This is a genomic window from Pantoea vagans (assembly GCF_001506165.1).
GTDB classification, from domain to species: Bacteria; Pseudomonadota; Gammaproteobacteria; order Enterobacterales; family Enterobacteriaceae; genus Pantoea; species Pantoea vagans_C.
On record NZ_CP011427.1, the window covers coordinates 57,672 to 115,342 of the forward strand.

50 protein-coding genes (2 of these 50 cut by a window edge) are annotated in these 57,671 nt (G+C 54.6%); 25 read left to right on the plus strand and 25 right to left on the minus strand.

Features of this window, described 5'->3' with window-relative positions; translation table 11 throughout:
• Both LK04_RS00265 and LK04_RS00270 read left to right on the plus strand, forming a co-directional pair.
• Positions 1–678 carry the 3' portion of an SDR family oxidoreductase gene (locus LK04_RS00265; protein WP_039328372.1) on the plus strand. The gene continues 150 nt to the left of window position 1, outside the view, so the window shows 678 of its 828 coding nt (coding positions 151–828); its start codon lies off the left edge, out of view; its stop codon occupies positions 676–678.
• Between the two features lie 199 nt (positions 679–877).
• Positions 878–1,894 carry a zinc-dependent alcohol dehydrogenase family protein gene (locus LK04_RS00270; protein ID WP_039328375.1) on the plus strand — a complete coding sequence of 339 codons (1,017 nt, stop codon included), beginning with the start codon at positions 878–880 and terminating at the stop codon, positions 1,892–1,894.
• Between the two features lie 44 nt (positions 1,895–1,938).
• On the opposite strand, the gene LK04_RS00275 is transcribed toward LK04_RS00270, so the two are convergent.
• The 4 genes from LK04_RS00275 to LK04_RS00290 all read right to left on the minus strand — a co-directional run bounded on the left by LK04_RS00275 (position 1,939) and on the right by LK04_RS00290 (position 6,509).
• A complete protein-coding gene (locus LK04_RS00275) occupies positions 1,939–2,718 on the minus strand; it encodes an L-threonylcarbamoyladenylate synthase (protein WP_039328376.1) in 780 nt (259 codons plus the stop codon).
• Between the two features lie 259 nt (positions 2,719–2,977).
• Positions 2,978–3,910 (minus strand): nucleoside recognition family protein, encoded by a 933-nt coding sequence (locus LK04_RS00280; protein WP_039328377.1) that lies wholly within the window; start codon positions 3,908–3,910, stop codon positions 2,978–2,980.
• A gap of 216 nt (positions 3,911–4,126) precedes the next feature.
• Positions 4,127–5,740: an FGGY-family carbohydrate kinase gene (locus tag LK04_RS00285; RefSeq protein WP_039328378.1), complete on the minus strand. Its 1,614-nt coding sequence runs from the start codon at positions 5,738–5,740 to the stop codon at positions 4,127–4,129.
• Between the two features lie 19 nt (positions 5,741–5,759).
• Positions 5,760–6,509 (minus strand): SDR family oxidoreductase, encoded by a 750-nt coding sequence (locus LK04_RS00290; protein WP_039328379.1) that lies wholly within the window; start codon positions 6,507–6,509, stop codon positions 5,760–5,762.
• Positions 6,510–6,617: 108 nt separating this feature from the next.
• Between LK04_RS00290 and LK04_RS00295 the strand changes: the two genes are divergently transcribed.
• Positions 6,618–7,613, plus strand: coding sequence for a substrate-binding domain-containing protein (locus LK04_RS00295; RefSeq protein WP_039328441.1), 996 nt, complete (start codon positions 6,618–6,620; stop codon positions 7,611–7,613).
• A gap of 144 nt (positions 7,614–7,757) precedes the next feature.
• Here LK04_RS00295 and gorA read toward each other — a convergent pair whose 3' ends face one another.
• Positions 7,758–9,110 (minus strand): glutathione-disulfide reductase, encoded by a 1,353-nt coding sequence (gene gorA / locus LK04_RS00300; protein ID WP_039328380.1) that lies wholly within the window; start codon positions 9,108–9,110, stop codon positions 7,758–7,760.
• A 126-nt stretch (positions 9,111–9,236) separates the two neighbouring features.
• Between gorA and rnz the strand changes: the two genes are divergently transcribed.
• Complete coding sequence (gene rnz, locus LK04_RS00305) at positions 9,237–10,148, plus strand: ribonuclease Z (protein ID WP_039328381.1); 912 nt, start codon at positions 9,237–9,239, stop codon at positions 10,146–10,148.
• Here the strand turns inward: rnz and LK04_RS00310 are convergent.
• Together LK04_RS00310 and LK04_RS00315 are read right to left on the minus strand one after the other, a co-directional pair.
• Positions 10,145–10,960, minus strand: coding sequence for a CPBP family intramembrane glutamic endopeptidase (locus tag LK04_RS00310; protein ID WP_039328382.1), 816 nt, complete (start codon positions 10,958–10,960; stop codon positions 10,145–10,147). The genes rnz and LK04_RS00310 overlap by 4 nt on opposite strands.
• 104 nt (positions 10,961–11,064) lie before the next feature.
• Positions 11,065–11,907 carry a 23S rRNA (adenine(2030)-N(6))-methyltransferase RlmJ gene (locus tag LK04_RS00315; RefSeq protein WP_039328383.1) on the minus strand — a complete coding sequence of 281 codons (843 nt, stop codon included), beginning with the start codon at positions 11,905–11,907 and terminating at the stop codon, positions 11,065–11,067.
• Between the two features lie 222 nt (positions 11,908–12,129).
• Here LK04_RS00315 and prlC point away from each other — a divergent pair, with 222 nt between their 5' ends.
• Complete coding sequence (gene prlC / locus LK04_RS00320; protein ID WP_039328384.1) at positions 12,130–14,172, plus strand: oligopeptidase A; 2,043 nt, start codon at positions 12,130–12,132, stop codon at positions 14,170–14,172.
• Between the two features lie 8 nt (positions 14,173–14,180).
• Positions 14,181–14,930 (plus strand): 16S rRNA (guanine(1516)-N(2))-methyltransferase RsmJ, encoded by a 750-nt coding sequence (gene rsmJ / locus LK04_RS00325; RefSeq protein WP_039328385.1) that lies wholly within the window; start codon positions 14,181–14,183, stop codon positions 14,928–14,930.
• 53 nt (positions 14,931–14,983) lie between these two features.
• Here rsmJ and uspA read toward each other — a convergent pair whose 3' ends face one another.
• Entirely contained in the window at positions 14,984–15,421 is a 438-nt protein-coding gene (gene uspA / locus LK04_RS00330) for a universal stress protein UspA (RefSeq protein ID WP_039328387.1), read from the minus strand.
• A 421-nt stretch (positions 15,422–15,842) separates the two neighbouring features.
• Between uspA and uspB the strand changes: the two genes are divergently transcribed.
• Positions 15,843–16,178, plus strand: coding sequence for a universal stress protein UspB (uspB, locus tag LK04_RS00335; protein ID WP_039328388.1), 336 nt, complete (start codon positions 15,843–15,845; stop codon positions 16,176–16,178).
• A gap of 44 nt (positions 16,179–16,222) precedes the next feature.
• Here uspB and pitA read toward each other — a convergent pair whose 3' ends face one another.
• Entirely contained in the window at positions 16,223–17,722 is a 1,500-nt protein-coding gene (gene pitA, locus LK04_RS00340; RefSeq protein ID WP_039328389.1) for an inorganic phosphate transporter PitA, read from the minus strand.
• 241 nt (positions 17,723–17,963) lie between these two features.
• On the opposite strand from pitA, the gene LK04_RS00345 reads away from it, so the two are divergent.
• Entirely contained in the window at positions 17,964–19,148 is a 1,185-nt protein-coding gene (locus LK04_RS00345; protein ID WP_071885710.1) for an NAD(P)/FAD-dependent oxidoreductase, read from the plus strand.
• 169 nt (positions 19,149–19,317) lie between these two features.
• On the opposite strand, the gene LK04_RS00350 is transcribed toward LK04_RS00345, so the two are convergent.
• Positions 19,318–20,310 carry a glycosyltransferase family 32 protein gene (locus tag LK04_RS00350; RefSeq protein WP_039328391.1) on the minus strand — a complete coding sequence of 331 codons (993 nt, stop codon included), beginning with the start codon at positions 20,308–20,310 and terminating at the stop codon, positions 19,318–19,320.
• A gap of 284 nt (positions 20,311–20,594) precedes the next feature.
• On the opposite strand from LK04_RS00350, the gene LK04_RS00355 reads away from it, so the two are divergent.
• Positions 20,595–20,942 (plus strand): hypothetical protein, encoded by a 348-nt coding sequence (locus LK04_RS00355; protein ID WP_039328392.1) that lies wholly within the window; start codon positions 20,595–20,597, stop codon positions 20,940–20,942.
• On the opposite strand, the gene LK04_RS00360 is transcribed toward LK04_RS00355, so the two are convergent.
• Positions 20,943–21,638, minus strand: a complete 696-nt coding sequence (locus tag LK04_RS00360) for a cysteine hydrolase family protein (RefSeq protein WP_039328393.1) — start codon at positions 21,636–21,638, stop codon at positions 20,943–20,945. It abuts the gene before it with no gap.
• 89 nt (positions 21,639–21,727) lie between these two features.
• On the opposite strand from LK04_RS00360, the gene LK04_RS00365 reads away from it, so the two are divergent.
• The gene (locus LK04_RS00365) at positions 21,728–22,729 is read left to right on the plus strand and encodes a GlxA family transcriptional regulator (RefSeq protein ID WP_039328394.1); all 1,002 of its coding nucleotides are present in this window, start codon (positions 21,728–21,730) and stop codon (positions 22,727–22,729) included.
• Positions 22,730–22,939: 210 nt separating this feature from the next.
• Here the strand turns inward: LK04_RS00365 and LK04_RS00370 are convergent, their stop codons facing one another.
• On the minus strand, positions 22,940–23,431 hold the full coding sequence (locus LK04_RS00370; RefSeq protein ID WP_039328395.1) for a helix-turn-helix domain-containing protein: 492 nt from the start codon (positions 23,429–23,431) through the stop codon (positions 22,940–22,942).
• Positions 23,432–23,751: 320 nt separating this feature from the next.
• Here LK04_RS00370 and LK04_RS00375 point away from each other — a divergent pair, with 320 nt between their 5' ends.
• Positions 23,752–24,771 carry an alpha/beta fold hydrolase gene (locus LK04_RS00375; protein ID WP_039328396.1) on the plus strand — a complete coding sequence of 340 codons (1,020 nt, stop codon included), beginning with the start codon at positions 23,752–23,754 and terminating at the stop codon, positions 24,769–24,771.
• Positions 24,772–24,859: 88 nt separating this feature from the next.
• Here LK04_RS00375 and LK04_RS00380 read toward each other — a convergent pair whose 3' ends face one another.
• The 3 genes from LK04_RS00380 to proP all read right to left on the minus strand — a co-directional run bounded on the left by LK04_RS00380 (position 24,860) and on the right by proP (position 28,581).
• Positions 24,860–25,834, minus strand: a complete 975-nt coding sequence (locus LK04_RS00380) for a sensor domain-containing diguanylate cyclase (protein ID WP_039328398.1) — start codon at positions 25,832–25,834, stop codon at positions 24,860–24,862.
• A 114-nt stretch (positions 25,835–25,948) separates the two neighbouring features.
• Positions 25,949–26,926 (minus strand): porphobilinogen synthase, encoded by a 978-nt coding sequence (gene hemB / locus LK04_RS00385; RefSeq protein WP_039328399.1) that lies wholly within the window; start codon positions 26,924–26,926, stop codon positions 25,949–25,951.
• A gap of 149 nt (positions 26,927–27,075) precedes the next feature.
• Positions 27,076–28,581: a glycine betaine/L-proline transporter ProP gene (gene proP / locus LK04_RS00390; protein ID WP_039328400.1), complete on the minus strand. Its 1,506-nt coding sequence runs from the start codon at positions 28,579–28,581 to the stop codon at positions 27,076–27,078.
• Positions 28,582–29,155: 574 nt separating this feature from the next.
• On the opposite strand from proP, the gene LK04_RS00395 reads away from it, so the two are divergent.
• Positions 29,156–29,623 carry a hypothetical protein gene (locus LK04_RS00395; protein WP_039328401.1) on the plus strand — a complete coding sequence of 156 codons (468 nt, stop codon included), beginning with the start codon at positions 29,156–29,158 and terminating at the stop codon, positions 29,621–29,623.
• On the opposite strand, the gene LK04_RS00400 is transcribed toward LK04_RS00395, so the two are convergent.
• Both LK04_RS00400 and LK04_RS00405 read right to left on the minus strand, forming a co-directional pair.
• Positions 29,615–30,574 (minus strand): D-2-hydroxyacid dehydrogenase family protein, encoded by a 960-nt coding sequence (locus tag LK04_RS00400; protein WP_039328402.1) that lies wholly within the window; start codon positions 30,572–30,574, stop codon positions 29,615–29,617. The two genes, LK04_RS00395 and LK04_RS00400, sit on opposite strands and share 9 nt — an antisense overlap.
• Entirely contained in the window at positions 30,549–32,153 is a 1,605-nt protein-coding gene (locus tag LK04_RS00405; RefSeq protein WP_039328403.1) for an EAL domain-containing protein, read from the minus strand. The genes LK04_RS00400 and LK04_RS00405 overlap by 26 nt, the downstream gene beginning before the upstream one ends.
• A gap of 239 nt (positions 32,154–32,392) precedes the next feature.
• Here LK04_RS00405 and LK04_RS00410 point away from each other — a divergent pair, with 239 nt between their 5' ends.
• The gene (locus tag LK04_RS00410; RefSeq protein WP_039328405.1) at positions 32,393–33,157 is read left to right on the plus strand and encodes a class II aldolase/adducin family protein; all 765 of its coding nucleotides are present in this window, start codon (positions 32,393–32,395) and stop codon (positions 33,155–33,157) included.
• Between the two features lie 10 nt (positions 33,158–33,167).
• Entirely contained in the window at positions 33,168–34,121 is a 954-nt protein-coding gene (locus tag LK04_RS00415; protein WP_039328406.1) for an ABC transporter substrate-binding protein, read from the plus strand.
• Positions 34,122–34,295: 174 nt separating this feature from the next.
• Here LK04_RS00415 and LK04_RS00420 read toward each other — a convergent pair whose 3' ends face one another.
• From LK04_RS00420 to LK04_RS00435, 4 genes are all read right to left on the minus strand, one after another.
• The gene (locus LK04_RS00420; protein ID WP_039328407.1) at positions 34,296–35,342 is read right to left on the minus strand and encodes an AI-2E family transporter; all 1,047 of its coding nucleotides are present in this window, start codon (positions 35,340–35,342) and stop codon (positions 34,296–34,298) included.
• A 259-nt stretch (positions 35,343–35,601) separates the two neighbouring features.
• The gene (locus tag LK04_RS00425; RefSeq protein ID WP_039328408.1) at positions 35,602–37,251 is read right to left on the minus strand and encodes an ABC transporter permease; all 1,650 of its coding nucleotides are present in this window, start codon (positions 37,249–37,251) and stop codon (positions 35,602–35,604) included.
• A 3-nt stretch (positions 37,252–37,254) separates the two neighbouring features.
• Positions 37,255–38,241, minus strand: coding sequence for an ABC transporter substrate-binding protein (locus tag LK04_RS00430; protein ID WP_197063303.1), 987 nt, complete (start codon positions 38,239–38,241; stop codon positions 37,255–37,257).
• Positions 38,219–38,929, minus strand: coding sequence for an ABC transporter ATP-binding protein (locus tag LK04_RS00435; RefSeq protein ID WP_039328410.1), 711 nt, complete (start codon positions 38,927–38,929; stop codon positions 38,219–38,221). The genes LK04_RS00430 and LK04_RS00435 overlap by 23 nt, the downstream gene beginning before the upstream one ends.
• A 356-nt stretch (positions 38,930–39,285) precedes the next feature.
• Between LK04_RS00435 and LK04_RS00440 the strand changes: the two genes are divergently transcribed.
• Complete coding sequence (locus LK04_RS00440) at positions 39,286–40,509, plus strand: MFS transporter (RefSeq protein ID WP_039328412.1); 1,224 nt, start codon at positions 39,286–39,288, stop codon at positions 40,507–40,509.
• Positions 40,510–40,725: 216 nt separating this feature from the next.
• Here the strand turns inward: LK04_RS00440 and LK04_RS00445 are convergent, their stop codons facing one another.
• Entirely contained in the window at positions 40,726–41,541 is an 816-nt protein-coding gene (locus tag LK04_RS00445) for a TIM barrel protein (protein WP_039328414.1), read from the minus strand.
• 413 nt (positions 41,542–41,954) lie between these two features.
• Here LK04_RS00445 and LK04_RS00450 point away from each other — a divergent pair, with 413 nt between their 5' ends.
• Positions 41,955–43,460, plus strand: a complete 1,506-nt coding sequence (locus tag LK04_RS00450) for a CoA-acylating methylmalonate-semialdehyde dehydrogenase (RefSeq protein ID WP_039328415.1) — start codon at positions 41,955–41,957, stop codon at positions 43,458–43,460.
• Positions 43,461–43,484: 24 nt separating this feature from the next.
• Entirely contained in the window at positions 43,485–44,303 is an 819-nt protein-coding gene (gene iolB / locus LK04_RS00455; protein WP_039328417.1) for a 5-deoxy-glucuronate isomerase, read from the plus strand.
• Positions 44,304–44,424: 121 nt separating this feature from the next.
• Here the strand turns inward: iolB and LK04_RS00460 are convergent, their stop codons facing one another.
• Together LK04_RS00460 and LK04_RS00465 are read right to left on the minus strand one after the other, a co-directional pair.
• Complete coding sequence (locus LK04_RS00460; protein ID WP_039328419.1) at positions 44,425–45,270, minus strand: MurR/RpiR family transcriptional regulator; 846 nt, start codon at positions 45,268–45,270, stop codon at positions 44,425–44,427.
• Positions 45,271–45,500: 230 nt separating this feature from the next.
• Positions 45,501–47,414 carry a bifunctional 5-dehydro-2-deoxygluconokinase/5-dehydro-2-deoxyphosphogluconate aldolase gene (locus LK04_RS00465; protein WP_039328422.1) on the minus strand — a complete coding sequence of 638 codons (1,914 nt, stop codon included), beginning with the start codon at positions 47,412–47,414 and terminating at the stop codon, positions 45,501–45,503.
• Between the two features lie 549 nt (positions 47,415–47,963).
• Here LK04_RS00465 and iolD point away from each other — a divergent pair.
• The 3 genes from iolD to iolE all read left to right on the plus strand — a co-directional run bounded on the left by iolD (position 47,964) and on the right by iolE (position 51,912).
• A complete protein-coding gene (iolD, locus tag LK04_RS00475; protein WP_039328425.1) occupies positions 47,964–49,898 on the plus strand; it encodes a 3D-(3,5/4)-trihydroxycyclohexane-1,2-dione acylhydrolase (decyclizing) in 1,935 nt (644 codons plus the stop codon).
• A 65-nt stretch (positions 49,899–49,963) separates the two neighbouring features.
• The gene (locus LK04_RS00480; protein ID WP_039328427.1) at positions 49,964–50,977 is read left to right on the plus strand and encodes a Gfo/Idh/MocA family protein; all 1,014 of its coding nucleotides are present in this window, start codon (positions 49,964–49,966) and stop codon (positions 50,975–50,977) included.
• 38 nt (positions 50,978–51,015) lie between these two features.
• On the plus strand, positions 51,016–51,912 hold the full coding sequence (gene iolE / locus LK04_RS00485; protein WP_039328429.1) for a myo-inosose-2 dehydratase: 897 nt from the start codon (positions 51,016–51,018) through the stop codon (positions 51,910–51,912).
• Positions 51,913–52,003: 91 nt separating this feature from the next.
• Here iolE and glpD read toward each other — a convergent pair whose 3' ends face one another.
• The gene (gene glpD / locus LK04_RS00490; protein WP_039328431.1) at positions 52,004–53,512 is read right to left on the minus strand and encodes a glycerol-3-phosphate dehydrogenase; all 1,509 of its coding nucleotides are present in this window, start codon (positions 53,510–53,512) and stop codon (positions 52,004–52,006) included.
• Positions 53,513–53,740: 228 nt separating this feature from the next.
• Between glpD and glpE the strand changes: the two genes are divergently transcribed.
• The 5 genes from glpE to malP all read left to right on the plus strand — a co-directional run.
• Positions 53,741–54,067 carry a thiosulfate sulfurtransferase GlpE gene (glpE, locus tag LK04_RS00495; protein WP_039328433.1) on the plus strand — a complete coding sequence of 109 codons (327 nt, stop codon included), beginning with the start codon at positions 53,741–53,743 and terminating at the stop codon, positions 54,065–54,067.
• 32 nt (positions 54,068–54,099) lie between these two features.
• Positions 54,100–54,924 carry a rhomboid family intramembrane serine protease GlpG gene (gene glpG / locus LK04_RS00500; RefSeq protein ID WP_039328435.1) on the plus strand — a complete coding sequence of 275 codons (825 nt, stop codon included), beginning with the start codon at positions 54,100–54,102 and terminating at the stop codon, positions 54,922–54,924.
• A 40-nt stretch (positions 54,925–54,964) separates the two neighbouring features.
• Entirely contained in the window at positions 54,965–55,723 is a 759-nt protein-coding gene (locus LK04_RS00505; protein ID WP_039328437.1) for a DeoR/GlpR family transcriptional regulator, read from the plus strand.
• A 105-nt stretch (positions 55,724–55,828) separates the two neighbouring features.
• On the plus strand, positions 55,829–56,980 hold the full coding sequence (locus tag LK04_RS00510; RefSeq protein ID WP_059109757.1) for a DDE-type integrase/transposase/recombinase: 1,152 nt from the start codon (positions 55,829–55,831) through the stop codon (positions 56,978–56,980).
• 290 nt (positions 56,981–57,270) lie between these two features.
• Positions 57,271–57,671: the start of a maltodextrin phosphorylase gene (malP, locus tag LK04_RS00515; protein ID WP_039332653.1), read on the plus strand. It continues 2,005 nt past the right edge of the window; the window shows 401 of its 2,406 coding nt (coding positions 1–401); it begins with the start codon at positions 57,271–57,273; its stop codon lies off the right edge, out of view.

Consider the following 57,671-nt stretch of genomic DNA (forward strand, 5'->3'; position numbering starts at 1 on the left):
GTCATCTCGCTGGACCTGGCTAACACCGCCAGCATCGCGCCGGCGGTTGCTCAAGCCTTTGCACAAGTGGAGCGCGTTGACGTGGTGGTGAGTAATGCCGCCTACGGTTTGTTTGGCGCGGCGGAAGAGCTGAGTGATGCGCAGATTGATCGCCAGATCGCCACCAATCTCACCGGCTCCATTCAGTTGATTCGCGCGGTAATTCCGCTGCTGCGCCAGCAGGGCGGAGGACGCATCGCGCAGGTTTCTTCTGAAGGTGGGCAGGTGGCTTATCCTAACTTCAGTTTGTATCACGCCAGCAAATGGGGCATCGAAGGCTTTGTTGAGGCGGTGCGTCAGGAGGTGGCCAGTTTTGGCATCGATTTCCTGCTGGTTGAGCCGGGTCCAACGGCGACTAACTTTGGCGCAGGGCTGGATATTGCGGATGCGCTGGAGGCTTATCACGACTCGGCGTCTGGTCAGTTGCGCCGTGCGATCTTGTCGGGCGATTTCGCTATCAAAGGGGATGCTGCAAAATCGGTGACCGCGATGATCGCCACGCTGGATCAAGCAGACATGCCACTGCGTTTAGCCCTTGGCAGCACGGCTTACGACAACATCGAAGCGGCGCTGGAGCGTCGGTTGGCGGAGCTGCGCGCGCAAAAAGCGATCGCCTATGGCGCGGATGTTTCGAGTTAACACGCCGAGGCGCAAACCGCACATTGTAGCAGGCAAGGAGCGGGCATCACTGCCACACTAAGCACACAGTTTAAAGGCCTGCACGAAAAGTAGCGGCGCAATTTATTGCGCGTTTTTTTAAACCCAGCGCGATAAATCGCGCCGCTACAACAACGGTGCGAAGTCAGTTATGCGTGCTTCAATAAGGAGAACAGCAACCATGCAAGCGATGATCCTCAAACAACCTGGCGGCTTAGATCAGCTGAAACTCACCGATCTGCCCGATCCCGGCAGACCGGGTGCTGGCGAGATCCGTGTAGCGATCCACGCGACCTCACTCAATTTCCACGATCTGCTGGTGGCTAACGGATCGATCCCTACTGCGCAAGATCGCATCATGATGGCGGACGGTGCGGGCGTGGTGGAAGAAGTCGGCGCAGGCGTCACCGAATTTAAGCCTGGCGACCACGTGGTTTCCTGCTTCTTTCCGCAGTGGCAAGACGGTTTGCCTTTCGCACAGGTTGGCAATTTTGCCCAGACGCCGGGCGATGGCGCTGAGGGCTTTGCGGCGGAAGTGGTGGTGCGTTCGGCTCAGCACTTCACCCTGGCACCCCGTGGCTGGCGGCATGCGGAAGCGGCAACCATCACCACCTCCGGCCTGACGGCATGGCGCGCGCTGGTGGGTGATGCACAGATCAAAGCAGGGGACACCATCGTGACGCTGGGCACTGGCGGTGTGTCGATTACCGCACTGCAAATCGCGAAGGCGATGGGCGCACGCGTAATCGTCACCTCCTCTTCAGATGAGAAGCTGGCGAGGGCGCAAGAGTTGGGTGCTGATGCAGGTATCAACTATCGCAGCACACCGGAGTGGGGCAAAGCCGTGCAACAACTCACTGACGGCAGAGGGGCGGATGCGGTGATTGAGCTCGGCGGACCGGGCACCATGGCGCAGTCGATTGAGGCAGTGCGCGTGGGTGGCCATATTGCTTTGATTGGGGTGTTAACCGGATTCGAAGGTTCCGTGCCGACCGCACAACTGATGGCGAAACAGGCGCGTATCCAGGGGTTGATTGTCGGACATCGCCGCCAGCAGCAGGACTTTGTGCGGGCTCTGGAACAAACCGGTATTCGCCCGGTGATCAGCGACAGCTACGGTGCGTTGGGTGAATTGCCTGCGGCCTTCCAGCATCAGCAAGCTGCGGGTCACTTCGGCAAAATTACCGTCGAGTGGTAACCCGTGTCGCCTGTTTCCTCTTGGAGGAAACAGGCTTCAACACATCAGTAGTAATCACCGTGGCGGTAATCCCATGATGGGAAGATATCTGACAGCAGCGCCATGATTTTATCGACATCCAGACCTTTGCGGATCAGAACCGGGCACGGCGTGATTTTGCGTTCACCGTTTTGTTGCGGGATCAGGCGGCCTTCGCTATCCACCATCGACACCATCACGCCTTGTTCGTAGCGCACTTTATTGGCGTCGTTAGGCTGAATCGATTTCACGTAATCATTGGCTTCGATAATTAAATCAGCACGCGATGCAATACGCTCACCAATCCCCTCAACTAAACCACGGTTACCCTGACCCGATGGATTGGCTGAACTGGCGAAAGAGAATTTCCCGTGATCTTCCCACAGCGCTTTCGCAATATTTTCACCGGGACGACCAAATTTAATCACGAAGCAGCTGGTCTGGCGTCCGTCCATCATCAGCTCTTTTGAGCCATCATCCGGAATACGCGAAAGCGCATCTTCGCGCCACGGTAAAATACAGCCCAGTAAAATATCTTGATCCCAATGTTGCTGATAAAGCTGATCAATTTCTGGCGTTAATTGCGCCAGTGAACGCAGTTGTTCCAGTGAGCCGCACAGCACCACGCCAGGCTTGTTGCGCTTGCGCTGCTTGGCTTCAAACTTGCGCTCCAGCCCGGCTTTATCGGAGGTCATAATGATGTAACCCACCTTGGTTGGGCTCACAATCATGCCACCGTCCTGTGACAAAATCTCGATGGCTTCAGGCTGTAACCCGCCATTCCAGGTTATTTGTTTACCGCTCATGGATCTACCCTATCTGCGTATCAATAGTGAATATGCAGGACGATTACCTGCAATGAAATTAAGGTATTAATTAACCCTTTAATGGATCTGGATTAATTATTTTTGGAAAGCCATGCTGGGGATAATAGTACGATAATTAAAAGTTTTGCAACTGATGAAAATAACGATGGAATGTATAGGGTTAATTTTAAATAACGCCTGAAAACTGTAGTGTTATTTAAAATTTGGCGCTGAAAAGCCTTTTCAGCGCCAGGGATAATTAAAACAGCATGGCGTGCGCCACACCGCGCAGTGCGATACCGAGGATGATACCCGGCACCGCGAAGCGGAACAGGCGAGGGAAACGGCTCGATAGCCCAAGGAAGATGCCAATGCCGGGCAGGTCAAAAGTCTGAATCAGCAAACCGGCCGACGCATTGATGTTGTGGGCGCTGTACAGACCTTTCTCCACCAATCCCGCTACCACGCCGTAGTAGGCGGTACCCCCTGCCAGACATTTGGTCAGCGCGGGCAATATGTAGACTTCGGAGATGTTGAGTTTATCCAGCAGCGGTGAGACCAGACGCGTGAGCATTTCAATGCCGCCGGATTCTTTCAAAATGCCCACCACGGACAGCGAGAGAATCAACATCGGCAGCGAGCCCAGCGCCAGACGGATGGCATCGGCGCCTGAGCTGTTGATAATCGCAATCAGCCCCATTTTGCTTTCGTTGTTGGCGACCGCTTCGTCTTCATTCAACAGTGCGGCATCGGAGAGCTTGCGACCAAAGCAGTGATAGGTCGCCGCTGCTGCCAGCACACCGCCACAGATGGAGATCAGCAGTGCCGCGCTCCAGTTCAGTCCTGCGGGTATCAACGGATAAAAGGCGTTGGCCTGACCCATGGCGAACAGCATGGCTAGCGTCGCCGCCATATGACGATCCGAGGTGCCGCGTTTTTCCATAATCGCTAATGCCGCCAGCGGTGCCGCGAAGCTGACGAAATTAAGCTGAATTAAGGCAAATAATGCCAGCCCGGTAATACCTAACGGTTTTAATAACGGCGTGGAATGACGTACGACAAAATCCAGTACGCCTTTCACTTCCAGATATTTCATGATGAATAACATCACCACCATGATCGGAATAAGCGTATACAGTGCAACATCCACGGAAGCTTTGCCCGCGGACATAATAATAGTGATGATATTCATGCCGGTTCCCGACGCCAAATCCACTGCTCACCCTGCGTCAACATTGTGCTCACGCTCCCCTTTCTGCCATCAAAAAACGCCAGCGCGAAGGGCGCCAGCAAAGGCTGAAATATTAGCCCGGCAGACTACGCTTGAGTAGTGAAGAAAATGGATTTTATCTTGCGGGAAATGGGAGGAATAGGTCATTGAGCGCCGGACAATTTCCGGCGCGCAATATTAGTCTTCCTGCTGGCGAATATTACGCGCCGTGCTTTGCAGTAATTTAAATGCGTCATATCGGTGATGATGCAGTGCCGAAACTAATGGTTCGGGATGCCAGCTATTTTCCTGGGTGGTCATGCTTTGCATCGCTGAGGTAACGTCGCTATACAGTCCGCTGGCGGTGGCGGCCAGAATCGCTGAGCCCAGTAATACCGGTTCCGGGCACAGGGTCGATTGCACCGGAAGTTGGCAGCTGTCGGCTAACAGTTGGCGCACCAGCGGATGCTGCCCGGCACCGCCGCTGATCACGATTGAGCGGGTGACAATGCCTTTGCTGGTTTGGGCTTCAATGATCTGCCGCAGGCCATAGCCAAGGCTGCACAAGCCTGCGATATACAGCGAGATGAGACTCGCGACATCATTATCCATGCCTAAACCGCAAATCACCGCGCGGGCATAAGGATCGCCAAAGGGGGCACGATTGCCGGCGAACTCCGGCACGATATGCAGGCCTTCCACCAGCCGCACGGTTTCTGAGTCGCTGGGGGCGTTTTGCCGGGCCTGCTCCGCGAGATACACCGGCAGTGAGAGGCCCGCTGCATCAGCGGCCTGCTGCGCGATGACCGCAGCAGGATGCATTTCCAGCAGGCGATCGATGGCCGCGCCCGCCGCGCTTTGTCCTCCTTCGCTTAACCACAAGCCGGGCACCATCGCTGAGTAGTAAGGCCCCCACACGCCGGGCACAAAAGCTGCTTCGTGGGTCGGCGTCATGGTGCAGGATGAGGTGCCAAACACGTAAGCGAGTTTCTCTTCCGGTCGGCCATCCGCGCCCAGCGTTCCCACGCCGCCTGCATGGGCATCAATTAAGCCTGCGGCAATCGGTGTACCCACGGGTAAACCAAAATCGGCGGCGGCTTGCGTGGTCAAGCCATTACCGCAAGGCGTACCCGGTTCAACGATGCGCTGCCCAATACGGGCAAAGTTTTCCTGCGCGAATTCCGGCAGCCCGATGACATTGAAGTAGTCCGCATCCCAACGCTGCTCATGCGCCAGATAGTTCCATTTACAGGTCACCGTGCAGGAGGAGCGCGCCGTATCGCCGGTGGCGCGCCAACTGAGGTAGTCGGTGAGGTCAAAGAAGTGGGCCGCCTGCTGGAATGTCTGCGGATTGTGGGTCTTCAGCCACAGCAGTTTTGGCATCTCCATTTCCGGCGAGATGCGGCCACCAACGTAGTCGAGTACCGGGTGTGCAGTGGCATTGATGGCGTCGGCCTGCTGTGTAGCGCGATGGTCCATCCACACGATGATATTGCGTTCGGCATCGCCCTGCGGGCTGACGGGCAGCGGATGGCCATTGTCATCGATCGCCACCAGCGAACAGGTGGCGTCAAAACCGATACCGGCTACAGTTGCGGGATCAATGGCGGCTGTTGCGATGGCCTCACGGATGCAGTGGCTCACCGCCTGCCAAATCTCATTGGCGGATTGCTCCACCACATTACCGTGCGCCCGGAAGGTGGTGATGCGCTGTTTTGCATGTCCCAACAGATTGCCCGCCCGATCAAACACCCCGGCACGGGCACTGGCAGAACCGACATCCACACCAATCAGATATTTTTCGTTGCTCATGCTGCTTCACCTCGAACGGTTACAGGTCAACACTGTTAGGGAGAATAACGATATCGCGCACGGTCACGCCAGGCGATCGCGTCACCATAAACAGCACCGATTCCGCGACTTCAATGGGCTGCATCAGGCTGCCATTGGCTAGTGCGTCATCCAGCTTCTCTTGCGGCCAGTCATCGAGCAGGGCAGTGACCACCGGGCCGGGCAACACCGCGCCGACTCGCACGCCATACTGCGCTACCTGACGACGCGTGGAATGCACAAAGGCCTGCACCGCGAACTTCGATGCGGTATAGATGGGTTCCCAGACCACCGGCACCACGCCCGCAATGGAACTGGTGAAAATGATGTCACCCGATTTCTGGGCGATAAGATGCGGCAGCACCGAACGCACACAACGGAAGGCGGCGCTGGTGTTGAGTTTCAGTACACGATCCCAGATATCGGGATCGCCTTCCGCCACCGGCCCGCCGATATAGGCCCCTGCGTTGGCGTGGAAAATATCCAGACGACCCGCCAGCTTGAGAATGTCATTGAGAATGCCGTCAACCTGTTTGCCGTCCATCAGGTCAATCTGCAGCGCGAGTGCCTGAGGGCCCAGCTCCGCCACCAGCTGCTGCAACTTGTCGCCGTCGCGATCGATGAGAACGACTTTCGCACCGGCCTGTAGCAATACCTTACTGCATTCAAGGCCGATTCCGGAGGCAGCGCCAGTAATGGCGGCGACTTTTCCGTTGAGAGGGTTATGCATGGAGAAGAGGTTCGAGTTCATCTTATAATCCTTTATCAATGGCGTTTTAGGTGGTGCTCAATCGATGAAGCACAACTATCACCCCCACTTCTAACCAGCAACAAAATGCGCAATAAAGGGATGGGTTCTGTGACGGGGATCGGCAAAAACAAGAAAACCACCATTTATGACCTGGCGGAACTCACAGGGGTTTCGGCAAGCGCGGTAAGCGCGATTTTGAGTGGTAACTGGAAGAAGCGGCGCATCAGTGCCAGTACTGCCGAGAAAGTGAGCCGGATTGCGCAAGAGCAGGGCTATGCGCTGAATCGGCAGGCCAGCATGCTGCGCACGACGCGCTCGAAAACCATCGGTATGATCGTGCCGAAATACGACAACCGTTATTTTGGCTCGATTGTGGAAAAGTTTGAGCAGATGGCGCGCGATCGCGGCCTGTTCCCGGTGATTACCTGTACGCAGCGCGATCCCGATTTAGAGCTGGAAGCCGTGCAAACCATGCTGTCCTGGCAAGTGGATTATATGGTGGTAACTGGCGCAACTGACCCGGATCGCATCACTGTACTGTGTCAGAACGCTTCCGTGCCTTCGCTCAATCTGGACCTACCCGGTTCGCTGGCTCCTTCCATTATTTCAGATAACTTCAATGGCGCACTGAGTCTGACGCGCACTTTGCTGGAGAAATGCCCGCAGGCGCTGATTTTTATCGGCGGACGCGCCAGTGACCACAACAGTAAAGAGCGTCTGCGCGGCTTTTTGGCGGCGCATCAGGAACGCCAAATTGCGGTGCCGGAAGAGAATGTGCTGCTGTGCGGTTATGAGCCAGAAAAAGCGCAAACCGCGTTGAAAAGTTACTTTCAGCAGCATCCTGTCCGGCAGTTCGGTCTGTTTGTAAACTCCACGATTTCGCTGGAAGGGGTGGTGCAGTTTCTGCGCGCGGAGAATCTGTTAACGGATGATAAGCATCCCGTCATCGGCTGCTTCGATTGGGACCCGTTTGTAGCGCTGCTGTGCAAAGACATCACCATGGTGAAACAGGATGTGGCAAGCATGATGGACAGGGTGTTTAGTCTGATTGAGAGCGGTGAGCAAGCGATTCAGGTGGTGGAAGTGCCGGTGCTGCAGATATAAAAAAGGCGGATTTCATTCCGCCTTATCTCTGGTCGCCATAAATGGCGCACTGCTCGTCAGTTTAGCGCTTTCGGTTGCCATAAGTGGCAACCCTAGGGCTATCGTGCGAGGTTTTTGTAGGGTGCAACTTGATGCGCACCCGGATTATCGCATGGTAACGAACTCTTCCGCCGCCGTCGGGTGAATCGCCACGGTGTTGTCGAAGTCCTTCTTGGTGGCACCCATTTTCAGCGCCACGGCGAAGCCTTGCAGCATCTCATCCATACCGTTGCCGATACCGTGGATACCGACAATCTTCTCTTCCGGTCCAACGCACACCAGCTTCATACGACATGGCTGGCGATGCTGCGTGACGGCGGTGTACATGGCGGTGAAGGAGGATTTATACACTTTTACCTCATCGTCGCCATACTGCTCGCGCGCCTGAGGCTCGGTCAGGCCAACAGTACCAATCGGCGGATGAGTAAACACCACGGTCGGCACGTTGCTGTAGTCCAGATGCTCGTCCGGCTTATTGTTGAACAGACGTTCAGAGAGACGACGGCCAGCAGCCACCGCCACCGGTGTCAGCTCGACGGCACCGGTGTTGTCGCCCACTGCATAGATGCCTTTCACGTTGGTATTCTGGAACTTATCCACGTTGATATAGCCTTTCTCGTTCAGCGCAACGCCGGTCACGGAGAGGTTAAGGTTATCGGTGGCCGGTTCGCGACCAATCGCCCACACCAGGCAATCAACGGTTTGCTCATGGCCGTTTTCCAGTTGCAGCGTCAGGCTGCCGTCAGCATTTTTGATCACCGCTTTTGGAATCGATTCGGTGTGCAGCGTCGGGCCTTCGGCTTGCATCACTTCCACCAGCGTATCGACGATCAGCGGATCGAAGCTGCGCAGCGGCGCATGCTTGCGCACAAACAGGTGGGTTTCAGCCCCCAGTGCGTTGACCACGCCCGCCAGTTCCACCGCGATATAGCCAGCACCGACCACTGCAACGCGTTTTGGCAGCGCATCCAGCTCAAAGAAGCCGTCGGAATCGATACCGTATTCTGCGCCAGGTACTTGCGGGTGGCTCGGACGGCCGCCCGTGGCAATCAGGATATGGTCGGCGGTGAGGGTTTCACCGTTCACTTCCACGGTGTTGGCATCAACAAAGCGCGCGAAGCCTTTGATCACTTCAACGTTATTTTTACCCAGCACGTTATCGTATGAGGTGTGAATACGATCGATATAGGCGCTGCGGTTCTTCACCAGCGTAGACCAGTCAAAACGGTTTACGGTGGTGTCGAAACCGTAATCCGGGCCATACAAGTGGATGGCTTCAGCAATCTGTGCCGCATGCCACATCACCTTTTTCGGGACGCAGCCCACGTTGACACAGGTACCGCCCAATTCTTTCGCTTCGATCAAGGCGCACTTCTGGCCATGCATCGCCGCACGGTTAATGGAGGCGATACCGCCGCTGCCGCCGCCAATCGCGAGGTAATCAAAATGTCGGGTCATCCGGAATGTCCATCTGTTGGAAGAAAATTGGCATAGAGTGTAACGCTGCTTGCGCAAGCGGCGCAAAGGTTCAGCCTATGATTATGATAGGGTGTTATTCAGGTTTCGCTCACAGGGAAGAAAACTATGCATCTCACTTTTCTTGGCACCGGCGCGGGTGCGCCGAGCCTGCAACGCAACGTCACCGCCATTGCGCTGACGCTGTCGAAACGCGGTGACACCTGGCTGTTCGACTGCGGTGAGGCGACACAGCATCAGTTTATGCGCTCCGCGCTTAAGCCCAGCAAGCTGGCAAAAATCTTCATTACCCACCTGCACGGTGACCACATTTTCGGTCTGCCGGGTTTGCTCACCAGCCGCTCAATGGCGGGATTGCTGGAGCCGATGACCATTTATGGTCCGCAAGGTATCAAACAGTTTATCGAGACGGCGCTCAGCCTGAGCGGCTCTTACACCAGCTTTCCGCTGGAGATAATCGAAATCGAAGCCGGTGAGGTATTGGATGACGGTGAATTCCGCGTCACCGCCTATCCGATGAATCATGTGGTGGAGTGTTATGGCTACCGCATCGAACAGCATGACAAGCCGGGTTTTCTGGATGCACCAAGGTTAAAAGCCGAGGGTGTGCCGCGTGGGCCGTGGTATCAGGATTTAAAACAGGGCAAACGTATTCAACTGGATGATGGACGTGAAATCGACGGTGCGGCGTATCTTGGGCCCGCCACCAAAGGCAAAGTGGTGGCGATTTTTGGTGATACCGGCCCTACCGATGTGGCACTGCAGTTGGCCGCCAACGCGGATGTGATGGTGCATGAAACCACGCTGGAAGCGGCATTGGCCGAGAAAGCCAATGGTCGCGGCCACTCCACCACGGTCCAGGCGGCCGAAGTGGCCAGGCTGGCGGGGGTGAAGCGCATGATCGCCACGCATTTCAGTTCGCGCTATGTGTCGAGTGATCGGGAGAGATTGCTGGCGGAGTGCCAGTCGGTGTTTATGGCTACCGAGCTGGCACGTGATTTCGCAGTATTCGAGATTTAATGCTGTAACGCGGGGTAGGTGAAGAACAGCAGATGCGTCAGGTTCAGCAGAAAATGCACGCCGGTGGCGACCCACACGCGTCCGCTCCAGTGCCACGCCAGGCCATATATCAGGCCAGCCAGCGTGGCGAAAATCACCAGCAACATGCCGCCGGGGAAGTGTGCCAGGCCAAACAGCAGTGAGGCGATTAATAGTGCTGCCACGCCACCGATTTTCTGCCGCAGACGCTGTTGCAGATAGCCACGGAAGAAGGCTTCCTCCGCCAGCGAGACAAAAAACAGGTTCGCCAGCATAAAGCTGCCGAGCCATTCAGGCCAGTGCGGCTCAATCGCCAGTCCACCCAACATCACGGCGACATACAGCAGTAGCGGGATTGCCGCTAACAGCAGCAGCCAGAGGATCTTGTGCGCTGGGGGGAACTTTTGTGTGCGGAACAGCGTCGGCAACGCCGCCAGCAGTACAAACGGAATCAGCGCTTTATCGAAGTTGTAGTAGAAGCTGAACGGCGCGCTGTTGGGGCCAACCTGTAGCTCTTCGATCTGGCGCGGGTTGTTGAAGCCGGGCAGCAGGTGCAGGAGCAGGCTGCCGGCGATTAGCACCAGTAAAGCTTCACAGATGACCAACACCACGCGGTTAGTCGGGTTCTCTACCCGAATCCACGCCAGCAACGCAATAGCACCCAATATGGCAATAGCTGGCCAGTTGAGCACATCCTGAAACAGGCCCATCAACGTCGCCAGCAACAGCAACAGCACGGCGAGACGTTTGGCAGGCGACAGCACCGTAAGCGCACCAGCCAGAATGATCCACATAACAAGGGTCCTTTGAAAGAGAGGCGGCTTGGGCGACCCAAGGGAGCCCCCTACAAATCATCTGTAGGGGCGAGCCTTGGCGCGCCCGTTGGCAAGGGATGTGTTTACTCGGGTACGATCTGCGTCACGCTGTAATGGCCCGTTCCTGCTGGCACCAGCTTCTGATGCAGCCAAGGCAACAGCTCTTCCATCTGTGCTTTCAGCTTCCATGGCGGGTTAATCACAATCATGCCCGAGGCGGTCATGCCGCGCTGATCGCTATCTGGGCGCACCGCAAGTTCAATCTGCAGAATGTTGCGGATGTTGCTGGCTTCCAGGTCTTTGATCATGTGTTTGATCTGCTGGCGCAGCACCACCGGATACCACAGCGCATACACCCCGGTGGCAAAACGCTTGTAGCCTTCCTGAATCCCTTTCACCACATCCTGATAATCACTTTTCAGCTCATACGGGGGGTCAATCAGAATCAAACCACGACGGCTCAGCGGCGGGAGTTTGGCCTTCAACTGTTGATAGCCGTCACCACGTGCCACCCGCGCACGGCTGTCTTTGCTGAATTCGTTGCGCAGCAGCGGGTAATCGCTGGAGTGCAGTTCGGTCAGTTCCAGCTTGTCATCTTCACGCAGCAGATGGCGTGCGATCAGCGGTGAGCCGGGATAGTAACGCAAGTTGCCATGCGGGTTGAGGTTGCGCACCGCCGACAGATAGGGCTTCAACAGCTCTGGCGTGTCCGGCTGCTGCCAGATGCGCGCAATGCCTTCCAGATATTCACCGGTACGCTCGGCGTGCTCTCCGCTCAACTGGTAACGGCCGGCACCGGCATGCGTATCCAGATACAGGAACGGTTTTTCCTTCTCCATCAACGCGGTGAGGATCAGGCTTTCAACGGTATGTTTGAGCACGTCGGCGTGGTTGCCGGCATGAAAACTGTGGCGATAACTGAGCATAAAAAAGAGAGGTCCGCGGTTGGATCAAAAGGAGTAAAAAACATCGTGTGTGGCGCGATTATAGCCGTGCTGCGTAAAAATTGCTGACGTTTTGGCGCTCGCGCTTTTTTCTTCGTCGGTCCATCCTTAGTGGCATTGATTTTCAGGCTCTCTGACCGCATGTTAGAAAGATTGCGTCGCGCGAATCTCGCGCCCGAACACTACGATGAAAGGACTGCGCTTATGACCAATCCGTTACTCACCCCTTTTTCGCTTCCGCCGTTTTCTGCCATCAAACCTGAGCACGTGGTTCCCGCTGTCACTGAAGCGCTGAACAACTGCCGTGCCGAAGTGGAACGCGTGGTGGCGCAGGGTGCACCTTACACTTGGGATAATTTAGTGCAGCCACTGGCTGAAGTGGATGACCGCCTGGGCCGTATTTTCTCCCCGGTCAGTCACCTGAATTCGGTTAAAAACAGCCCGGAACTGCGTGAAGCCTACGAGCAGACGCTGCCGCTGCTGTCAGAATACAGCACCTGGGTAGGCCAGCATGAAGGCCTGTATCAGGCTTACCGTGATTTAAAACAGGGCGACAGCTATGCCGCACTGGATATCGCACAGAAGAAAGCCGTCGATAACGCGCTGCGTGATTTTGAGCTGTCTGGTATCGGCCTCGATAAAGAGAAGCAGAAGCGCTATGGCGAAATCGCGGCGCGTCTGTCTGAACTGGGTTCGACCTACAGCAACAACGTGCTCGACGCTACCATGGGCTGGAACAAGCTGATCACCGATGAAGCGGATCTGGCGGGGATGCCAGAGAGCGCGCTGGCGGCGGCAAAAGCGCAGGCCGAAGCTAAAGAGCAAGAAGGCTGGCTGCTGACGCTGGATATCCCGAGCTATCTGCCGGTAATGACCTACTGTGATAACGCTGCCCTGCGCGAAGAGATGTACCGTGCGTACTCGACGCGTGCGTCTGAGCAGGGGCCAAATGCCGGTAAGTGGGATAACGGCCCGGTGATGGCGGAAGAGTTGGCACTGCGTCACGAACTGGCACAACTGCTGGGCTTCGACTCCTTCGCGGATAAATCCCTTGCCACCAAAATGGCGGAAAACCCGGCACAGGTCATCGACTTCCTGACCGATCTCGCCAAGCGTGCGCGTCCTCAGGGCGAGAAAGAGTTAGCACAGCTGCGTGCCTTCGCCAAAAAAGAGTTTGGCGTTGATGAGATGAACCCGTGGGATCTCACCTACTACGGCGAGAAGCAGAAGCAGCATCTGTACACCATCAGCGATGAGCAGCTGCGCCCGTATTTCCCAGAAGAGCGTGCGGTCAGCGGCTTGTTCGAAGTGGTAAAACGCATTTATGGCATTACGGCGAAAGAGCGCAAAGACGTCGATGTTTACCATCCGGATGTGCGCTTCTTCGATCTGTTTGATGAAAGTGGTGAGCTGCGTGGCAGTTTCTACCTCGATCTCTACGCGCGTGAGCACAAACGTGGCGGCGCCTGGATGGATGATTGTGTCGGCCAGATGCGTAAAGCCGATGGCAGCCTGCAGAAGCCAGTGGCGTACCTCACCTGTAACTTCAATCGTCCGGTGCAGGGCAAACCGGCACTGTTCACCCACGATGAAGTGACCACGCTGTTCCACGAATTTGGTCACGGCCTGCACCATATGCTGACGCGCATCGAAGCGCCTGGCGTGTCGGGCATCAGCGGTGTGCCATGGGATGCGGTCGAACTGCCAAGCCAGTTTATGGAAAACTGGTGCTGGGAGCCGGACGCACTGGCGTTTATCTCCGGCCATTACGAAACCGGTGAGCCGCTGCCAAAAGATCTGCTGGATAAGATGCTGGCGGCGAAGAACTATCAGGCGGCGCTGTTTATCCTGCGTCAGCTGGAGTTCGGCCTGTTCGATTTCCGTCTGCACACTGAATTCAATCCAGAAAAAGGTGCGCAAATCCTCGAAACGCTGCGTGAAGTGAAGAAGCAGGTTGCCGTGGTGCCAAGCCCAGAGTGGGGCCGTTTCCCACACGCCTTCAGCCACGTCTTCGCGGGCGGTTATGCCGCCGGTTACTACAGCTATCTGTGGGCGGATGTGCTGGCGGCCGATGCTTACTCTCGTTTCGAAGAAGAGGGCATCTTCAACCGTCAAACCGGTCAGTCGTTCCTCGATAACATCCTGACGCGCGGCGGTTCAGAAGAGCCAATGGAGCTGTTCAAACGCTTCCGTGGCCGTGAACCGCAACTGGATGCGATGCTGGAACACTACGGAATTCAGGGATAAGCCTGCTTGTGAATATCGGTTTAATCGATGAAACAGGCGCCGGAGACGGCGCCTTATTACATCTGGCGCAGCGCTGGGGTTTGCAGCATGACGATCAGTCCGTGATGGCGCTGGTGCTGACGTCGGAGCATCTTGAGCTGCGCAAACGGGATGAGCCGAAACTAGGCGGCATCTTTGTGGACTTCGTTTCTGGCGCCATGGCGCACCGCCGTAAGTTTGGCGGTGGTCGGGGTGAAGCGGTGGCAAAAGCGGTGGGCATCAAAGGTGGTTATCTGCCGGATGTGGTTGACGCAACGGCGGGGCTGGGGCGTGATGCCTTTGTGCTGGCGGCGTTAGGTTGCCGCGTACGCATGCTGGAGCGCCATCCGGTGGTCGCCGCGTTGCTGGATGATGGCTTACGTCGGGGATATGAAGATGCTGAGATTGGCGGCTGGCTGCGTGAACGGCTGACGTTGCTGCATGTGGTGAGCCAACAGGCGTTGAGTGATATCACACCCGCGCCGGATGTGGTGTATCTCGACCCGATGTATCCGCATCGTCAGAAGAGCGCGTTGGTGAAGAAGGAGATGCGCGTGTTTCAGTCGCTGGTGGGCCCGGATGAAGACGCTGATGCGTTGCTGGAACCGGCGCGCCGTCTGGCAAAAAAACGCATCGTGGTAAAACGCCCGGATTACGCACCGCCGTTGGCGGGTGTGGAAACTCAATCTGCGGTGGTCACCAAAAGCCATCGGTTTGATATTTATCCGCCATTGGTTTAATGCTTTCCTGTTAAAAGGTCGGCATAAATGCCGACCAAACAGACGGTTGCGGCTTATTCGTCGTCTGCATCACGCAGCGGCACAATCAACATATCAATGTGCACGGTGTTGATCAGCTGGCGTGCTGAAGACATCAACTTGCTCCAGAAATCCTGATGGTGGCCACACACCACCAAATCCACATCGTACTTTTTAATCGCATCCACCAGCACCTGGCCAAGATCGCCGCTGCCGCTCAGGGTTTCACTGATCGGATAACCGGCGTTGGTTGACAGCTCTTTCAGTGCGGTGTGGGTCTCTTCGGAAATGCGCTTCTGCATGTCACCCAGGTTGACGTCAATCAGCCCGGTGTAGAGGTCTGAATAGTTCACATCAACGTGGATGAGAGAGATTTTAGCGTCGTAGGGGCGGGCCAGCGAAACGGCTTTATCAACCAGCAACTGGCTTTCCGGGGAAAGGTCTACTGCAATCAGGATGTGTTTATAAGCCATGATAAAACTCCTTTCTCAAGATTCTGGGGGCAACCCGAAGTTTGCCTTCACGGCGGGCGTTGTCCTTTGCGCACAATGGCGATGAAGCGCCGCCAGCCACAATTTATGCCTACAGGCGTATGTTGTTATATTTTGAGTATAGCCAGAGTTGTTAACAAATGCTGCAATCTGCGGCTCGCTTGTGAGGAAGATCAAGCGCTATCGCGATTTTCACTCGCGGTGAACGAAAATCATCGCTGGAAAAAAATTGAACAGATCTCCTACACTGAAAATGAGTGCCACCGCCGTCTGGGTTACGCGCTCGGGCTCGCATAACAACAATGCAATTCGATTCATCTGTGGCTGGTTTATTTCCCGTGGGGCGTCTACAGCATTTCCCCGCTGCATTCGACGTCATTGCGGCTCCAGCTGGGAGGGGAACATGATCAGCACTATCGCGCTTTTTTGGGCTCTGTGTGTGGTTTGTCTGGTGAATATGGCGCGCTACTTCTCTTCTTTGCGCTCGCTATTGGCTGTGCTGCGCGGTTGTGATCCGCTGCTGTATCAATATGTGGATGGGGCGGGGTTCTTCACGTCTCATGGCCAGCCCAGTAAGCAGGTGCGGCTGGTGCGTTATATCTGGGATAAGCGCTATCGCGATCATCACGACGACGAATTCATTCGCCGCTGCGAGCGCGTGCGTGGGCAGTTTGTGCTGACCAGTGGGCTGTGTTTTCTGGTGGTGGTGAGCCTGATAGCCATGGCGATCTGGCAATAAAAAAGGGCGACATTGCTGTCGCCCCTCTGTTTTCTACGGATGGCTTAAATAATCTTCAGGGCAATCCAGTAGAGCGAACCTGACAGCACAATACACACCGGCAGGGTGAACACCCATGCCATGGCGATATTTTTGATGGTGCGGCTTTGTAAGCCACCGCCATCAACCAGCATGGTGCCGGCAACCGATGACGACAGGATGTGCGTGGTCGACACCGGCATACCGGTATAACTGGCGATACCAATAGAGACCGCAGCGGTGACCTGTGCAGACATGCCCTGCGCATAGGTCATGCCTTTCTTACCGATTTTCTCGCCGATAGTGGTCGCCACACGACGCCAGCCAATCATGGTACCGATGCCCAGCGCTAACGCCACCGCCATGATGATCCAGACCGGTGCGTACTCCACGGTGCCCAGCAGATCGCCCTTCAGCTTGTTGAGGAAGCGCTTATCATCAGCACTGGTCTCCGGCAGCTTCGCCGCGCGGTCAGCGGTATCCGATACGCACATCAGCAAACGACGCATCTGGCTACGCTGATCAACGGTCAGTTGATCGTAGCTGTTCAGATTAGCCAGCAAGCCTTGTGCGCGGTCGATAGCCTGAAGGGCACGACTGCTGTCGCAATGGAACTCATGCGGACCGCCCACTGACTCTTCCGGCGTCGGCACCACAGGGGGCGCCATCTGCACGATGTGCGTCAGAGAATCACCATGCTGCTGATAGTACTGCTGCAGATGATTAACGGCATCACGTGTTCGGGTGATGTCATAACCGGAGGCATTCATGTTCACCACGAAACCGGCCGGTGCTACGCCAATCAGCACTAACATAATCAGGCCAATGCCTTTCTGACCATCGTTAGCACCGTGCGAGTAGCTCACGCCGATTGCTGAGACAATCAGTGCAATACGTGTCCAGAACGGTGGCTTCTTCTTGCCATCGGTCTTTTCACGGTCTGCAGGGGTCATGTGGATACGCGAACGTTTCGTGGTGCCGCTCCAGTAGCGACGCAGCAAGAAAATCAGCGAACCCGCAATCACCAGTCCGACAATCGGTGACAGAATCAGAGAAAGGAAAATATTGATCACTTTCGGCAGGTTGAGCGCGTCAACCACCGAGGTGCCGGTCATCAGGGCATTGGTGAGACCAATACCGATAATGGCGCCAATCAATGTATGCGAACTGGAGGCCGGTAAACCCAGATACCAGGTACCCAGGTTCCAGATAATGGCTGCCAGCAGCATGGAGAACACCATGGCAAGGCCATGTGCGGAACCGACGTTCAGTAGCAGATCCGTAGGCAGCATATGCACGATGGCATAGGCCACACTCAAACCGCCCAGCAAAACGCCTAAGAAGTTGAAAACACCAGCCATCACAACCGCCAACTGCGCCCGCATCGCACGGGTATAAATGACAGTAGCGACTGCGTTAGCCGTGTCGTGGAAACCGTTGATTGCTTCATAGAACAATACGAACAGCAGAGCAATAACCAAAAACAGGCCGGTGCTTAGGTCAAGACCAGCAAACAGATGCAGCATAAACGTTACGCCATTTTGGAGGACATGAACGCGGCGCATTATCTGCGACAACACGCATGATGTGAAAGGAAAATATAGTCCCTTTTTGTCTTAAAATTGCAATGTAAGCACTAAGACAAGGCAAAAAGGCTGAAAAATAAGGCAGTTACATTATGACACATTTGCGGCATTTTTTTGACGCTGGCGCGAATTGCCGCAGATCTCTACAATCAGCGCCTTTCAATCAGGTGGGTTAAGAGCTGTGGACAAGTTTGACGTTATCATTATTGGTGCAGGCGCAGCCGGCATGTTCTGCGCAGCGCAGGCAGGACAGTTAGGTCGTCGCGTGCTGCTGCTGGATAACGGCAAAAAGGCCGGGCGCAAAATCCTGATGTCGGGCGGTGGTCGTTGTAATTTCACCAATATGTACACCGAACCGGCGGCGTATCTTTCGCACAATCCGCATTTCAGTAAATCGGCGTTGGCACGTTATACCCAGTGGGATTTCATCGATCTGGTGAACCGTCATGGCATTGCCTATCACGAGAAAACCCTCGGCCAGCTGTTCTGCGATGATTCGGCCCAGCAGATTGTCGATCTGCTTTTAAAAGAGTGTGAAGCCGGACAGGTGACGTTGCGTTTGCGTAGCGAAGTGCTGAGCGTGGCACGTGATGAGAAAGGTTACACGCTGCAACTCAACGGCTCAGAGGTTCAGGCGGAAAAACTGGTGATCGCCAGCGGTGGATTATCGATGCCGGGGCTGGGTGCTACGCCATTTGGCTATAAAGTCGCCGAACAGTTTGGCCTGAAGGTCTTCCCGACGCGCGCCGCGCTGGTGCCTTTTACGTTGCACAAGCCGTTGCTGGATCAGCTAAACACGCTGTCGGGCGTGGCATTGCCGACCACGATAACGGCACAAGACGGCACGCTGTTTAAAGAAGCGATGCTGTTTACCCATCGCGGTTTGTCTGGCCCGGCGGTGTTACAAATCTCCAGCTTCTGGCAACCAGGGGAATTCGTCACCATCAACCTGTCACCGGAAACCTCGCTGGAGGATTTCATCAACGTGCAGCGCGAGGCGCATCCCAATCTCAGTCTGAAAAATAGCCTGGCGAAAATCTTGCCGAAGCGGCTGGTGGAAGTGCTGCAGGAGCTGAAGCAGATCCCGGATGTCACCTTGAAGCAGCTGAATAGCAAACAGCAGAGTGAACTGGTGAATACGCTGCATCAATGGCGCGTGCAGCCCAACGGCACCGAAGGGTATCGCACGGCGGAAGTGACTCTGGGCGGTGTGGATACCACCCAGCTTTCATCAAAAACCATGGAAGCGCGCGACGTGCCTGGACTGTACTTTATCGGTGAAGTGGTGGATGTCACCGGTTGGCTGGGCGGGTATAACTTCCAGTGGGCATGGAGTTCGGCCTGGGCGTGCGCGCAGGCGCTGTAAATATCTGCACCCTGGAGACGGTCGCCATAAATGGCGACCCTACAAGGAAAATGTAGGGTGCGCATTTAGGTACAACCGGGCCAATGGCGGCATCGGATGCAATGACGCATTTATGCGCACCTGGCCAATGGCGACCGTTTCCGTGACAGCACACGCCAACATGAATTGGCTATTGCGCGGCTTTTCCCGCCAATGTCGAGGCGGGTGCCAGTTCGCTAGAGTGATCCTGCAACAGCACACGTCCCAACAGGCTATCTCTGTTCACCACGCCGTATTTCAGGTGCGTGGCGATATATTTGCGGTCAAAGCTGGTGAGTTTATACACCGGCGGCAAAATCTCCGGCAACGCATCCACCATCAGCATGCGACTCAGTTTTACCGGGCGCCAGCCGCTCAGGGTTTGATACAGCAACGCACCGGCTTCCGCTTTACGTAAATAGAAGTTGTACTGATTCTCTTCGCGCAACGCCTGTTGCTGAGCGATATAGACCACCAGATAATCTGGCGTTTTAATCCCCTGCAGAATGGTGTCGTAGTTGGGCAGCGCCAGCAGTTGCTGGAAAAAAACGGCAGAACCTAACTCGACGATAGGCCGGAAACACTGTAGCCAGCGGCCAATAAAGGCATTGTTTTTCGGTGCCGCCAGGAACCAGGATTCAATCACCGGATAATCGCGATCGCGAATCGACTCCTCGCGATAAAAGGCGACCAGGTCATATTGTTGATCCGCATTGACCGCCAGCAGTTCATCCAGCGTGCGATTGAGAATGATGGTGGCATCCATCCAGACACCGCCATAGCGGTGTAATAGTTCCAGACGGATCACATCACTTTTATGCGAAGCACGCATATCCGGGTGAACAAACTTCAGGTCCGGCAAATACTCGTGCATGTTGAGGTTGTTAATGACCGTCAGCGCATAACTGGGGTTTTCACGCGCTATTTTATCAACAAAGATTTGTACTTCAGCGGGCAGCTTTTCACTTTCCCAGTACATCCAAATTTGACGCGGAATCGGCGCAGGAGAATTGGCACGGGCCTGAAAATGGATATCCTGCTCGGCGATCCTGTTGTAGTCGGGGAGGCGCTTGCGGGTTGTCAGTTTTTTTTCTGCCAGCAAAGCCAACGAGACCAGATGTAATTTGAGTTTATTATCGAACATGGTGATTCCTGTAACCAGGTCGCCCGCTGTCCCAGTTTTTGCCCAAATCTGGACCTAAACTGGCCCTGAAACAGCTGGCGCAATGAGCCGATAATGGCCCGAAAAGTGGCTCAAAATTAACAAACAGCGCCGAACTGCTCAATAAATAAACCCGAAAAATCCAACTTTAAGAGAATACGCAGAGGGTACAGAAATCCGTGCCTTGCAAAGCAAGCGTTTAGCCGCTGTTAACCGGCAAATCTGTTAAGATCGCCGCGATTCTTTTTAAGTCGGTCAATCTCAATATGTTAAAACTCAAATTTTTGCTGCCTGCGGTTATCGTTATCAGTGCCGTGGTCTGGTGGCTGATGCCGCATTACAGTGATGAAGACAAAGGTTATTACATCGCCATGTTTTGTACGCTGACGCACGATGGGCGCGACAACTCAACACAGGCGATGCAGCAGATTATTGAAGGCAGTAATTCCGATTACGCACTGCAGAAAATTCATTTTCAGTCAGGTCTTGCAGACCATTTGCAAACCGTGTGGCAGGATTTAGCGCCAGAACAGCAGCAACAAGCGCGGCAGGAGAGTCTCTCCTGCCGACGCGTTATGTCTGAGAAATTACTGCCGGGTAAAGCGGTTCAGTGATCACTGCACCGGCAGCGCTAATACCGCGTCGGTGGTTTTGATTTCAGCGAAGACGTCGGCAACGCCCGCCAGTGCACTCTGCTGCAGCACTTTATGGTCGACGACGTTGTTATCCCAGGTGGCCAGATCGCGCGTGGCAGTGGCATCTTCGGGAATAATCACCGAGTAACCCAGCGGCACTGCATCTCGTGCGGTGGAAGAAACGCACATATGCGTCATCAGGCCGGTCACAATCAGTTGTTTAATGCCCAGTGCGTCCAACTGCTGTTGCAGGTCGGTGCCGACAAAAGAGCTTGGCGTGGCTTTGCTGATCACGCGGTCATTTTTACCTGGCTGCAAATCTTTATGGAATTCGGCGAAGCGGCTGCCTTTGGCAAACAGTGGGCCGTCCGCCGCGCCGAGATGTTGTACGAAGAACACCGGCATGCCGTTTTTATGGGCAAATTCAACGATACGCTTACTGTTCTTCAGCGCTTGCATGCCGTCAGGTATCGGCATCTTACCGCCGGGGAAATACTCGTTTTGAATATCGATAACGATAACGGCGGTTTGCTTAGCGGTGAGTTGCGTGGTGGCGGTGGCTCCGCTCATGGTGCGAATAGTCGGTGCGTTTTCTGCTGTACGCTCTTCTGCGATGGCACAACCTGAAATTGCCATCGCTAATGCCAGGGTGCTTGAAGCAAAGAAGTTTTTCATAGTTTGTAATCCTGGGGTAAGAGGAAATCAGGGTGACTTCCGATGCCCAGCAGTATGGCGATTCCATCCAGAGTGAAGGAGTACATGGCATGACAAATAGCGTTCACTTTGCGCCAAAAGTGGCTCGCGCAGATGCGCCGATTAAAGTGGGTGTCGTGGTGTTTGACGACATCATCCCATTCCATCTTTCCGTACCCTGTGCGGTATTTGAGAAGGCGGAACGGGAAGATGGCAGCGCGTGCTACCAGTTAATGATCTGTGCAACCCATGCAGGGCCGCTCAAGACCAACAGCGGTTTTTCGATTATCGCTGAGCATGATCTGGCTCAGCTAGCTGAGGCCGATGTGGTGGTGGTGCCGAGCTGGAGTGATCCGACTGTCGCTCCACCGCCCGCGTTATTGCAGGCGCTACAGCAGGCTGCGCAGCGTGGTGCGCAGATTGTGGGGTTATGTCTCGGCGCTTTCGTGTTGGGTGCTGCCGGGCTGCTGCATCAACAGCGTGCCACAACCCACTGGCGCTGGATGGCTGACTTTGAACGGCTTTATCCAGATGTTGAGATTGATCGCGATGTGCTCTACATCGACCAAGGGCAGATTGTGACCTCGGCAGGAACGGCGGCGAGTATCGATTGCTGCCTGCATCTGGTACGAGAGCAGTGCGGGGTGGATGTGGCGAACAGCGTGGCACGCATGCTGGTGGTGCCGCCGCATCGGCAGGGCGGCCAGGCGCAATACATCGAGCAGCCGGTGTATCACTCGGCGGGCAACGATCGCTTTATGTCAGCGTTGAGCTGGGCAACAGAAAACTTGCAGCAGGTACTTACCCTGGAGCAACTGGCGGAAAAGGCATTAATGAGCCGCCGCAGCTTCACCCGACGTTTTACCCAGACTACCGGTGGCTGCTTCAGCGAATGGCTGGTGAATCAACGGCTGGCACTGGCACAGCGATTTTTAGAAAAAACCGATCAACCTGTGGAATTGATTGCGGAAAAAGCCGGGTTCTCTTCACCCTTAATGTTACGACGACATTTTAAAAAACATCTGAATACCTCGCCGCTGCTTTACCGGAAAACGTTTCGCGGGCGCGTGTGAGCCTTCTGTCGTTACTCAGTATTCATTTTATTAAAGTGTTTAAATGGCAAAGCAACGAACTTCAATTAGGGTCTGAATATTTTCTTGATGTGAATGATTCCCATTGCAATATGCGAGCGGGTGACGCATCACCCGTCATAATCTCACGCATATTTATTTGATAAATTAAAAAATGGTAGAGGTTAATAAGGAAAGTAATTCCTTCAGTTATTAACGCATTACACAATCTATGCGTGCGGGAAATTTCCCATTTCGAGTTACCGGTACACGTATTTCTTTCACCGTTTCAGTGCTGTTAAATTCTTGCTTTCGGCAAATGGCACAGGGATCGGTGCTCTCCTGGAAAGCGTGCTGGACGTCAGCGCTGAGCTGGCGCTTGCGGCAGGCGAGCGGGGTACATCCCATCATCTGCTTGAACGAGCGCGTGAACGATTGCTGACTTTCAAAATGGTATTTAACCGCCAGACTGATGATGGGTGCGTTGCTGTATTTCAGCTCGCTAACACAACAAACCAGTTTCTTTTTACGGATGTAATGCGCCAGCGTTTCATGATGATAACGGGCAAATAACTTCTGCAAATACCATTTTGAATAACCAGACTTCAGTGCAATATCATCAATGCTCAAACGCTGATCCAGGTTCTCCATAATCCATTTGGTCACCGAATCAATAACCCCTTCGTTGTATTTTTTCTGCATCATTGTGATCCTCCATTAACTGCTCACAGTGTAAAATAATTAATCTTTCCAATCATCCGAATAACGTAAAGTTTTATCAGGAATTGACTGTTTTATTATTTGTCATCAAGACTGGTCTTGGTTTTCGTGAAAATAAACAATTTCTTGTTGTGTGGATGTTGTTTATTTAGCCTAATCACTGCCGTTATTATTAACTCAAATTTTCCATCGCTTTGCCGGGCTTAACATTGAAAAATCCAATCGGGGCAGGCACGCCTCATCAATACGCCAGAGCGAATAACATGCCAGACTGATGGTTTTTTCACTGTCCAGGAGAGGCACGCATGGCTTTTCATTTCTCTGTAAAACAATCACTTGCGGCAACGTTGATATCAATGTCGTTATTGCAAGCTGCCCCAGCCTTCGCCGCCACGGTGTATGGCGAGCAGCTGGAAGGCTTTTCCTACCCGCATCCGCTGCAACATTTTAATTTTTCCTCTCAGCAGCAGTCGCTCAGTATGGGATACATGGATGTGAAGCCCACGCAGCAGGCCAATGGTCAAACGGTGGTGTTGCTGCACGGTAAAAATTTCTGCGGCGCAACGTGGGACGACACCATTAATGCACTGAGCCAAAAGGGCTATCGCGTCATCGCGCCGGATCAGATTGGCTTCTGCACCTCAACCAAACCCGCTAACTATCAATACAGCTTCCAGCAACTGGCGCTGAATACGCACCAGCTGTTACAGCAGTTGGGTATCGAGAAAGCCATTATCGTCGGGCACTCAACCGGCGGTATGCTGGCCACGCGCTATGCACTGATGTATCCGCAGCAGACGCAGAAGTTGGTGCTGGTGAATCCGATTGGTCTGGAAGACTGGAAAGCGAAAGGTACGCCATGGCGCTCGGTGGATCAGTGGTATCAACGTGAGCTTAAGCTGAATGCGGCGGGCATTAAAAAGTACGAGCAGAACACCTATTACAGTGGTCAGTGGAAGCCAGAGTATGACAAATGGGTGGATATGCTGGCGGGGTTAAACAGCGGACCGGGCCACAAGAAAGTGGCGTGGAACTCGGCGCTGATTTACGACATGATCTTTACCCAGCCGGTCTATTATGAATTTAAAGACCTGAAAGTACCCACCACTTTGATGATCGGCACGGCGGATACCACGGCGATTGGCAGCGACATTGCGCCTCCAGCCATTAAAGCGCAGTTGGGACACTACAACGTGTTGGGCAAGCAAGTTGCACAGATGATTCCCGGCGCGCGTTTAATCGAGTTCCCGGGGTTGGGACACGCGCCACAGATGGAAGAACCACAGAAATTTAATCAGACGTTAATTAGCGATTTAGCGCAGTGATTGAAGGTGGGAGCGGAAGGGCGGCCTGAGAGCCTCACCCTACTGGCCGCAGCTGTTCGTAGGGGCGTGACTTGGCACGCCCATGATGTTATCGCGCCTGCTGCTTTTTGCCGTTCTTGGCGGCGTACATGCGCGCATCGCTGCTCTCCAGCAACTGTTCCAGCGATTGCGGATGGTCCGGGTCAAATTCCACGATGCCAGACGAGAAGTGCAGCGCATAGCGACGTTCCAGGTCACTGGTTTGCTGTTGCAGGAAGCGATCAAAACGCGCCAGTACGCCTTCCGCATCGTCCTGCTGCAAGCCGTTGAACAGCACTACAAACTCGTCTCCGCCTAAGCGGGCAAAGATATCGGCATGGCGGAAGCTCACCTTCATCGCATCGGCAAAATCCATCAGTGCGCGATCGCCTTCACGGTGGCCCAGCGTATCGTTGATGGCTTTAAAGCGATCAAGATCGAGGAAGGTCAAGCTGGCTGGCAGCTGCTTCACCTGACACTCATTCAGCGCCAACTGGCCGAGTGTCATAAACCCACGGCGGTTGGTGATCTGCGTCAGCTCATCCGAGGTGGCGGTCTGGAAAGCCACCAGCTCCGCTTCGGCCATCGCCGCGAGATCGCGCAGCGTATGCATATCGTCAGCGTTAAATTCGCGTGCATGGTGGTCAACGATGCACAACGTGCCGACCTTCGCACCCGCGGGCGTGCGCAGCGGACAACCCGCGTAGAAACGGACGGGATTCTCGGCGGTATTCACTAAGGGGTTATCGTGGAAGCGCTCATCTTCGAGGGCGTTCTCCACCACCATGATATCGTCCTGCAAGATGGCGTGGCCGCAGAACGAGGTATTGCGAGGGGCGGTGGTGCCGCTGGACCCGGCAATCGATTTGAACCATTGATGGTCCTCTTCCAGCAGGCTGACAAGCGCCACTGGCACGCCAAACAAACGACGGGCAAGGCGGGTTAATCGGTCAAAACGCTCTTCTGCAGGCGTGTGCAGAATGTTGAGCGCACGTAACTGGGCCAGACGATGTGACTCGTCCGCAGGCAGTGCAGGTGCTTTCATCGCGTTACTCTTTCTTTTGAATTATTCGGGTACAACATCACTGGTGTTTTACTGCCACGAGGGCATAAAGCGCTTAGCAACAGCTGCGATGTCTGTTGCTAAGCGTAACGATTATCAGAGCACTTTTTGCTCGGCAAGATCAAGGGCGAAATAGCTGAAAATCAGGTCAGCGCCGGCCCGTTTAATCGCGCCAAGGCTTTCCAGAACCACATTACGTTCGTCGATAGCACCGGCTTGAGCGGCGAATTTGATCATCGCGTATTCACCACTCACCTGGTACGCAGCCAGCGGCAGAGTAGTGCGCTCGCGGATATCGCGCAGAATATCCAGGTAGGCACCTGCCGGTTTTACCATCAGTGAATCGGCCCCTTCGGCTTCATCGATCAGTGACTCGCGAATCGCCTCACGGCGGTTCATCGGATTCATCTGATAAGTTTTGCGATCGCCCTTCAACGCCGTTCCGGCTGCCTCACGGAACGGGCCGTAGAACGAGGAAGCGAACTTGGTGGAGTAAGACATGATGGCGGTATCAGTGAAACCGGCGGCGTCCAGCGCCTGACGAATGGCTTTGACCTGACCATCCATTGCCGCAGAAGGCGCAATGAAATCGGCACCGGCTTGTGCAGCGACAACGGCCTGTTTGCCGAGGTTGATCAGCGTCTGGTCGTTATCAACGCCGTGATCGCACAGTACGCCGCAATGGCCGTGGCTGGTGTATTCGCAGAAGCAGGTGTCAGACATCACGATCATTTCTGGCACGGTGTCTTTGCAGATGCGTGACATACGCGCCACCAGGCCGTTTTCATTCCACGCATCGCTGCCGGTGGCGTCGGTGTGATGGGAAATACCAAACGTCATCACTGAACGGATTCCTGCTTTGGCAATACGTTCAATTTCATACGCCAGACGTTTTTCTGGAATACGCATCACGCCCGGCATCGCATTGATTGGAACGTAATCATCCACGCCTTCTTCCACGAAGATCGGCAGGGCCAGATCGCTCAGACGGAGGTGGGATTCCTGGAACATTTCACGCATCGACGCGCTTTTACGCAGTCTTCTTGGGCGCTGGGTCAGATTGAATTCAGACATGCTTAAACAACTTATGCTGGTGAAAAAAGTGACGACAGTTTACCCCTTTTAGCCAGCGGGGATGAAGGATTGTGTGCTGCGTGGGGAAGAACGGAGGCTGGATTGAAGGGGCGCGCCTTGGCGCGCCCTCTACAAAAGATGTGAGAAGATTACTCGTTGATGTCCGGGTGCTGCTGCACCAGGTTTTTGCGTTTCGCCTCTAGCTTGGCGATCTCTTCATCAATATCTTCAATTTTCTGCTCAATATTGTCGTGATGCTCCTGCAGGATTTCACGCGCTTCTTCAATATCTGAAGCCGCTGGTGTGGCACCGCGCAGCGGCTTGTTGGCGGTCTCTTTCATGTAGACGCCGGTGATCAAACCAATCACCGCCACTACCATCAGGTAGTAAGCCGGCATGTAAAGATTATTGCTTGTCTCGACCAGCCACGCGGCAAAGGTCGGTGTCAAACCGGCAATCAGTACCGAGATATTAAAGGCGCTGGCCAACGCACTGTAGCGGATGTGTGTCGGGAACATCGCGGGCAGAGAAGAAGCCATCACGCCGGTAAAGGCATTCAGGATCACCGCCAGCAGCAGCAAGCCGGCAAAAATCAGGCCGAGCACGCCGCTGTTGATCAACATAAAGGCCGGAATCGAGAAGGCAAACAGCGCGATACTACCAATGATGATAAACGGACGGCGACCGAAGCGGTCACTTAGCATGCCCATCACCGGCTGTACAAACAGCATCCCCATCATGATCGCGATGATGATCAGTACACCGTGATCTTCCGAGTAGTGCAGGTTATGCGACAGGTAGCTCGGCATGTAGGTCAGCAGCATGTAGTAGGTCACGTTGGTGGCAATCACCAGACCGATACAAGCCAGCAGACTTTTCCAGTGCTTGGTGGCGATCTCTTTAAACGACACTTTCGGACCGTCGCGCAGACCTTCACGATCGCCTTGCTCCAGCTTATCAACGTGCTGTTGGAACGCTGGGGTCTCTTCCAGCGCATGGCGCAGATAAAGACCAATAATGCCTAATGGCAGCGCAAGGAAGAACGGCAGACGCCAGCCCCACTCAAGGAACTTCGCTTCACCAATCACGGTGGAGATGAGCACCACGACACCCGCACCCAGCACAAAGCCGGCGATCGAGCCGAAGTCGAGCCAGCTGCCCATAAAGCCACGTTTACGGTCTGGTGAGTATTCCGCCACAAAGATCGAAGCACCGGTATATTCACCACCCACCGAGAAGCCCTGCGCCATTTTCGCCAGCAGCAGCAAAATAGGAGCCCAGATACCAATGGTGGCGTAAGAGGGGATTAAGCCGATACAGAAGGTACTGATCGACATGATCACAATAGTAATGGAGAGGATTTTCTGGCGTCCGTACTTATCACCGAGCATGCCGAAGAACAGGCCACCGAGCGGACGGATCAGGAAGGGAACGGAGAACGTACCCAGTGCAGCAATCATCTGCACACTTGGCGAAGCATCAGGGAAGAACACTTTACCCAACGCATACGCCACAAAGCCATAAACACCGAAATCAAACCACTCCATCGCGTTACCCAGAGACGCGGCGGTAATGGCTTTACGTAAACGGGCGTCATCGATAATCGTGACATCATCCAGCCCAATAGGTTTTACACGCTTCCTACGTAGTTTCATGAGGTTACCCTGTATTGAAATTCACAAAGTCCTCAACGCTGCGGACTAGCATTTAGCGATAGTCCGCGGCGTTGAGAAAATTAAAGCATAGCCGCGAAATAGCATTTTTCCTTGGCCAGCCATAGCAATAATTAGGGGGGTAATTATTACATTACGCGACAGAGTATACCGTTTTTGTGTGATATTTGTCATGTTTCAGCCGTTAGTTGACCATTTTTTGGCTAAAGATAGGGGTTTAACAGATGGAAAGCGCAGCAAATATAATCATGATGATCGTGCGGAAGGCCGCATGTTGCGCAGGTTTTCTGATGCTCTGCATCGATGAGCGCGTGGCTAAACAAAAATTATATTTTTTCGCGATTGCCAGGCGTAAGCAGGCCGAATTGTTGGTGTTATCAGCTGTGGACCGGTGATTGAACAATCAAATGTGCTGAGATGCCTTAATGTGGTGATAGCGCCAAAATTGTTGCGCAAATAAATAAGAAAATCTTATCAATAAGCGAGGCGGTAAGCTTTGCTTGCCAGCGTGTCCTCATTCGGTAATACTCTGCCGCCTGGCTCAGGTGGAGTGTTCATGTCGAGAAAAAACGCCCGACTGTTTGAGAATCCCTGGCTGTCGCAAATCGACAGTGTAGAAAGGAATCTTATCAATTACGCGCCTGATGCACGGCGTGTTGCGTCTGTTGCTGTGGCTCCCGTTGGCTGGATTGACTGCGGGGAGCGTGCCGATGCGCAGTTAGCTTTACTGGCGCAACAGCCTGATGAATTGATTAAACGCTTAAAAGACTGGCGGCAGGCAGGGTTGCTCACGCGCCAGGCCGCAGAGAGCTTTCGCCAACTTCAACGTCTGACGCAAACCAGCATTGCGCGTAACCAACCCATCACGCAGCTTGAAGAGTATCAACAGTTGGTTGGGCAATTAACGCCAACCCTCGAACGGATTAACCAACGGCTCAACGCCCAGCGGCAGCCCGCCAATATGCCGGAGGACAGCCTGGAAGTGGCGTTACGTATCGCTGAAAAACGCCGCCGATCAGAGTAGCGAACGCAGCGGTGCGCCGGTGACCCATCCCTGAATATCTTCAACGGCCTGCGTGAAGTAGGTGCGGTAGTTGCTGTCAGCAACATAGCCAAGATGCGGTGTAGCCAGCACGTTGGGCAGCAGACGCAGCGGATGGTCAACAGGCAGCGGCTCCTGTTCAAACACATCCAAACCGGCACCGGCTAACTGGCCGGATTGCAACGCGGCAATCATCGCGCATTGATCGACAATCCCGGCGCGCGAGGTATTGATCAACAATGCTCCCGGCTTCATCTGCGCGAAAGCGTGGTTGTCGATCAGATGATGGGTGCGTTCACTCAACACCAGATGCACTGAAACAGCATCACTTGCGGCTAGCAAAGCATCCAGCGAGGTCATGCGCTCTACACCGCATTCCGCCGCACGTGCCTCAGTGAGGTTCTGGCTCCACGCGCAGACGCGCATGCCAAACGCCTGCGCCACTTTTGCCATTTCGCCACCAATTTTACCTAATCCCAGCAGGCCCAACGTTTTGCCCTGCAAACCGAGTCCTAACGTGTGCTGCCATGGTCCGTTGCTGCGCAGTGCTTGCTGTTCGGCATAGATGTGACGAGCCAGGCCGATCAGCAAACCCCAGCTCAGTTCCATGGGCGCTGCACTGCTGCTGGCCGTGCCGCATACCGCGATGTAGCGTTCGGCGCAGGCGTGCAGATCAATGGAGGCATTGCGCATGCCGGAAGTGACCACCAGTTTGAGATTCGGCAACCGACCAATTAGTTCGGCGGTGAGTGGGGTACGTTCACGCATCACCACCAGGATATCGGCCTGTTCAATGTGACTGACCAGCTCGTCCTGATTATCATAGTGTTGAGTGAGTGCGGTCGTGCGAACGGTGGGTTCAAGCGTTGCCCAGTCGGCGAGCGACAGCGCAACGTTTTGGTAATCATCAAGAATGATGCAGTTCAGACTCATGGTGTTCCTCAACGAGAAGCGGCTGAGAACCCTGCTCATTGAGCCAGGCACGAAGCCGGTCATTATCCATCGGACGGGCATAATAATAGCCCTGAATAAATACCACACCACGTTGTTGCAGGTAGGCAAATTGTAACGAGGTCTCAACGCCTTCACCTAACACGTCCAGTTCCAGCTTGTGGCACAGGTTGATGATGGCATCCAGCACTGGCGTTTCCACATCCAGCCCTTCAATGGCGTTGATAAATCCGCGATCGATTTTCAGATAATCCAGTGGGAAAGTCAGTAGATAGGAGAGCGAACAGTGACCGGTACCGAAGTCATCGATGGCGACTTTCATACCGTGGGATTGCAGATGGCGCAGCTTGCGAGCCACCAGTTCACCGTCGTCAATCAGGCTGCGTTCGGTGAGTTCTAAGGTTACCACCATCTGCTTATCTTTAATGCGGCGCGCGAAGCGCTGAATATCCTGCACAAAATCGGCGTGCTGCAAATGTTCTGCCGCCACATTCAGCCCAATGTGGAAGCCGGGTTCCACCTCCCAGCTTTGAATATCTTCCGCCATCAGATCCAGCAGATGCTGGGTGAGCGGCACGATCATGCCTTCAGATTCCGCATGGCTGATAAAGATGTCTGGCCGAATCATCTCTCCATTCGGCAACTGCCAGCGCAGCAGGGCCTCTGCGCCGCTGGTGCGTTGCAGCGCCGTGCTGTAAACCGGCTGATAATGCACGGAAAATTGACGACCCCGCATGGCGCGGCGGATCTCATCGCCCCACGAAATGCGGCGGCGCAACCAGTTGGACGTCAGCACCATCAACAAAATCGAGAAAATGGCGGCCATTGGCAGGAAGATAAACAGTGCCTGGCGCCAGGCTTTGAGCAGTTCCGACCCTGGAATGGAGACGGTGACGCTGATGGGATAGCGGTTTGATTCCGCCCGATAGGCTTCACTCTTGAAATAGAGTTGAGGGGCAACTTCACTTGGCCCGCTGGCAATCACCGCGCCGTTGCTGAACTGCAGGCTCATCTGATAACCGCGTGATTCGCCAATCGCCTGCATAAAGTCCATTAAATACTGGCCATCAATCACTGCCCAAAAGCCGGTGGTATCGGGCAGTTGGCGCACAAACACCACCGCTGGACGGTCAGGTACGCCAAAAGTCCCCTTGATTGACACACTCCACCAGGCCTTGCCGGTAATGGGGGGAGGTTGCAGCATCATCTGGGTGAGCGTGCCATTGGTCAAACCAAAGGCCGAGGAACAACTGATATCTTCACCCCGCAGCAAACCCACCGAACGAAAATAGGCGTTCAGCGTGCCGACACGTTGCAGTTGGTTCTCGATTTTTTCACAAGGCTGATAATGGTACTGACGCAACTGGGTAATCATATCCCAGGCGTTATCACTCATCTTTTCGGCTTGCGCTAACAGGGCGTTAGCGGTGGAAATCTGTTGCTGGCTCACCGTATGGCGCGCTTCGATGGCTGTGCAAAGGATGCCCAGTACCAAGGGTAATAACCCGGCACAGACAATTAACAGCCAGCGAAAATCACGCGTTCGTTTTTGCGGAGGCACCAGACTTTCCTCGGTCGGTTTAAGCAACAGGATACTGAATACGCTGCGGCGTCAGCAGCATATCACTTCCCGGGGCCGTGCATGGTAGCGATTTGATTTTCCTCTGAACTGATACAGGTCAATTTACCGCGTCGCTTTGCGTTAATTGACAATGTTTTGCCGTTATTGGCATTTCCCTGCGGGAAAAGCGCTGTGCCACGATGTCAGGAGAGCATATTGACCTGAAATGAGGAGTGAAAATGAGCACGGAAACCCTGGATGTCATCACCCTGCGGCAGCGCATCAGCGAAGGCGAATGGCAAGCGCGAGTGAAACTGGCTCAGGCCTATCATCTGGCGGCCAAATTGCGCTGGACTGACCATATCTACACCCATTTTTCCCTGCGCGTGCCGGGTGACCAGCCCCATTTTCTCATCAACGCTTTTGGACAAACCTTTGATGAGATCTCGGCAGAGACGCTGGTGAAAATCGATATCGACGGCAACATCATCGATGACCCCACTGGGCTGGGAATTAATCGCGCTGGGTTTGTGATTCATAGCGCGATTCATCGCGCACGCCCGGATGCCCATGCCGTGCTGCATACCCACACGGCGGCGGGCATTGGCGTTTCGGCACAGCGCAACGGTTTGCTGATGATTTCGCAGCACAGCACGCGTTTCCACAACCGTCTTGGCTACCACGATTATGAAGGTATTGCGCTGGATCTTGATGAGCAGCAGCGCATCGTGGCCGATCTCGGCGATCTCAATGCTTTGATCCTGCGTAACCATGGGCTGCTCACCAGTGGGGGCAGCATTGAAGAGGCGTTTTACAATCTGTACTACCTTGAGCGGGCTTGCCAGGCTCAGCTGGCGGCGCAGTCCGGTGGGGCGGATCTGATCATCCTGCCGGATGAGGTGGCGGAAAAAGCCGCACAGGCGTTTGATAACAGCATTCGCAACCACAAGTATCAGCTGCACTGGGATGCTTACATCCGTCAGCTCAACCGCAACGCACTTTGAGAGTCTCTTCATGAAATGGCTGAAACCAACTGTTTCTGCGCTGCTGCTGTGCGCGTCATTTGCCAGCCAGGCGGCGCCAGATTTAACCAACGTCACCTTGGTGCTGGGCGATCAGGCGCGCAATTTACGCTCGCTGATTGAAGCCGCCGATGTGATGAAGGATGCCCCTTATCACTATCGTTGGGCCAACTTCCAGGGCGCGGCACCGCTGTTTGAAGCGCAGCGCGCCGGCGCGGTGGATACTTCCTACGCCGGAGATTTACCGGTGTTGATGGCGGCCTCTGGCGGCGTGCCGCTGAAGATTATTGCCACTAACGTGGGAGATGCCGGTTCGAATGGGCTGATCGTCCCAGCGGATTCACCGATCCATAGCGTGAAAGATCTGGCTGGAAAGGAAGTGGTGGTGTCATCGGCGCGTGGCAGCATTTCGCAGCATCTGCTGTATGAAGCGCTGGAAGAGGCGCAGATAAAACGCGATGCGGTGCCGGTTCGTTTTGTGTTGCCGACCGACGCCAGCGCCGCATTTAACTCCGGGCAAATCGCCGCCTGGGCCACCTTTGACCCTTATCTGGGCATTGCAGAACAGCACGGTGCGCGTTTATTGCGTGACGGTAAAGGCTTAACCACCGCACTGTCATTTGTCACCGCCACCCAAAGTTCGCTCGACGACCCCGCTAAGCGCGCGGCGATTGCTGATTTCACGCAGCGTTTAGCCAAGGCGCGTGCGTGGGCGCTGGAACATCCACAGCAGTACAATGCGGTGTATGCACAATTGACGCGGCTCTCACCGGAGGATGCGCAGAAAATAACGCCGCGTATTTCCCACGGTATCCGCCCGGTGACACCGGAGGATGTGGCGAAAGTGCAGAAGGTGTCGGATTTGTTTAGTGAGTTGAAGATTCTGCCCAATAAAGTCGATGTGCAGGCGATTACGGATAACAGCGTGTTTGTTTCTCAGCCTTGAACATGCGCGAGAAATACGCATGTTAGTGCGTAATGCTTGTCAGTAAAGCGGCTGACGGTCGCCATGAATGGCGACCCTGCAAGAATGGGTAGGGTTTATCGTAGGGTGCGCATTTATGCGCACCAGCATAAATATTTTTGGCTTAGGTAAGCGGTATTGCGCGATTTCATTCGATTAACGCGGTCGCGATCCCGGCCGTCCGTTGCCCAACATAATGGCCAAACGGCTGCCGCCCGGTGTGGTCTCCATTAAAATCTTGGTGACGCTGGTCAGGGGAACCGACAGCAACATCCCTATCGGCCCGAGTAGCCAGCCCCAGAAAATCAGTGACAGAAACACCACCAACGTCGAAAGCCCTAATCCGCGCCCCATCAGCTTCGGCTCCAGCATATTGCCAAACACCATGTGAATCGCACCAAATAACGCCGCAACAAATAGCGCATCGTAAACACCGTTGAGCACCAGTGCCTGAACAAACGGCGGGATGCCCGCGATAATCGGTCCGATGTTGGGAATGAAGTTAAGGATAAAGGCGACGACGCCCCAGAACAGCGCAAACTTCACGCCAATCAACGCCAGCACCAGCCACACGGCAGCACCGGTAATCAAACTGACCAGGGTTTTCAGAGCCAGATAATGTGTGACGCCTTTGAAGGCCTTATGCAGCCCGGCAATGCGGATTTGCGGGTTAATCATGGCATTACGCATCTTATAAGGCAGATGACGCACCTCAAACAGCATAAATACCACGGTAAGGATCAGCAGAAGCACATTGGTCATGGCACCGGAAAACTGCTTCAACAGCGTGGTGGCCATATCCATCATCACATTGGGATCGAGCCGTGCAGCCAGCGCTTCGGTAGAGATATTGATATGAAAGCGCGCGGCAACATGCTGAACCACGGCGAGTTTCTGCTCCAGCAAGCTACGAATTTGCGGATAGGTATCGCTGAAGTCACTGGCTGAACTGGCCATCACACCAATCAGTAGCAATATGAAGATGAAAATCACGCTAATCACCAGGGCGATCGCCAGGCTGCGCCGCACGCCGCGTCGCATCAACAGGGTCACCAGCGGGTTAAGCACAATCGCCAGAAAACTGGCGAGCAGAAAGGGAACCAGAATCTCTGATGCGGCGCGAATGCCCGCCAGAATGATCACCAGCATCGCCATCTTGACCAGCATGTTCTGGCCAATTTTTTCCTGTGGCAGGTTGTTCATGCACTCTCCTGAGTCATTTATGGCTCAGGAGAGTGTAGTTGAATGAGAGTAAGTGGTTGTTTAATTAAGAATAAGCGAAACGCTGCATTGCGGTCCTCAACCAGGTGCGCATAAATGCATCATCAAATTCTGTGCGGTTTATTGCCAGGTGCGCATAAATGCGTCATCAAATCCTGTGCGGTTTGCTGCCAGGTGCGCATAAATGCGCACCCTACGGGGGGATTAAATGTAGGGGCGCCATTTATGGCGACCAAGGTTGTTATTTCCCCTGACGCTGCATCAGAGCGGTAGCGCCCAGCATCAAGGTCAGGCTGGCAAACAGCGTGACGGTTGCCATCGCCATGCCTTGGCCTACTGAACCTTGTTCAAACTGCCGCCAGATAAAAATCGCCACGGTCTGCGTGCCAGCGGGCGCCAGTAGTAACGAGGTCACCAGCTCACGTGAAGCTACCGCGAACACCATCATCATCGCTGCCAGCAGGCTGGGAGCCACCAGCGGTAGCACAATCAAACGCAGTGCCTGCAAACGTGAAGCGCCATGCACACGCGCCGCCGGTTCCAGCGTCGGAGCCAGTTGACGCAACGCGCTACTGACATAGCGCACTGGCCATGGCAATAACAGGCAGCTGTAGGAAAGCAGCAGGATAAATATCGTGTTGTAAGGCGATACCGGCCAGAAGCCGCGATTCCACAGCAAAATCAACCCAACGCCGACTACCACGCCCGGCATTGCCGCCGGCAGTAGCGCCAGCCCATCCATCATTGCCAGCAGGCGCGTTTTGCCTTCTGAGACGCGCCAGGCAATCAGGAACCCGAGCAGGCCGGTCAGCAGTGCCGCCCCGAGCGCTAGCCCAATGCTGGTGGAGAAAGCCGCCAGTGCATCGCCTTGCTGACTAAACAGCGCACCGAAGTGGCGCAGCGTCAGGTTATCCAGATGCAAGCCGCCGGAGAGGGTATTCTGTAATCCGCTCAGCGTCATTGCCCCCAGCGGCAGGATCACCGCCAACACCAGCGTCAGTGCGAAGGGCAATATCATCAGCGGTAACCAGCGACCGCCATGGGCGAGTTCCTGCACCACGGGTTTGCCGTTGACCGCTGTCACATCACTGCTGCCAGTGAGTTTCCGCTGCAGGAACCAGGCCGTCAGCGCCACCAAACTCAGCATCAAGGAGAGTGAAGCGGCACCCGGTAAATCAATCGGCCAGTCCGCCAGTTTGGTCTCGATACCGACGGTCATTAGCGTGAGATGTGCCTGGGTACCCAGCGCGGCGGGCACGCCGTACTCTTCAATCGCGAGGGTGAACGCTAATAGCACGCCACCGGCCAAAGCGGGCAAGGTCAGTGGCAGCGTAATCTGAGCGAAAGCGCGCCACGCCGAAGCCCCATGCACGCGAGCAACCCAGGCGAGACGCTGCCCACTCGCCATCAGCGAACGCGACACGGCAAAATAGACCACCGGGAAGATATTCAGCGTCATCACCAGCGTCATGCCGCTACTGCTGAACAGCAGGCTGTCAAAGTTAACGCCGGTGAGTTGTTCGATATACCCGTTGCGTTGCAGTGCCAGCGTCCATGACAGCGCCACGATATAGGGTGGGGTGAGGAAGGGGATCAGGAACAGCAGGTCCCACAGCGCCGCACCCGGCAGGCGAAACAGGCCGCGCAGTGCGCCGAGCGGTAAGCCCAGCAGCAAACTGCACAGCGCGACGCCAGCACCGATTTTTAGCGTGCCCAGCCACATCGGCATCAGCTGTGGATCCTTGAATAGCGCCGGTAATGCACTAAAAGCGCCGCTCCAGTTTCCCTCACCCAGCTGCGGAAACAGCGCTTGCAGCACAATAAACAGCAGTGGCAGCGCCACCAGCAGCACTAGCGCCAGTAGAATCAATCCATTCAGGGCACGCGACATAGCTTACTGTCCGAACAGTGTGCCAAAGCGCTTTAGCACCGCCGCACGTTCGCTGCTACCGTCGTTATTGGCGGGCAGCAGTTTGATCTCGGTGAACAGCGGACGCTGCGCTTTGATATCGGTACGCGCGGGCATCAACCAGGCTTTGGCAACCTGCTCCTGACCTTCATCTGACAGCACATAATCGACGAATTTTTTCGCATCATCGGCGTGTTGGCTGCTTTTCAGTATCATCATCGGACGCGGCGCGACCACGGTGCCATTTTCAGGGAAGATCACTTTTACGCTCTCGCCCTGCGCGATGTTGTTATAGGTAACGTAATCCACGGCCCCAAAAACCGCCGCTTTAGCCCCCTGCAACACCGGCGTGACCGCCTGCGCGTTTGGGCCACTCATCACCATGCCGTTGGCTTTCAGCTGGTCAAACAGCTGCCAGGCTTTTTCACCTTCGCTGTTTTGCAGGCCAATCAGCAGATCGAGAGACGCGCCAGACAGCGCGGGGTCCGGCGTAGTGACTTTGTCTTTGAAAGCCGGTGCGGTCAGGTCTTGCCAGGTTTTAGGTTCAGGCGTGCCGCTTTTGGTGTTCCACACAATACCGAGGGCGGAAATACCCTGCGCCACGTAGTTGGCGGTTTTAAATTGATCCGGCACTTTCGTCGCGTTGCTGCTCTGATATGGCAGCAACCAGCCACGGTTTTGCAGATCTTCGGCGGTATCCCATGACGCGGAGATCAACACATCGGCTTGTGGATTCGCCTGCTCCGCTTCGAGACGCGCCATCACCTTACCGGTGGTGGCCTGGAAAATATTCACTTTTATACCGGTTTGTTTTTCAAATCCGGCGGCAAGACTTTTCGACAGCGAGCCCGGACCCGCGGTGTACACCGTCAGTGCGTGGGCGTCATTCATCATCATGGCGGAAGTCAAAATCATCGCGCTGATGGCTCCTTTGTGGCTGATGGCGTTTTTAACTGACTTGAGAGATGGCATTGCGGTCCCCTGAGAGGTGAGTAACGGAAACAATCTGGCCCTGAGCCAGGTGAATAATGCGGTCGGCGAGCGTGTTGGCTTCTTCGCGATCATGCGTGACGTACACCGCCGTAATGCCCGACGCGCGCAGCAGATCCGCCATGGTGTGCACCAGGGTTTCGCGCAGGTCGCGGTCAAGGTTGGAGAGCGGTTCGTCGAACAGTAAAATCGCGGGTTTGGCCACCAGGGCGCGGGCCAGGGCGACACGCTGCTGCTGTCCGCCTGAGAGCAACGCCGGTTTACGATCGCCGAAATCGGCGAGACCGACCTGCGCGAGCGCGGCATCGGCCTGTTGCTGGGCGGCGGCTTTTTTCATTCCGCGCATGCGCAGCGGAAACGCCACGTTCTGCACCACGGTCATGTGCGGCCACAGAGCGTAATCCTGGAACACCATACCGAGGTTACGCATTTCCGGGGCATCACAGTGACGCGCAGAAGCAACACAGCGATCGCCAATCCACAGCTCGCCTGCGGTGGGTTGCAGCAAGCCCGCCAGCAGTTTCAATAACGTGCTTTTGCCGCAGCCGCTCGGGCCGAGCAGCGCAAGAATTTCCCCTGCGGGAATGGTCAGGGAGAGATCGTGCAGAATAGTCAGGTTGTTCACCGACCATCTAAGGCTTTTCAGTTCGATAGGCACGGCATGCTTCACAGACCACCTCCGGTCAAGGAGTGGCACGGGAGCACGCGCGCCTGACAGCAAATCAGGGGCGTCATAACATTTCCTTAATACCCTAAATAATTCTCGTTGTAGCAAGGCGGCAAGAGTGTGAATTCCCCTGAGCTTACTCAAGTAAGTGATGGGGATGAGCACACGCAGCCAACGCTGCTTCAACGTGAAGAATGACGGGTATATCCTCTTTGGGATTTCGTTGGTGGCGAGTGTAAGGGGGCGTTATGACGAAATGATGACCAAAAATTAGGGCGTTCTGCGGATGCACCGCGCGTGAAAAGGCGTATAGTTAGTCTCCTATACAAAAATTCCGTCACCCACGAGCGCAATCACTCATGCCTGACCAGCCTGCCGCCGCCCCTGAACACGGCCGACTTCGCCTGAATCTCCTGATCCTCTCTATCGTCAAATTCAACTTTGCCAGCTATCTGACTATCGGCTTGCCGTTAGCCGTGCTGCCCGGCTATGTCCATGATGGATTGGGCTACAGCGCCTTCTGGGCAGGGCTGGTTATCAGCCTGCAATACATTGCCACGCTGCTGAGCCGTCCTCATGCCGGTCGATATGCGGATATGTGGGGGCCAAAAAAAGTAGTGGTACTGGGATTGGTGGGCTGCTTGATCAGCGGCATCTGTATTTTGCTCTCCGCGCTCACTGAAGGTCAGGGCGTGCTCAGTCTGATTTTGCTCTGTCTGGGGCGTGTGATCCTCGGCGTCGGGCAGAGCTTCTCCGGCACCGGCACCTCATTGTGGGGCGTGGCGCGCGTGGGCTCGCTGCACATTGGCCGGGTGATTTCGTGGAACGGCATCGTGACTTACGGCGCGATGGCGATTGGTGCACCACTTGGCGTAGTGATCTTCCGCAGCGGCGGTTTGCTGCTGCTATCTGGCATTATTATTGCCATCTGTGTGCTGGCAATTGCGCTGGCTCTGCCGCGTGCGCCGGTCAAAGGCAGCAAAGCCAAACCGCTGCCGTTTCGCGATGTGCTGGGGAAAATCTACGGTTTTGGCCTGATTCTGGCGATGGGTTCGGCGGGCTTTGGCGTGATCGCCACCTTTATCACTCTGTTTTATCAGGATAAAGGCTGGGATGGTGCCGCCTTTGCACTGACGTTGTTCAGCGCGGCCTTTGTCGGCACGCGGCTGCTTTTCCCCAACTCAATTAACAAGCTCGGTGGCCTGCGCGTGGCCAGTATCTGCTTTGCGGTGGAAGCGGTGGGGCTGTTTTTGGTGGCTGGGTCCTTCGATCCCTGGATGGCGAAGATGGGTGCCTTCCTGACAGGCGCGGGTTTCTCGCTGGTGTTCCCGGCGATTGGCGTGGTGGCGGTGAAAGTGGTGCCGCAGCAAAACCAAGGCAGCGCACTGGCGACCTACACCGCGTTTATGGATTTGTCGCTGGGTATCACCGGACCGATCGCGGGTTTCATCATGAGTTATGCCGGCGTGTCTCTGGTGTATCTGCTGACCGCGTTGCTGGTGTGTTTAGCGCTGTTTTGCACACTGCGCATGATGAAGCGCATGCCAGAAGAGACCCGCGTGGAGATTAAAGAGAATGCGTAATGTTATGTGACATCTCAGGCATACCCTAAATAGTTTAAGTCAGAGCAAGGCGGCAAGCGGGCGAATCCTCAGGAGCTTACGCCTGTAAGTGACTGGGGTGAGCACGAGAAGCCAACGCCGCTATGGCTTAAAATATGACGGGTATGAAAAAAGGGCCTCCGACCGAGGCCAACACTAACAAAAGTGTCTTGTTTTAGACACAGATAAGGGTTCGTTTCAGGCTTGCAGCAACTCAATGCTGCGGCGAATTTCGCGTTCTATCTCTTTCGCGCCCCATTTTTCCAGCTCAGACGAGAACGGCTCAAATGCATAGATGCCTTTGTAGCCGAGCATCTCCAGGCGTTTCACCTGCGCCACGCTGTTCAGCACATCGCTGTCGCTGAGCATAATGCGTTCTTCATCGGTCAACTCTGCTGTTGGGCGGGTATCCTCCACGCCAGAGAGATGCACCAGACCAATACGGTTTACGTCAATTTCCTGCGGAAATTCTTGTTCAGCGTTCTCATACAAATGATGATGGAACGTATCCAGCAGCAGTTTGAACGGCACCTCTGCCTGGGCGATTAATTTCTGTGTCAGTACCGCAGAACGCAGCGAACTCACCGGGAAACCCAAGGGTTCCACGTAGCCTTGAATGCCATATTCAGCAAACAGCGGCGCCAGCTTTTGCATCGCTTCCTGTGTCTGTTCCGGCGAAATCGCGATGCCTTCATTCAATGGGCACATCACCAGCGCTTTAGCGCCAATGGCTTTCGCCTCTTGCAACAGGGCCGTGGCTTTCGCCAGTAACGCTTCATCAGGACGGTTGAACGGATAAAGCGCGTTAATGGTCTCGATCTCAATATGGTACTTGTCCGCCAACGCCCGCAGTTGGGATGCGCTCAGGTCGTCGGTGACTTTGCCGCCAGTCATGTCATTGCGCAGCTCGACTTTGCTCAATCCCAGACGTTGTACCAACTGGAAGAAGGCCTCAATCGAGAGGGCCGGCGCAATTTTACGGTTGATACAGAAACGGGTTGGATCGATGGCCATATTCGGCTCCTGTAAGAGTATGCGGGTAAGATGCTGCAAAGAGAACATTTATTTCATTGTTAGTGAATTATGAAATATCAGATATTGGATCTCCCTCGCAAAAATTTCATATTTCGTTTCGCGTAGTATCAGGCTGGCGTGATTTCGGGGGAATCAGTGTTGTCACAGAGGGTTAGCATTCGCGGAGGAGTCGGTGGGCTTAGCGCCTGTGGAACAGGGTTTGCGCCCGTATGGCAGCGTAGAGAGAAAAAATGCGATCCATGCCGCTAAAAGGAAATTTTCCAAAAAGAAGTATTTGAAAAATTTATTTCATTGTAATAGCTTCATAGCACGCTTTTCGTATTGCCTGATCAGGTGGCGTTGCGGTGTTAATCGACTGCCTGCAGGGAACTTCACATCAAAGAGGCAACGACATGACTATCGTAGGAAACTTTATCGGCGGCAAGATTACCCACAGCGCCAGCAATGAAACTATTCCGGTATACGATCCGGCCACCGGCAAAGTAGTGCGTGAACTCACCCAGAGCACCTCTGCTGAAGTCGAAAAAGCGATTGAAATCGCTCACGCTGCGTTCCCTGAATGGTCGAAAACTGCGCCGCTGCGTCGTGCCCGCGTGATGTTCAACTTCAAAGCGTTGATGGAAAAACACCGTGATGAGCTGGCTGCGCTGATTGTCTCTGAGCACGGAAAAGTGTGGTCAGATGCGCTAGGCGAGCTGACGCGCGGTATCGAAGTCATCGAGTTTGCCTGCGGTATTCCGCACCTGATCAAAGGTGAGAACTCCCCAAGCGTGGGAACGGGTGTTGACAGCTACTCGCTGATGCAGCCGGTGGGCGTCGTCGCCGGTATCACCCCATTCAACTTCCCGGCAATGGTGCCATTGTGGATGTTCCCTATCGCACTGGCCTGCGGTAACACCTTTATCCTGAAGCCACCGGCGCTGGACCCATCAGCCTCTGTACGTATGGCGGAACTGCTGAAAGAAGCGGGCCTGCCAGATGGCGTGTTCAACGTGGTGCACTCTTCCAACGAAGATGCCGAACAGCTGTACAAAGATCCGCGCATTGCAGCGGTGAGCTTCGTCGGTTCTTCCGGTGTGGCTGAGCACATCTACAAAACCGCCAGCGCCCACGGCAAACGTGTTCAGGCGTTTGGTGCGGCGAAAAACCACGCTATCGTGATGCCAGATGCCGATCTGGATGCCACCGTGAATGCCATTATGGGCGGCGCGTTTGGCTCAGCTGGCGAACGCTGCATGGCGTTGCCTGTAGTGGTTGCCGTAGGCAACGACACTGCAGACAAACTGATCGCGCGTTTAACGCCGCTGATCAAAGCGTTGCGCGTGGGTCCTGGCATCCAGAAAGGGGCTGAAGAGAACGAAATGGGGCCGGTGGTTTCTGCGGCGCACCAGAAGAAAGTGCTGGGCTACATCGACAAAGGTGAAGCTGAAGGCGCGAAACTGGTGGTGGATGGCCGTGGTATCAAAGTGGCTGGCCATGAAGAAGGTTACTACGTTGGCGGTACCCTGTTTGATAACGTGACGCCTGACATGGTGATCTGGCGCGAAGAGATCTTCGGACCGGTGTTGAGCATCATGCGTGCGACGGATTTCGATAGCGCACTGAAGCTGGTGAATAGCCATGAATTCGGTAACGGCAGCGCGATCTTCACCAGCAACGGCCATACTGCACGTGAATTCGTCCAGAACGTGGAAGCGGGCATGGTGGGTGTCAACGTACCGGTGCCGGTGCCAATGGCCTTCCACAGCTTCGGCGGCTGGAAACGTTCGGTGTTTGGTGCCCTGAATGTGCATGGTCCAGATGGTGTGCGCTTCTACACCCGCATGAAAACGGCGACTGTGCGTTGGCCGAGCGGTCAGCAAACGGTTTCTGAGTTCAGCATGCCAACGCTGGGCTAATCTCGCGCAAACAGGAGGAAGAGGATGTCTCTGATTTCGAAAGTGCAGCAGCCAGACAGCAACGGTCGTATTCAGCATGTGACGCCTGAAAGTGCAGGCTGGGAGTACGTCGGTTTTGATGCCTATCTGCTGAAGAAGGGCCAAAGCCTGAAACTGAGCAGTGGCGATAAGGAGCTGTGCCTGGTGCTGGTGGCCGGATTCGCGTCGGTGAAAACCCGTCACGCGGAGTTCCCGAACCTCGGCAAACGTCTGTCACCGTTCGAGCGTATTCCGCCTTACTCAGTTTACGTGCCGCACAACGATGAAGTGGAAGTCTACGCGGATAGCGATCTGGAGCTGGCTGTCTGTAATGCACCGAGCAAGGGTAACCTACCGGCGCGCTTGATTGCGCCGGAAGATGTCGGTGTGGAGCATCGTGGCAAAGGGCGCAACCAGCGCCTGGTGCACAACATTCTGCCGGACAACAAAGAAGCCGATAGTTTGCTGGTGGTGGAAGTGTATACCGACGAGGGTGCGACCAGTTCGTACCCGAGCCATAAGCATGACCAGAAAACCAGCCCGGACGAAACCTATCTGGAAGAGACCTATTATCACCGTTTCGATCCAGAACCCGGCTTCGCCATGCAGCGCGTTTACACCGACGACCGTTCACTTGATGAGTGCATGGCGCCGTATAACCGCGACGTCGTGACCGTGCCGCGTGGCTATCACCCGGTGGCCACTATCGCGGGGTACGATAACTACTATCTGAACGTGATGGCCGGTCCGGTGCGTCTGTGGAAATTTACCTGGGAGAAAGATCACGCCTGGGTGAACAGCGACCAGTATCCGCGCAGCAAGTAACCTGCTCGTTGTGCCGTTTCCGTGGGTGCGCATTGATGCGCACCAGGCAGACACAGTATGACGCAGATGTAAAAAGGGCAGCCAAATGGCTGCCCTTTTGTATGCATCACGCCCGGCTAAGTCACTCGCCGGTAGTGGTGTTATTCAGCGCTAAAGAGACGGCCAGCGTTTGCGCCAGGCAGAGAGAGGCAACCTGTGAACGGAAGCCATCCACCTGAGCTTCACGCACCACAAAGCACACATCGCTGAAGGCGGCGAGCGGGCTCACCTGGCTGTCGGTGATGGCGATGAGGTGTGCGCCACGTTTGGCACCCAGCTCGACTAATTCCACCGCTTCACGAGCATACGGGGAGTAGCTGATTGCAATCACCACGTCTTTTGGGTTCACCATGCTCAACTGCTCGGTAAACATGCCGCCGAGGCCGTCAATCAGGAAGGCTCTGCGCTCCAGATGGCGCAACGCATACACCAGATAAGATGCAACGCTAAATGAACGGCGCAGACCAATAATGTAGATGTTTTCCGCTTCATTAAGCATCTTCACGGCTTTATTCAGCTGGTCAGGATTCACCTGCATCGCCAACTGTTGCAATGCCTGGCTGTTCACCATGGTGAAGACGTTAAGGATTTCAACTGGGCTCTCAGGAGAGCTGGCGCTGTCGTCCGTGGCTGTCTGGCGGAACAGGCGTGCGCGCTCGGTGTAGTTCACGGTCTCTTCCATCAGATGCTGACGGAAAACCTGTTTCATTTCGTTGAAGCCGCTGAAGCCAAACGCATTGGCAAAGCGGATCAGCGTGGAGGGCGGCACATCAGCTTGTTGCGCGATAGAAGCCACGGTGTCGAAGGCGATACTGTTGCTGTTATCAAGAATATAACGAGCCACTTGCTTCAGGCGTTTACTCAGCGTCTCGTAGCGACGACGGATATCGTCCTGTAACAAGGTTAATTGGGTTGGATTATTGGTCATTACTTCGGCCCGCTAAAAAAGAAAATATGGCTGGATAATGAGCGCTATAGTACCAGATGGATGGAAAATTTCATTCGTTTGACGCTTTCGTGACGCTTATTTCATCGGTTTATGAAATGCCTCACAAAATAAGGTGGTTAATTACGGGAAGGTTGGGAAGCCAAAGAAGAGGCGGCTTTGCAGCCGCCTTCAGGCGCACCAAGGTGCGCCACTACCAAGATAACAACCTGTCAGCCGCGAGCTGCGCGCCAGTAGCCAATCAATCGCAGATAATTGCCTTTCACGGTTTCAATCAGCGCTTTGTCATCCAATTCGCCGTTCAGCCACTGGCGTGAAGGTTGACCAAAGATGGTGCGACCCACCGCAAAGCCTTTCACCCACGGTGCCTGTGCGGCGGCGGCGAAACCGGCTTTCAGTTTCTCTTCCGGCGCGTCGAGGCCGAGCAGCAAAATGCCGCGGCAGTGGGGATCGTTTTGTTCGATCAGCCCGCTGATTGACTGCCAGCTTTCCGCGGACAGCGGCGGCAATTTCCACCAGTCTGGCTGAATCCCGAGGCTGTAGAAGTGGCTCAGCATATCGTAATAGTAAGATTCATTACGGTCGGGATTACTCTCCGGCAGAATCACTTCCAGCAACAATTCGTGGCCGCTCTTATTACAGCCGTTCCACACATCGAGCACCAGTTCATCCTGCTCTTTACGCAGTTCGGCACTGTCGTGTGGATGGTAGAACACCAGACATTTCACCACGTGTTCTGCCGGCCAATCGACCAGCTGCGAACCGATATTACCGTGCTCCAAACGCAGTGGGCGGGAGCTTGGCAGTTCGATTGGGCGACCAATCCACCAGTTTTTGCCGGTAATCGCGTTCAGCGCCTTCTGACCGTAAGTGGTATCCGCGAGAATACCGCTCTTTTCATTCAAACCGGCTTCGTTTGCCGCTTCCTGCGCAGCTTGCAACAGCAGCACTTTCAGTTGCGGAATGAGATCTTCACTGACGCCAGCTTCACGGGCCATGTCAGCCAACTGCTTACGGTGGTCGAACGCGAACACATTCAGCTCTGGCCACTGCTGTTTACGCGTGGTGACGCGATGCAAATGGTTCAGACGCGCATCAAGATCGGGACGTTTCACGTCTTTATCGCGGCTAAGGAAATCGTCCAGCTCTTCTTTGGTTGGCATCGCTGGGGCGCAGCCATGGCGTGAAACCACCAAGGCACCACATGCGTTGGCGTAGCGGCAAGCCTGCTCCCAACTCTCGTCGTTCAGCCAGCCACGCAGCAGGCCTGACATAAAGGCATCACCGGCACCCAGTACGTTCAGAACTTCGACACGCACGCCGGTTTGCAGCCTGGTCTGTTCCCAGCTATCTGGAATATCGCCTTCAAACACCACGCAACCCAACGGACCGCGTTTGCACACCAGCGTCGCTTTGCTCGCCTTGCGCACATTTTTCAGCGCCGTCAGCGTATCGGTGCTGCCGCCCGCGATATGGAACTCTTCTTCCGTTCCTACCACCAAATCGAAATAGTGCAGCACTTCCTGCAGCTGTTTGGTCACTTCACCGGACTCAACGAAACGGGTCTCGCCATCACCCAGTGAAGTCAGCCCCCACAGCACGGGACGGTAATCAATATCCAGCGCGGTACGCAGCCCGTTGCGTTTGGCGATATCCAGCGCTTTCAGCACCGCAGCACGCGTTTGAGGATGTGACAGATGCGTACCCGTCACGGCCACGGCACGAGAAGAGGTGATAAATTCTTCATTAATGTCTTCCGGCACCAGGCCCATATCGGCGCAGTTGTCGCGGTAGAAAATCAGCGGGAAGGTGTCTTCATCCTTAATACCGAGGATCACCAGGCCGGTCAGGCGGTTTTTATCCGTAATCAGCCCGTCGGTGTTGCAACCGACACGCTGCAGTTCTTCACGCAGAAAACGGCCGTTGTGTTCATCCCCTACGCGCGCCAGCATCGCCGATTTCAGACCCTGAATCGCGGTGCCATATGCCACGTTGCCGGAGGAGCCGCCCAGATACTTATTGAAGCTGGTCATATCTTCCAGGCGTGATCCGATTTGCTGACCGTAGAGGTCGACGGCGATGCGTCCGATACAAATCACATCAAGCCGCTTCTGTTGTGTACTCATACCTATTGTTTCCTTCTGTGATAAGCAGACACTGCGGGCGAGGCCACCCTACATCGAGCGCTATGCTTCCGGGTTCTCAAGGTGCCTTATTGGCTTTGGTGGCAGTATGAGGAATAAAAATTCCAAATACAATATGAAATGAAACATCCATCGCGATTTTGTGAGCCAGGTAAAACTCTGATTGATGCGCTGTCTCGGTCGGTCATACAGCATGAGTTTCACGGATGCTCTGGCTTGTGAGCCAGGTCGCAGGAAAATGCCGTGAAATAAAGGAAGCTACTGAAGTGAAATGAAATTTCGTTATCCCGGTTAAATGGCAGCATGCTGTTCCACTTTCTTCCTTATCTTTACTCCCGTATCCCACGTTTCATCGCTGAATTTGATCTCCATCGCAAAATGAAATGTTTCTTCTGTAATCGTGTTTAATGAAAAAAATATTTGTTTATAATCGCCACACGTTTCACTTATCCGCGGGCGCCATTTACGGCAGCGAAACCCGAACCGCGTTGTACTCATCACCTGGGTACCAGCATGTAAAGGAAGAAGCATATGGGCACAATCAGACTTACCACGGCACAGGCGCTGGTGAAATTCCTTGATAATCAGTACCTGAACGTAGATGGCGTTGAAACCAAGTTTGTGAAAGGCATTTTCGCCATTTTCGGTCACGGCAATGTGCTGGGACTCGGACAGGCGCTGGAGCAAGACAGCGGCGATCTGGTGGTACATCAGGGCCGAAATGAGCAGGGCATGGCCCACGCGGCGATTGGTTTTGCCAAGCAATCACTGCGTCGTCAGATCATTGCCTGTACCTCATCGGTAGGACCGGGTGCCGCGAACATGATCACCGCCGCCGCTACCGCAACGGCTAACCGCATTCCTTTACTGCTGCTGCCTGGCGATGTGTTTGCCACGCGCCAGCCTGATCCGGTGTTGCAGCAGATTGAACAGAGTCACGATCTCAGCATCAGCACCAACGACGCCTTCCGTGCCGTAAGCAAATACTGGGACCGCGTCAGTCGTCCTGAACAGCTGATGACCGCCTGTATCAACGCCTTACGTGTACTGACCGATCCTGCTGAAACCGGCGCGGTGACCATCGCCTTGCCTCAGGATGTACAGGGTGAAGCCTGGGACTTCCCGGAATATTTCTTCCAGAAGCGCGTACACCGTCTGGACCGTCGCTTACCGACGGCTGCCCAGTTGGAAGATGCGCTGGCGTTAATTGCACGTAAGCACAAGCCGCTGATTATTGTCGGTGGTGGCCTGAAATATTCAGATGCGGGTGACGCGCTGCTGAAATTTGCCGAGCGCTTTAACATTCCGTTCGCAGAGACGCAGGCGGGGAAAGGCACCATCGTATCTGATCATCCGTTGAATGTGGGTGGAGTGGGTGAAACCGGCTGTCTGGCGGCTAACCTGCTGGCGAAAGAGGCCGACTTAGTTATCGGTATCGGTACGCGCTACACCGATTTCACCACGGCATCGAAATGGATTTTCCAGAATCCAGAGGTGAGCTATCTAAACCTCAACGTCAGCAACTTTGACAGCTACAAACTGGATGCCGTGCAGCTGCTGGCCGATGCGCGCGAAGGTCTGACGGCACTGGAAAGTGGTCTGAAAGGCTTCGAAAACCATTGGGGCGGTCAAATTGACCAGGCGCAGAGCAAGCTGTTGAAAGAGACGCAGCGCGTGTATGCCGCCACCTATAACACGGATGATTTCATTCCTGAAATCGCCGACCACGCTGACCGTGAAGCGCTGTTTGCTGAGTTCGAGCGCCTGACCCAGTCGGTGCTGACGCAGAGTAGCGTGCTGGGCACCTTAAACGAGCAGCTCCCAAAGGATGCAGTGATTGTGGCGGCAGCGGGCAGTCTGCCGGGCGACCTGCAGCGCGTGTGGCGCACCAAAGATTACAACTCGTACCACGTTGAGTATGGCTACTCGTGCATGGGTTATGAAGTCAACGCTGCACTGGGCGTGAAGCTGGCGCAGCCGCAGCGTGAAGTCTACGTGATGGTGGGTGATGGCTCCTTCATGATGTTGCACTCCGAGCTGGTGACCTCAATCCAGGAAGGCGCAAAAATCAACGTGGTGCTGCTGGATAACATGACCAACGGTTGTATCAACAACCTGCAGATGGAACACGGCATGGACAGCTTCACCACCGAGTTCCGCTTCCGTAACCCGGAAGGTGGCAAGCTGGACGGCGGTTTTGTCCCGGTAGACTTCGCCGCAATCGCGGGCGGTTACGGCTGCAAAACCTATCGCATCACCACGCTGGCGCAGTTAGAAGCCGCCTTGATTGATGCGCAGAAACAAACCGTTTCAGTGCTGTTCGACATCAAAGTGCTGCCAAAAACCATGGTGCACAAATACTTCAGCTGGTGGCACGTGGGTGTGGCGCAAACCTCCACCTCCGAGCGTACGCAGGAAGTGGCAGACAAGCTTAACGTGCACATCCAACAAGCACGTAAGTACTAATACCCTTTAGGCCGGCGTCCGTCGGCCTTGTTTTACTCTCTATATCCGACTCTACAGGTGTAACTATGACGCTCAAACTCGGTGTAATTGGTACCGGTGCAATTGGCCAGGAACACATTCGTCGCTGCAATAACGTATTGCAGGGCGCGAAAGTGGTGGCGGTTTCAGATATCAACGTGGAAGGGGCGCGTGCTGCGCTGCAACGTCTGAATATCGACGCTGAGGTGTATCAGGATGGCCACCAAGTCATCAACTCACCTGACGTTGATGCGGTGTTGGTCACCTCATGGGATCCAACACATGAAGAGTTTACGCTGGCAGCGATCGCGGCAGGCAAACCGGTATTCTGTGAGAAACCGCTGGCGCTGAGCGCTGAAGGTTGCCGTCGCATCGTTGACGCTGAGATCAAACACGGTAAGCGTCTGGTGCAGGTGGGCTTTATGCGTCCTTACGACGCGGGCTACCGTGCATTGAAGAAAGTGATCACCGACGGTGAAATCGGCGAGCCGCTGATGCTGCACTGTGCGCACCGTAACCAGAGCGTCGGTGAGAATTACACCACGGACATGGCTATCACCAATACCCTGATCCACGAGCTGGATGTATTACGCTGGTTAACAGAAGACGACTACAAAACCGTTCAGGTGGTCTTCCCACGTACCACGTCGAAATCACACGCCAAACTGAAAGATCCACAAATTGTCCTGTTTGAAACGCAGAAAGGCATCCGTATTGATGTCGAGATCTTCGTGAACTGCGCTTACGGCTACGACATTCAGTGTGAAGTGGTGGGCGAAGAGGGCATTGCCAAACTGCCTGAGCCTTCTGCCATCCAAACGCGCAAAAACGCGCGTCTCGGTAATGCCCTGCTGACCGACTGGAAAGATCGTTTTATCGAAGCTTACGACGTTGAGCTGCAGGCATTCATCAATGATGTGAAAGCGGGTCAACTTTCCGGCCCTTCAGCCTGGGATGGTTTCGCCGCTTCTGTTGCGGCAGATGCCTGCCTGAAAGCACAGAACAGCGGTGCGATTGAGGCCGTTGCCATGCCGCCACGCCCGGCATTTTACGCGAAGTGATTGAGCTTACTCTTCTCTCAAAGAATCAGGGATTTGCAATGAACAAAGACAACGTAAAACTGGCGATTGCGCCAATCGGCTGGACCAACGATGACATGCCAGAGCTGGGCAGCGAAAACACCTTCCAGCAGACAGTGAGCGAAATGGCATTGGCGGGTTTCACCGGCAGTGAAGTGGGCAGTAAATACCCAAAAGATCCGGCGGTGTTGAAACCGATGCTGGATATTCGCGGCATCCAAATCTGCAACGCGTGGTTCAGCACCTTCTTCGCAAACGGTGACAAGGCGAAAACCATCGACGAGTTCACTAATCACATGAACTTCCTGCATGCGATGGGCGCGCGCGTAATTGGCTGCTCAGAGCAGAGCAAAAGCATTCAGGGCACCACGCTGGCGGTGCTGGAACAGAAGCCGATCTTTACTGATGAAGAGTGGCGTCTGACGGCAGAAGGTTATAACGAACTGGCTGAGATCGCGGCGAAGAAAGGTATGCGTTTGACGCTGCATCACCATATGGGCACTGGCATTCAGACACCTGCTGAAATCGATCGCTTTATGGAATCGACCAATGACAACGTGGGCCTGCTGTATGACACCGGCCACATCTACTATTCCGAAGGCTCACAGCAGGTGATGCTGGATGTGCTGACCAAATATCTGCCACGTATTTTCCATGTGCATCTGAAAGACGTGCGTGACAGCGTGGTGGCCGAAGTGCGTGCCAAGTCGCTTTCATTCCTCGACGGCGTAAAGAAAGGCACCTTCACTGTGCCTGGCGATGGTGTGATTGATTTTAAACCGGTGTTCAAAATCCTCGACGATTACGGCTACAAAGGCTGGATGGTGGTTGAAGCAGAACAGGATCCGGCGCTGGCTAATCCGTTCGAATATGCGGTGAAAGCACGTAAATATATTCGTGAGAATACCGGGCTGTAATAAAAAAATGCACCTGAAAAGGTGCATTTTTATGCGGTGCGCATCAATGCGCACCCTATATGTAGGGTCGCCATTTATGGCGACCTTTTTATTACGATGCCAGTGACAGCGCCGGTTTCTGACCGTTGGCCGCCAGCCATTCGCGAATGCGCGCCTGCTCTGCTTCCGTCAACCACATGCCCTGTTTGGTACGACGCCAGATGGCATCATCCAACTCGCGCACCCACTCGTGTTTCACCAGGTAACGCAGTTCGGCTTCGTAAAACTCATGGCCGAAGTTCTCACCCAGATCAGCCAGGCTGGTTGCGCCTTCCAGTAATACTTCAGTACGGCTGCCGTAAGTCCGGGCGAAGTGGCGCGCCATCCCTTCACTGATAAACGGATAACGACGACGCAGACCTGCGGCGTAATCTTCACGTGAACCGGAGAAATCACCGCCCGGCAACACCGCCGTTTTGGTCCAGGCTGGACCCGCATTCGGGTAGTACTTGGCCAGTTTTTCCAGCGCGTGCTCGGCCAGCTTACGGTAGGTGGTCAGCTTGCCGCCAAACACGGACAGCAGCGGTGCCTGACCGTTGTCGTCATGCACATCCAGCGTGTAATCACGGGTGATCGCCTGCGGCGAATCCGATTCGTCATCGCACAGCGGACGCACGCCAGAGTAAGTCCAGACAATGTCCTCTTTGCTCAACTGCTGTTTGAAGTGTCCGTTGAACACCTTCAGCAGATAGCTGATTTCGTTGTCATCAATCTTCACATCTTTCGGATCGCCTTTGTACTCCACGTCAGTGGTGCCGATGATGGAGAATTCATCCATCCACGGAATCACAAACACGATACGGTTATCTTCGTTTTGCAGGATATAGGCCTGCTTTTCGCGGTGTACGCGCGGCACCACAATGTGGCTGCCTTTGATCAAGCGAATGCCATACGGCGATTTCAACTTCAGACCGTCGTCAAACAGCTGTTTTACCCATGGGCCGGCTGCGTTAACCAGGCCTTTGGCGCGCCAGGTAAAGGTTTTGCCAGTATCGATATCTTCGGCTTCCACCATCCACAAGCCGCCTTCGCGCCATGCGCGGTTGACGCGGGTACGGGTGCGGACTTCACCACCCTGCTTCACCACTTCTTGTGCATTGAGCACCACCATGCGCGCATCGTCCACCCAGCAGTCCGAATATTCGAATCCGCGCGTGATTTCAGGCTTAAGGGCCGATTCCGCGCCAAAACGCAGACCTTTACTGCCGGGTAAAGTGGTACGTTTGCCAAGGCGATCGTACATAAACAGGCCCAGACGGATCATCCACGCCGGACGCAGGTGCGGACGGTGCGGCAAGCGGAAGCGCATAGGGAAGGCAATATGCGGTGCCATTTTCAGCAGCACTTCGCGTTCAGCCAACGCTTCGCCCACCAGGCGGAATTCGTAATGTTCCAGATAGCGCAAGCCACCGTGAATCAACTTTGAGCTATTGGAGGAGGTAGCACAGGCCAAATCCCGCGCCTCCAGCATCAGCACTGACAGTCCGCGTCCTGCAGCGTCCACTGCAATGCCGGCTCCGTTAATGCCGCCGCCGATCACGATCAGGTCTTTGGTTTCCACGTTATCTCCTCCGATGTTCGGAATAGTTCTAAAATGTTCGTTTTCGAGCGTAATGATAATCGGAAACCAACATTGATGCCAGCGCTTAACTCAATAAAAACATTTTTGCGTGATATAGCTAACATTCCTGCAGGAAAAAAAATCCATAGCCTTAACTTTTGTCAGGTTATCGCGGCGGCTTCTCAGGTTAAACTAGGCGCTAATTGTGACGACCTAATGAGAGACACCATGGAAAACTTCGAATGTATTACGGTTCAGCAGGCTAACGAGCACCTGGCACAAGGCGCGCAGCTGGTGGACATCCGCGATCCGCAAAGTTTTGCAATGGGCCATGCTACGGGCTCGCTACATCTTTCTAACGACAACCTCGCTGACTTTATTGCACAGGCCAATCACGACTTGCCGGTACTGGTGATGTGCTATCACGGCAACAGCAGTAAAGGCGCAGCACAATTCCTGTCAGGACAAGGATTTAACGCGACCTACAGCATTGATGGCGGTTTTGACGCGTGGCGTGCTGCCTTTCCGGCGCAGGTTGCAACAGGCAGCGTCTGAGCCGATCTCTAAAAGGAAGGAGAGTACGCACGATGCGCATTACCCAATTTAACCATCCTCGTATGGCGCAGGCATTTGTCGATTACATGGCCACGCGTGGCGTCACGCTGCGCATTGAGCGCGAGAGTCACTATGTGATTATGCTGGATGATGAAACGCAGCTTTCGCTGGTCGAAAACGAACTTGCGCAGTTCGTTCGCGATCCCAACCATCCGCGTTATCAGGCCGCCAGTTGGCACACCGGCAGCACCGAATCGGGCTTACGCTATGAGCGCAGCAACATCTGGGCGAACATTCGTGAACGCGCAGGCCCGCTCACTATGACCATCATGATCGCCTGTGTAGCGGTGTTTATCATGATGCAGATTGTGGGTGATGATGTGGCGCTCGACTGGCTGGCGTGGCCAGCCGACTCCTCACAGTATTTCCAGGTCTGGCGCTGGTTTAGCCATGCGTTGCTGCATTTCTCACTGCTGCACATCTTGTTCAATCTGATGTGGTGGTGGTATCTCGGTGGTGCAGTTGAGAAGCGCATTGGCAGCGGAAAGCTGTTTGTGATTATGCTCATTTCCGCGCTTTTAAGCGGTTGGATGCAGGCCAAGTTTAGCGGCGTACTCTTCGGCGGATTGTCCGGTGTGGTCTACGCGCTGATGGGATATTGCTGGTTGCGAGGCGAGCGCGATCCCGAAAGTGGCATTTATCTGGAGCGTGGTTTGATGGGCTTCGCTATTGTATGGCTGATTATTGGCTGGTACGGCGCCTTTGGCCTGTCGATTGCCAATGCCGCCCACGTCACTGGTTTGCTGGTGGGCCTTGCTATGGCCTTTGTCGATACGCGCAATATCGCGCGTCGTTAGACAACAAAGAAGAAAACGGCGTTAAGCCGAGGAGAGGGATGTGAAGCAGACGCAACGTCATGACGCCATTATCGATCTGGTCCGGCGTCAGGGATATGTCAGCACGGAAGAGCTGGTGGATCACTTTGAGGTGAGCCCGCAAACTATCCGGCGCGATCTCAACGATCTGGCCGATCAGAATAAAATTCAGCGCCATCATGGCGGTGCGGCGCTACCTTCCAGCTCCGAAAATACGGCGTGGCAAGACCGCAAAATGATGTGGTCGGCAGAGAAAGCGCGTATCGCTGAGCGCGTGGCGAGCCAAATCCCGGATGGCGCGACACTGTTTATCGATATCGGCACCACGCCGGAAGCGGTAGCGCATGCGTTGCTGAATCATAATAATCTGCGCATCGTCACCAACAATCTGAATGTCGCGATTTTGTTGATGGCGAAGCCGGATTTCCGCGTGATCATTGCGGGTGGCGAAGTCCGTACCCGCGATGGTGGCATCATGGGGGAAGCCACGCTCGATTTTATCTCCCAGTTCCGCCTGGATTACGGCATCCTGGGCATCAGCGGCATCGATATGGATGGTTCGCTGCTGGAGTTCGATTACCACGAAGTCCGCACCAAACGCGCCATCATCGAAAACTCGCGTTGCGTGATGCTGGTTGTCGACCACTCGAAGTTTGGTCGTAATGCGATGGTGAACCTCGGCAGCATGAGCCTGATTGACTATATGTATACCGATAAAACCCCACCGGCCAGTGTCCTGAAGGTGATTGAGCAGCACGAAGTTCACCTCGAACTTTGTTGATGAATTTGCAGGTGCGCATAAAGGTGCAAACCGGGCACATGGGTAACACTTTAGACCGGGCACATGGGTAACAGTTATAAATTGGCATAGCAGAGGAGACTCACTATGCCCTGGACTGAGACTGTTACCATGCAACGCCTTCACTTCATCCTCGCCTGCCAGGCAGGCGATAAATCCATGACCGAGCTTTGCCACCTTCACGGCATTAGTCGAAAAACCGGTTATAAATGGCTTAAGCGTTTTAATGCTGAAGAGCTCTCCTCTGTTGAAAATCGCTCCCGTGCCCGTCTCACGCAGCCAGAAAAAATCCCTCCGGATATCGCCGAACAACTCGTCCTCTTTCGCCAGCAGCATCCCGACTGGGGGCCTAAAAAAATTCGCCACTGGTTCCTCAATAACAACGCTGACTTCATTGTTCCCGCTGCCAGCACGATAGGGGACCTTTTGAAAGAAGAAGGGCTGGTGTCTCCACGGATAAGGCGCAAGCGTACGCCGGGAAATCTGAACGAACTCACCGATGCGAACAGAAACAATCACGTCTGGAGCGCTGACTTTAAGGGCCGCTTTCGCCTGAAAGACGGCAGCTGGTGCCGCCCGTTCACCCTCACCGACAACCACAGCCGCTACCTCCTGTGCTGTGAGCCCGGCACGTCAGAGACCACGACATTCGTGCGTGGCTGTATGGAAGCCGCCTTCCGCGAAGGTGGACTCCCCGACATTATCCGCACCGATAACGGCTCTCCCTTCGTCGCGCCGGGCATCCTGGCGCTGACACAGTGGAGCGTGTGGCTGATGAAGTTGGGTATTAAAACAGAAAGAACCACGCCGGGATGTCCGGGGCAAAATGCCCGTCACGAGCGCATGCATCTCTCGATGAAAACCGCGATGAGCCACCATGATGTATTTGGCTCGCTGTCGGAACAACGGGTGTGGTGTAACGGATGGCGTAATGAGTTCAATCAGGAAAAGCCGCATGAGGCTCATGGACAGGTACCGCCTGCAAAAATATGGGTGCCCTCACCGCGAAGTTGGGATGGAAAAGTGCCTGAGGTGAACTATCCGGAGGGGGCAAAGCTATATAAAGTCGGGGAAAAAGGTGACCTGAGCCTGAACGGGCGCACGTTCCTGAGTTCGGCATTACGGGGTGAGTACGTGAGGTTCCTGGAAGTGGATGACGGAGTTGACGTCATCCTCTTCGACAGGGTGATACTGGCGTATTATGACCGGGCAGAAAGAAGTATTATTCGAATCGACTGAGCACAAAAGTGTTACCTATGTGCCCGGTCTGATCTGTTACCCATGTGCCCGGTTGTACCTAAATGCGCACCCTACGATCGCCGTAGGGTTGCCATTTATGGCGACCGAAAAGTAGTACGCAATGCACTGCGCGATAAATTGCACCGCAATAACATGAGTCTGCCTCAACATCGTTTTTTTTCACCGCACCCGCATTTCCCTGTCGCTTTTTTCTCCGCCTCCGGCTTAACTTATCCTTTCTGGTTATGCGCTCGCCCGTCTTTACCGTTAACGGACTCGAAGGGATTGATATGTCGCAGCAAAAATTTAATAAAACACGTTTCGACGCCGCACTTACCCGCCAATGGCAGCATCTTGGACTCACTTCCGCCCAACAAATGACACCGCACCAATGGTGGCAAGCGCTGAGCAGCGTGCTGGCAGAAATGCTCGCCACCCAACCGCCCGCCACACCGCGCATGGGCCAGCGCCATGTTAATTATCTGTCGATGGAATTTCTGATTGGTCGTTTGACCGGCAATAACCTGCTCAATCTCGGCTGGTACAACGAGGTACAGGCCGCGCTGGCCGAGCATCAGGTAGAGCTGAGCGAATTGCTGGAAGAAGAGATTGATCCTGCGCTGGGCAACGGCGGATTAGGGCGCTTAGCCGCCTGCTATATGGATTCAATGGCGACCGTCGGGCAGGCGGG

What these genes read in the sequence shown, in the direction of transcription:
- rnz (WP_039328381.1), top strand. Translation starts at nt 9,237, where the DNA reads ATGCATCTCACTTTTCTTGGCACCGGCGCGGGTGCGCCGAGCCTGCAA.
- LK04_RS00510 (WP_059109757.1), top strand. Translation starts at nt 55,829, where the DNA reads ATGCCCTGGACTGAGACTGTTACCATGCAACGCCTTCACTTCATCCTC.
- gorA (WP_039328380.1), bottom strand. Translation starts at nt 9,110, where the DNA reads ATGACCCGACATTTTGATTACCTCGCGATTGGCGGCGGCAGCGGCGGT.
- glpG (WP_039328435.1), top strand. Translation starts at nt 54,100, where the DNA reads ATGCGCATTACCCAATTTAACCATCCTCGTATGGCGCAGGCATTTGTC.
- iolB (WP_039328417.1), top strand. Translation starts at nt 43,485, where the DNA reads ATGTCTCTGATTTCGAAAGTGCAGCAGCCAGACAGCAACGGTCGTATT.
- LK04_RS00465 (WP_039328422.1), bottom strand. Translation starts at nt 47,414, where the DNA reads ATGAGTACACAACAGAAGCGGCTTGATGTGATTTGTATCGGACGCATC.
- LK04_RS00270 (WP_039328375.1), top strand. Translation starts at nt 878, where the DNA reads ATGCAAGCGATGATCCTCAAACAACCTGGCGGCTTAGATCAGCTGAAA.
- LK04_RS00365 (WP_039328394.1), top strand. Translation starts at nt 21,728, where the DNA reads ATGACAAATAGCGTTCACTTTGCGCCAAAAGTGGCTCGCGCAGATGCG.
- LK04_RS00460 (WP_039328419.1), bottom strand. Translation starts at nt 45,270, where the DNA reads ATGACCAATAATCCAACCCAATTAACCTTGTTACAGGACGATATCCGT.
- proP (WP_039328400.1), bottom strand. Translation starts at nt 28,581, where the DNA reads ATGAAACTACGTAGGAAGCGTGTAAAACCTATTGGGCTGGATGATGTC.
- uspB (WP_039328388.1), top strand. Translation starts at nt 15,843, where the DNA reads ATGATCAGCACTATCGCGCTTTTTTGGGCTCTGTGTGTGGTTTGTCTG.
- LK04_RS00420 (WP_039328407.1), bottom strand. Translation starts at nt 35,342, where the DNA reads ATGAACAACCTGCCACAGGAAAAAATTGGCCAGAACATGCTGGTCAAG.
- LK04_RS00430 (WP_197063303.1), bottom strand. Translation starts at nt 38,241, where the DNA reads ATGCCATCTCTCAAGTCAGTTAAAAACGCCATCAGCCACAAAGGAGCC.
- LK04_RS00360 (WP_039328393.1), bottom strand. Translation starts at nt 21,638, where the DNA reads ATGAAAAACTTCTTTGCTTCAAGCACCCTGGCATTAGCGATGGCAATT.
- LK04_RS00450 (WP_039328415.1), top strand. Translation starts at nt 41,955, where the DNA reads ATGACTATCGTAGGAAACTTTATCGGCGGCAAGATTACCCACAGCGCC.
- LK04_RS00395 (WP_039328401.1), top strand. Translation starts at nt 29,156, where the DNA reads ATGTCGAGAAAAAACGCCCGACTGTTTGAGAATCCCTGGCTGTCGCAA.
- LK04_RS00480 (WP_039328427.1), top strand. Translation starts at nt 49,964, where the DNA reads ATGACGCTCAAACTCGGTGTAATTGGTACCGGTGCAATTGGCCAGGAA.
- LK04_RS00415 (WP_039328406.1), top strand. Translation starts at nt 33,168, where the DNA reads ATGAAATGGCTGAAACCAACTGTTTCTGCGCTGCTGCTGTGCGCGTCA.
- pitA (WP_039328389.1), bottom strand. Translation starts at nt 17,722, where the DNA reads ATGCTGCATCTGTTTGCTGGTCTTGACCTAAGCACCGGCCTGTTTTTG.
- uspA (WP_039328387.1), bottom strand. Translation starts at nt 15,421, where the DNA reads ATGGCTTATAAACACATCCTGATTGCAGTAGACCTTTCCCCGGAAAGC.
- LK04_RS00410 (WP_039328405.1), top strand. Translation starts at nt 32,393, where the DNA reads ATGAGCACGGAAACCCTGGATGTCATCACCCTGCGGCAGCGCATCAGC.
- hemB (WP_039328399.1), bottom strand. Translation starts at nt 26,926, where the DNA reads ATGTCTGAATTCAATCTGACCCAGCGCCCAAGAAGACTGCGTAAAAGC.
- LK04_RS00290 (WP_039328379.1), bottom strand. Translation starts at nt 6,509, where the DNA reads ATGAACTCGAACCTCTTCTCCATGCATAACCCTCTCAACGGAAAAGTC.
- LK04_RS00275 (WP_039328376.1), bottom strand. Translation starts at nt 2,718, where the DNA reads ATGAGCGGTAAACAAATAACCTGGAATGGCGGGTTACAGCCTGAAGCC.
- LK04_RS00310 (WP_039328382.1), bottom strand. Translation starts at nt 10,960, where the DNA reads ATGTGGATCATTCTGGCTGGTGCGCTTACGGTGCTGTCGCCTGCCAAA.
- glpE (WP_039328433.1), top strand. Translation starts at nt 53,741, where the DNA reads ATGGAAAACTTCGAATGTATTACGGTTCAGCAGGCTAACGAGCACCTG.
- iolD (WP_039328425.1), top strand. Translation starts at nt 47,964, where the DNA reads ATGGGCACAATCAGACTTACCACGGCACAGGCGCTGGTGAAATTCCTT.
- LK04_RS00380 (WP_039328398.1), bottom strand. Translation starts at nt 25,834, where the DNA reads ATGAAAGCACCTGCACTGCCTGCGGACGAGTCACATCGTCTGGCCCAG.
- LK04_RS00445 (WP_039328414.1), bottom strand. Translation starts at nt 41,541, where the DNA reads ATGGCCATCGATCCAACCCGTTTCTGTATCAACCGTAAAATTGCGCCG.
- LK04_RS00350 (WP_039328391.1), bottom strand. Translation starts at nt 20,310, where the DNA reads ATGTTCGATAATAAACTCAAATTACATCTGGTCTCGTTGGCTTTGCTG.
- LK04_RS00315 (WP_039328383.1), bottom strand. Translation starts at nt 11,907, where the DNA reads ATGCTCAGTTATCGCCACAGTTTTCATGCCGGCAACCACGCCGACGTG.
- iolE (WP_039328429.1), top strand. Translation starts at nt 51,016, where the DNA reads ATGAACAAAGACAACGTAAAACTGGCGATTGCGCCAATCGGCTGGACC.
- LK04_RS00280 (WP_039328377.1), bottom strand. Translation starts at nt 3,910, where the DNA reads ATGAATATCATCACTATTATTATGTCCGCGGGCAAAGCTTCCGTGGAT.
- LK04_RS00285 (WP_039328378.1), bottom strand. Translation starts at nt 5,740, where the DNA reads ATGAGCAACGAAAAATATCTGATTGGTGTGGATGTCGGTTCTGCCAGT.
- LK04_RS00440 (WP_039328412.1), top strand. Translation starts at nt 39,286, where the DNA reads ATGCCTGACCAGCCTGCCGCCGCCCCTGAACACGGCCGACTTCGCCTG.
- LK04_RS00425 (WP_039328408.1), bottom strand. Translation starts at nt 37,251, where the DNA reads ATGTCGCGTGCCCTGAATGGATTGATTCTACTGGCGCTAGTGCTGCTG.
- LK04_RS00400 (WP_039328402.1), bottom strand. Translation starts at nt 30,574, where the DNA reads ATGAGTCTGAACTGCATCATTCTTGATGATTACCAAAACGTTGCGCTG.
- LK04_RS00375 (WP_039328396.1), top strand. Translation starts at nt 23,752, where the DNA reads ATGGCTTTTCATTTCTCTGTAAAACAATCACTTGCGGCAACGTTGATA.
- LK04_RS00370 (WP_039328395.1), bottom strand. Translation starts at nt 23,431, where the DNA reads ATGATGCAGAAAAAATACAACGAAGGGGTTATTGATTCGGTGACCAAA.
- LK04_RS00355 (WP_039328392.1), top strand. Translation starts at nt 20,595, where the DNA reads ATGTTAAAACTCAAATTTTTGCTGCCTGCGGTTATCGTTATCAGTGCC.
- prlC (WP_039328384.1), top strand. Translation starts at nt 12,130, where the DNA reads ATGACCAATCCGTTACTCACCCCTTTTTCGCTTCCGCCGTTTTCTGCC.